Raw genomic sequence first — 57,671 nt, 5'->3', positions numbered from 1 at the left:
TTTACAAATAACGATATTTCACTAGCCTCTTCAAAGCCACTACTTACTTGCTGCACATTTTTAACCACTAAGTAAAGTGTGGCAGGAAGCGTTAAGCTTAATCCAAGTACCGCAATTGTCATCATTGATGCCAGTGGTGTACGCCACATTTCACCCAGACTATGAATCCCTTGGCGAAAAATGTTAACGATAAAAAAGTAGCCATTTGAAATAACTGATTTTTTTTGTTTTTCATTTTTGTTTTGGCGGCTTTTAAACAGTAAACTCATAATGCCCCCTGCGCTAGTGGATCTTCAAGCATTCTGCCATCCTTTAACGTTAAGCTCCTATACTTCATGCGTGCAACAAGGCCTAAGTCATGGGTAGCAATAAGTACGGTTGTACCATGCTTATTAAAGTCTTCAAATAATTTAAGTATTTCCATTGAGAGTTCAGGATCTAAGTTACCCGTTGGCTCATCGGCAAGTAAAATTGGCGGAGAATTTACAATAGCGCGTGCAATACCGACTCGCTGTTGCTCACCACCCGACAACATAGATGGATGACATTTAACTTTATCGATTAAACCCACTTTATCGAGCGCACCATGAACACGCTTTGCGATTTGATTACGATGAGTTCCTTCGATGATCAGCGGTAGCGCAACATTATCAAATACAGTGTATCGTTCTAATAATCTATGGTTTTGAAAAATAATACCAATATCTCGGCGAGCATAAGGGATTTGTCGCGAATTAACTTTATTTAAATCAACACCATTAATAAATACGTTACCAGCAGATGGACGTTCCATTAAGCTGATAAGCTTTAAAAGTGTACTTTTACCCGCACCACTATGACCGGTCAAAAAGGCTAATTCGCCAGGTTTTATATGAAAATTAACTTTTTCGAGGGCACGATGCCCCCCTGGATAGGTTTTACTTACTTGCTGAAAATTTATCATTTTTTATTATGCCAACCTCATTAAAGTGTTAATGTAATTGGTATTCCTCGCAATTAAAAAGGGAGCAAGCTCCCTTTTTGGTAAATTAAGCGTCGTCCTCATCTTGGCTAAATAATGCATCAATAAAGTCATCGCTTTTAAATGAACGCAAATCATCAATACCTTCACCAACACCAATATAACGAATTGGAATGTTAAACTTATCAGCTACAGCAAAAATAACTCCACCCTTTGCTGTACCATCAAGTTTTGACAAAGTAATACCCGTTAAACCCACACATTGGTTAAACAAGTTTACTTGGCTAATCGCATTTTGCCCTGTACCTGCATCTATGGTTAGCATCACCTCGTGCGGTGCATCAGGATCTATTTTTTTCATTACACGAGCTATTTTCTCAAGCTCTTGCATCAAATTATCTTTATTTTGCAGACGACCCGCTGTATCAGCAATTAACACATCTACATTACGCGCTTTTGCGGCCTGAAAGGCATCAAATACCACCGATGCACTATCGGCTCCGGTATGCTGTGCTATAACTGGAATACTATTGCGCTCACCCCATACTTGAAGTTGTTCAACCGCAGCAGCTCTAAAAGTGTCACCCGCAGCAAGCATGACCGACTTACCTTCATTTTGAAATTGCTTAGCGAGCTTACCAATCGTAGTTGTTTTACCAACCCCATTTACGCCTACCATTAAAATCACAAACGGTTTTTTTTCTGCTGGTATTGTTAATGGCTGTTCAGCAGTCTTTAGCATCGCTGCCATTTCTTGCTTCATTAGCTCATATAAAGCATCACCATCCTTAAGCTGCTTTCTATTTGCACCGTCCGTTAGTCTATCGATTAACTTCATGGTGGTATCTACGCCTAAATCAGCCGTCAATAATTGAGTTTCAAGCTCTTCAAAAAGGTCATCATCTATTTTTTTACCACTAAAAATAGACGAGAATCCTGCGCCAATATTAACGCGGGTTTTTAGTAATCCTTTTTTAAGACGTGAAAAAAAGCCTTCTTTCTTAGGCTTTTCTTCTTTCTTAGCTTGCTCTGCTACAATACGTTCTTGTTCTAAGCGCTGCACTTCGGCTTGCTCTGCTGCAACACGTTCTTGTTCTAAGCGCTGCACTTCGGCTTGCTCTGCTGCAATACGTTCTTGTTCTAAGCGCTGCGCTTCTGCTTGCTCTGTTGCAATGCGTTCTTGCTCTAAACGCTGGGCTTCTGCTTGCTCCGCTGCAATGCGTTCTTGCTCTATGCGCTGCGCTTCTCCTTGCTCTGCTGCAATGCGTTCTTGCTCTAAACGCTGGGCCTCTGCTTGCTCTGCTGCAATGCGTTCTTGCTCTATGCGCTGCGCTTCTGCTTGCTGTGCTGAAATGCGTTCTTGCTCTATGCGCTGCGTTTCTGCCTGCTGTGCTGTAATGCGTTCTTGCTCTATGCGCTGCGCTTCTGCTTGCTCTGCTGCAATACGTTCTTGTTCTAAACGCTGCGCTTCAGCTTGCTCAGCAAGGCGCTTTTGTTGCTCAACTCTCTGCTGCTCGGCTTCCGCCTGTTCTTTTGCTAACAGCTCAGCATTTGCTCGTTCTATTGCTAATTTTTCCGCTTGCTCTGCAGAAGCGCGTTCTTGCTCGGCTTTTTCAGCGGCAACGCGTTCTTCTTCTAAGCGTTTAGCTTCAGCTTGCTCAGCAAGGCGATTTTGTTGCTCCACTCTCTGCTGCTCGGCTTCTGCCTGTTCTTTTGCTAGCAGCTCGGCATTTGCTCGTTCTATTGCTAATTTTTCCGCTTGCTCTGCAGCAGCGCGTTCTTGCTCGGCTTTTTCAGCGGCAACGCGTTCTTCTTCTAAGCGTTTAGCTTCTTGCTCTGCTAAAGCTTGTTGTTTATCAGCCTCTGCTTTTTGTTCGGCTTGTTTTTTATCTGACTTACCAAAGCCGAGCCAAGACATTAATTTACTTTTTTTTGCCATACTTGCTAATAACCACTTATAAAAATCTGATAAACTAAAATTTGAAAATAGCTTGGAAGAGCCAACACACTTTGCCAGCCAAACAACCATTCAAAACATAAGTGTTCAATAGTAACACTTTTAATGCGGTTGAAAAATGAAGCTATACGTAATCTACTACAATATTATCTGAGCTAGATCCCAGATACCATTTTTTAGTGAGCTAAATGAGAAATAAAACAACTAAAAATAAAGCAATTACCAAATCTACTGATGGCTTTATTAGAGTGATAAGTGGGCAATTTCGCGGCCGAAAGCTTCCAGTAAAAGACGTACAAGGTTTACGTCCTACTACAGACCGAATTAAAGAGACAGTATTTAACTGGTTAATGCAAGACACGCGTGATGCTAACGTTCTAGATTGTTTTGCAGGTTCTGGTGGGTTGGGGTTCGAAGCTCTTTCGCGTTTTGCAAGTACTGCTCTTTTTATAGAGCTTGACCCAAGTGCAGCAAAGCAACTAGCGCAAAACATAGCAACACTAAAATTACAAAATGCACAGGTAAGGCACACTAACTCTCTTTCATTTTTAGAACAAAAAAATAGTAATACGCCTTTTGATCTTGTTTTTGTTGACCCGCCTTTTCGCAAAAATTTAGCTCAAACTAGCTGTAACTTATTAGAAATAAATAATTGGCTTAGCGAAGAAGCACTAATTTACGTTGAAGTAGAGAGCGATCTAAATACGTTCAAACCACCTAGTAACTGGCTGTTAATTAAAGAAAAAAAAGCAGGCCAAGTATTTTGTAGACTCTACCAACGCCAGCTAAATTAATACTGTTTTACACTATGCGTTTCTGTTAATATTATCCTTTACATGTGGTGTTGCTTCGGATTACAATACCGCACCATTTTTGAACCACTTGATCAATGTTTGATCAACTTGAGCAACGCTCATAATTTAGGTAGGTGAATTTTTAATGCCAGTAATTAAAGTAAGAGAGAACGAACCGTTTGACGTAGCACTTCGTCGCTTCAAGCGTTCATGTGAAAAAGCAGGTATCCTTTCAGAAGTTCGTCGTCGCGAGCACTATGAAAAGCCAACAGCTGAGCGTAAGCGTAAGAAAGCTGCAGCAGTTAAGCGTCACATGAAAAAACTTTCTCGTGATAACGCTCGTCGCGTTAAATTATACTAATACATTAGGTCTTGTATAAATGAGCCTTTTAATAACGCTAAAAGATGCGCAAAAAGATGCGATGAGAGCTAAAGACAAACAACGTCTTAACCCTATTCGCATGGTACTTGCTGCAATCAAGCAACGTGAGATTGACGAGCAAATAACACTAGACGACGCAGGTATTACCTCCGTTATAGTGAAGCTTGTTAAACAACGTCGCGACTCTTACACTCAGTACAAAGATGCTGGGCGTGATGATTTAGCTGAAATTGAAGCCAATGAAATAACAGCACTTGAAACCTTCTTACCTCAACAGTTGAGTGACGAAGAAATAATTGCTCTCATTGACGCGGCTATTGCTGATACTAACGCAGCAGGTATGCAAGACATGGGTAAAGTGATGGGTATAATCAAAAGCAAAGCTGAAGGTCGCGCCGATATGGGTAAGATCTCTGGTTTAATAAAGCAAAGATTAACCGCCTAACACTCCCTATACGTAAAGTATAATTGAAGTAAACCGAGCCTAGTGCTCGGTTTCTTTGTTTTTACGTCACTAAAAAGTAAACGTTATGCCTATATTCAAAAATGAAATTATTCATACTGACTCTATTTATTTAGCCGTCATTTTGATAAGTTAAGGTCCAATTATTTATACCTTACGAGTATAAATTTTAAGTTTCACTTTCGTTATTCTTCTTAATATTTCAGGACTGTATTTTACTAATGGCTGGAAAGATCCCACGAAGTTTTATAGATGATTTACTTGCCAGAACCGATATTGTCGACCTGATAGACTCTAAAGTTGGGCTTAAAAAAGCCGGTAAAGACTATCAAGCGTGTTGCCCTTTTCATAACGAAAAGTCTCCCTCGTTTACGGTATCGCAAGATAAGCAGTTTTATCATTGCTTTGGCTGTGGTGCGAATGGCAACGCAATATCGTTTGTTATGGAATACGACAAACTAGAGTTTGTTGATGCCATTGAAGAGCTTGCCAGCATGCTCAACTTGGACGTGCCCCGCGAACAAGGCGGTAGCTCTGCGCCAGAACGTACCGCTGCGCAAAAGCGTTCAGATTACGATTTGATGCTTCATACAGCTCGCTTTTATCAGCACCAACTAAAGCACCACGCTAACTCGGCCGCAGTCATTGACTATGTTAAAGGTCGAGGACTGAGCGGAGAGACCGTTAAAAAGTTTATGGTTGGCTACGCCCCTAGTGAATGGGATGGCTTATGTTTACAACTTGGCCGTAATAAAGAACAAAAAGAGCAACTCGTCGAATTAAAGCTCGCCTCAGAAAAAACACCAGGCAGGCAGTTCGACTTTTTTCGCGACCGCTTAATGTTTCCTATTCGTGATAAACGCGGCAGAGTTGTCGCCTTTGGCGGTCGCGTTATGCAAGCTGATCAAGGGCCTAAATATTTAAACTCTCCAGAGACTCGAATTTTTCATAAAGGGTTTGAGCTTTATGGCCTTTATGAAGCTAAACAAGCACACAAAAAGTTAGAGCACATTCTTATCGTTGAAGGCTACATGGATGTTGTTGCACTTGCAGAAAAAGAGATTGAATACGCTGTTGCAGCACTGGGAACCGCCACAACAAGCGAACACATGCATACGTTATTTAGAACGACCGATAAAGTTATTTGTTGTTACGATGGCGACCGAGCTGGACGCGATGCAGCTTGGCGGGCACTTGAAAATGCGCTCCCCTACTTAAATGACGGTAAAGCATTGAACTTTGTATTTTTGCCTGATGGAGAAGATCCCGATTCATTAGTGCAAAAAGAAGGTAAAGAAGCATTCGAACAGCGTTTAAGTGAAGCCGATGACTTTACTAAAGTCATGTTTAACAAATTAAGCCAAGAAATTGATTTAACACTCGATTCTGGTAAAGCAAAATTACTCAGTGCAGCCCTACCGCTCATTGAAAAAATTCCGAGTGAATTTTACCAAGAAAATATTTTAGAGCAATTAGGCAGACTAATTGGGCGCACGCGTGAACAACTTAATAATCGATTAAAAACACCAAAGCAACAGCATTCTATTGAGCGAAAATTTAAAATAACCCCAATGCGACAGGCTATTGGTATTTTAATTCAGCATCCAAACCTAGCTAAAAGTGTTCCTTATTTGCCAGAACTTGCACAAATGAACATTGCAGGTATTGGTTTATTGCTTCGCTTGCAGCAACAAGCACTTGAAAAAGAGACTATCACTACGGCTCAGATACTCGAATTTTTTAGAGATACTGACGATTATGAGCCTCTTATTAAGCTCGCTACTTGGCAACATGAAATAAATGAAGAGCGTTTAGAGACTGTTTTTAAAAATACTTTTAAATTTATTGAAGATCAGTGTTTAAATTATCGACTAGAGACCTTATTAATAAAAGACAAGACACAAGGTTTAAATAGCGACGAAAGACTAGAATGTCATTTACTAATGACAGCGTTAAAAGCGACTAACAGCTAGTCAGATCTAGTTTTGGATGTTATACTGTGCTATTCACTGCGTCACATTGTTCTGGTTGGCATTAATGTAAACCAAGTGATGGCGCCTGTTGTATCAACTTATCAGAGTGGAAGAAACAATCTCTATGGATCCAACTCCTCAGTCACAATTAAAACTTCTGATTCAAAAAGGTAAAGAGCAAGGCTACTTAACTTTTGCAGAAGTAAATGATCACCTTCCACAAGACATAATTGACTCAGATCAAGTAGAAGATATCATAAGCATGATTAATGACATGGGTATTAAGGTTAGCGAAAACGCGCCTGATGCCGATGAATTAATGATGCAAGAAACAACGACAGACGAAGACGCAGCTGAAGCTGCCGCTGCTGCACTTGCTACGGTAGAAAAAGAAATTGGCCGCACTACCGATCCGGTTCGCATGTACATGCGCGAAATGGGCACTGTTGAACTTCTTACACGTGAAGGCGAAATTGTTATCGCTAAGCGTATTGAAGAAGGGATCAACCAAGTACAAATTTCAGTTGCTGAATACCCTGAAGCAATCACTTACCTACTAGAGCAGTGGGATAAGTTTGAAGCAGAAGAAATGCGTTTAAGCGATATCATCGTTGGTTTCATTGATCCGAACGAAGACGAAGCGCCAATTTCAGCAACTAACATCGGTTCAGAATTAAGTGAAAAACAACTTGATGACGATGATGAAGACGATGACAAAAGTGACGATGATGAAGATGAAGAAGAAGTAGATACAGGCCCAGATCCTGAAGAAGCTCGCATTCATTTTGAAAACTTACGTGATTTATACAATAAAGCACGTGATACGTTTGAAGCTAAAGGTCGTTCGCATCCTGATTCACAAGCCGCCATTTTTGAAATTGGTGAGCTTTTCAGAACCTTCAAGCTAATTCCTAAACAGTTTGATCGCATGGTTAACAACATGCGCGAAATGATGGACCGCGTTCGTGTTCAAGAACGTCTAATCATGAAACAAGCTGTACAAATTGCTAAGCTACCTAAGAAAGCATTCGTTAAGCACTTTGCTAATAACGAAACAGATCCTTCGTGGGTTGATTTAGAAATTTCAAACAACGAAAAATACTCAGCTAAACTTGAAGAAGTTAAACCTGAAATAATTCGTTGTATCAATAAGCTATCTATTATTGAGCAAACAACTGGTTTAAGCATAGAGCGTATTAAAGACATTAACCGTCGTATGAGTATTGGTGAAGCAAAAGCGCGCCGTGCGAAAAAAGAAATGGTTGAAGCTAACTTACGTCTTGTAATCTCAATTGCTAAAAAATACACAAACCGTGGTTTACAGTTCTTGGATTTAATCCAAGAAGGTAATATTGGCTTGATGAAAGCGGTAGATAAGTTTGAATACCGTCGTGGTTATAAGTTCTCTACTTATGCTACGTGGTGGATACGTCAAGCAATTACTCGCTCTATTGCCGACCAAGCAAGAACTATCCGTATTCCGGTACATATGATCGAAACGATTAATAAGCTTAACCGTATCTCTCGTCAAATGTTACAAGAAATGGGTCGTGAGCCAAATCCAGAAGAATTAGCTGAACGCATGATGATGCCTGAGGATAAAATCCGTAAGGTACTTAAAATTGCTAAAGAGCCAATTTCGATGGAAACACCAATCGGTGATGATGAAGATTCGCACTTAGGTGACTTTATCGAAGATACTACCATTGATTCGCCAATCGATTCGGCAACAATGGAGTCGCTTCGTGGCGCAACTAACGACGTACTAGCGGGCTTAACAGCGCGTGAAGCTAAAGTACTTCGTATGCGCTTTGGTATCGATATGAATACCGACCACACCTTAGAAGAAGTAGGTAAACAATTTGACGTAACACGTGAGCGTATTCGTCAAATAGAAGCGAAAGCGCTGCGTAAATTACGCCACCCTTCTCGCTCAGATTTACTAAAAAGCTTTTTAGACGCTAAGTAATTTAGCGCTTTGTATAAACTAAAAAGGCCGCTGTAGCGGCCTTTTTTCTATTTCAAGGAAATAAAGATGGCTTGGATCCAAATCCGTATCAATGCCAATGCAGCAACCGCAGATGCAGTAAGTGACCTATTAATGGAAGCAGGCAGTGCGTCTGTTACCTTTATGGATGCTAAAGACACACCTATATATGAGCCAAAAATTGGCACTGTTGAATTTTGGGCTGACACCACTGTAATTGGTTTATTTGAAGCTAATCACGATATGAACGAAGTGATCGCACTATTAAAACGCCACGACGAAATAAATGAATCACTCGTTTACAAAATTGAACAGCTTGAAGATAAAGACTGGGAACGTGAATGGATGGATAACTTCCACCCTATTCAGTTTGGTGAAAAGCTATGGATTTGCCCTAGCTGGCGCGATATTCCTGATCCTGATGCTGTTAACGTTTTACTTGACCCTGGCCTTGCGTTTGGCACAGGCACACACGCAACAACAGCTCTGTGTTTAAAATGGCTAGAAAGCCAAGACCTTACCGGTAAAACCGTCGTGGATTTTGGTTGTGGCTCAGGCATTTTAGGTATCGCTGCTATTAAACTGGGTGCTGAGCGCATGATTGGGATTGATATTGACCCACAAGCACTTGAAGCAAGTCTTGATAACGCAAACAGAAACGGCGTAGCCGATAAGCTAGAAGTGTACTTACCAGAAAACCAGCCAGAGTTTACTGCAGATATTGTAGTGGCTAATATTTTAGCGCAACCACTACGAGAGCTTCACAGTGTGATTTTAGGGTTGTTAAAGCCAGGCGGTAAAATTGCCATGTCTGGTATTTTAGAAGAACAAGCACAATCGGTTGCTGACATATACGCGCCCTTTATTGAGCTCGATGAAATTGCCATTGAAGGTGATTGGACCCGTGTTAGCGGTACAAAAAATAGCTAAGCATATACATTATAAATTTTAGAGTATTAACTCAAAAGTCGCATGTAAAGCCTGTATTTAACAGGCTTTACTATTTTTTTACAAAATAAAAAATAAACATTATTTATTATAAAAACATCATTCGTTCAAATTTCACACAAATAAACCCTTCCGTCATACGGTTATCAAATGTCAATACGAAAAGAGCAAAAAAAAGTCACTTTTGTTCAATTTATAGCCTTTGATTTTTGTCAAAAAAGCCGTAAACTTAGCGCCCCTTGAAAAGAGGCCTATTGAATACAGTGCGTATCGGTAAATACCAACTTGAGAATAATGTAATTGTTGCGCCTATGGCCGGCATTACAGACAGACCATTTAGACAACTCTGCCGTCGCTTAGGCGCCGGGCTTGCTGTGTCTGAAATGTTATCGTCAAACCCAAAGGTTTGGAAAACTGAAAAGTCGATGAATCGTATGGATCACAGCGGTGAGTCGGGTATACGCGCGGTGCAGATTGCAGGAGCTGATCCTGAGCTTATGGCGCAGGCCGCACAATTCAATGTTGCTAACGGTGCACAAATCATAGATATCAATATGGGGTGCCCAGCAAAAAAAGTGAACAAGAAACTCGCAGGCTCTGCTTTATTACAGTTTCCTGAACTCGTGGAAGAGATTATTGATGCAGTTGTTAATGCTGTTGATATACCTGTAACACTTAAAATCCGTACAGGGTGGGATCCGGATAACCGTAATGGTGTAGAGATTGCGAGAATAGCTGAACGTTATGGCATTGCATCACTGGCTGTACATGGGCGAACACGCGCATGTATGTATAAAGGTGAAGCAGAATACGCCACGATTAGGGATATAAAACGTTCAGTGTCAATTCCTGTTGTTGCAAATGGTGATATTACCTCGCCAGAAAAAGCAAAACAGGTTTTAGACTATACGGGTGCAGATGCCATTATGATTGGTCGAGCCGCCCAAGGTCGCCCTTGGATATTTAGGGAAATAGACCACTATTTGCGAACTGGTGAACACATGCAGCCACCTGCTATTGCAGAGGTGCGCAGTATTTTAATGGAGCATTTAACAAACCTCCATGCGTTTTACGGTGAGCCAATGGGCGCGAGAATTGCTCGCAAACATGTATCTTGGTATTTGCAAACCCATGACAGTGATGGTCAGTTTAGGCGAGTATTTAATGCGCTCGACAACTCAGAAGCACAGGTCGTCGCATTAGAGCAATACTTTAAAACACTAGCAGCTAACTAAGAAAGAAAGAGACTTTATAATGTTCGAACAAAACGTGACTTCTCCATTTATCACAAACCCTCATGTTCAGTCACACGAGAAACCGCAGCCATTGCGTGATGCAGTAAAAAAAGCTGTTCACCACTACTTAAAACAGCTTAACGGTCAAGATGTGCAAGACGTTTACGACCTTGTTCTTTCAGAGCTAGAAGCGCCATTACTTGAAGAAGTAATGACATACACACGTGGTAACCAAACTCGTGCAGCTATTTTACTAGGTATCAACCGTGGTACTTTACGCAAAAAGCTTAAAAAATACGGCATGAACTAATATGCTGGCTGTGATAAATCACAGCTGTTTATTAAAAAAGCACCTTAGGGTGCTTTTTTTATGCGTACAATTTAGTAGAGATGTTGCAAAATGCTCACGCTTATTGGCGCTTTATAAGTCGTTTTTTAAGTTGTAATCAGTTAAAATGCCCGCTTCTAAGCTAGCTCATTAACTGAGGAAATCAAACTACAATGGATACTCATCGTCCCATTCGTCGCGCACTTTTAAGTGTGTCTGATAAAACCGGTATTGTTGAATTCGCCCGCGCACTAGAAGCACAAGGTGTAGATATTTTATCAACTGGCGGTACGTGTAAACTCCTTGCTGATAACGGCATAAAAGTGACTGAAGTTTCAGATCACACCGGTCACCCTGAAATCATGGATGGCCGCGTAAAAACCCTTCACCCTAAAATTCACGGCGGCATTTTAGCCCGTCGCGGACAAGATGAAGATGTAATGGCAGATAACAACATTTCTGCAATCGACATAGTTGTAGTTAACTTATACCCCTTTGCGAATACTGTCGCTCAAGAAAACTGCAGCCTTGAAGATGCCATTGAAAATATTGATATTGGCGGCCCGACAATGGTTCGTGCAGCTGCTAAAAATCACAAAGACGTAACGATTGTGGTAAACGCAAGCGATTACGATCGCGTTATTAGCGAAATGCAAAATAACAATGGTTCAACTACGTATAAAACACGTTTTGATTTAGCTATTGCCGCCTATGAGCACACAGCTCAATACGATGGCATGATTGCTAATTACTTTGGCAAAATGGTTCCTGATTACACTGAAGAAGCCGTTGAAGACACTAAGTTCCCACGTACTATCAACATGCAATTCACTAAAAAGCAAGATATGCGTTACGGTGAAAACTCACATCAAGATGCTGCTTTTTACGTTGAAAACGATGTAAGTGAAGCATCAGTTGCAACTGCTACTCAGTTACAAGGTAAAGCACTGTCGTTTAATAACATTGCAGATACCGATGCAGCCCTTGAGTGCGTTAAAGAATTTGATGTACCTGCGTGTGTTATTGTTAAACACGCAAACCCGTGTGGTGTTTCAATTGGTGAAGATATTCTTAGTGCTTACGAGCGTGCATTTAAAACAGACCCAACATCAGCGTTTGGCGGCATTATTGCCTTTAACCGCGAGCTTGATGCTGCAACAGCACAAGCCATTGTTGACCGTCAATTTGTTGAAGTGATTATTGCCCCGAGCATTTCAAGTGAAGCTGCAAAAATTGTTGAAGCTAAAAAGAACGTACGTTTATTAGCGTGTGGACAATGGAGTGGCAAAGCAACAGGCCACGATATTAAACGCGTAAACGGCGGCGTTTTAGTACAAGATCGCGACCTAGGTATGGTTACTCAAGGCGACTTAAAAGTCGTCTCTAAGCGTCAGCCTTCTGAGCAAGAACTTAAAGATTTACTGTTTTGCTGGAAAGTCGCTAAGTTTGTTAAATCAAACGCGATTGTGTATGCCCGCGACGGTATGACTATTGGTGTAGGCGCAGGCCAAATGAGCCGCGTTTACTCTGCTAAAATAGCGGGTATTAAAGCTGCTGATGAAAACCTAGAAGTACCGGGTTCTGTTATGGCATCGGATGCGTTTTTCCCATTCCGCGATGGCATAGATGCTGCTGCAGAGGCTGGTATAACAGCGGTTATTCAACCGGGTGGTTCAATGCGCGATGAAGAAGTTATCGCGGCCGCGGATGAAGCGGGCATGGCTATGGTGTTTACTGGCATGCGTCACTTCCGCCACTAATCACAAAAAGGGTTAAGCTCAACGTTTAACCCTTTTTGTTTGCAAGCAATTCACGTATTCTGATTATTCTAACTCCTAATTTTAATGTGAAGGAACAAACGATGAAATTTGCACTAAAGTCTCTACTTGTTGCTAGCCTAGCACTTACTTCAACAATGGCATTGAGCCATAACCATGAATCAAGCCTAAGCCACGCAATAAAAGCAAGCGAGCGAAGCGCTAAAAATAGTGCTCGTGATGAATATCGCCACCCTGAGCAAACATTGGCATTTTTTGGCTTTAAACCGTCAATGACCGTTGTAGAAATTGCGCCAGGTGGTGGTTGGTACAGTGAAATTTTAGCGCCAGCATTGAAAGAGCAAGGCTTATACTACGCTGCTCATTTCCCTAGCGACTCATCGGTTGGTTACTATCAACGCTCATTAGCTGCGTTTAAACAAAAAGTAGCTGAAGACGAACGCTTTAGTTATGTTAAAATTACAGAGTTTGCCCCTTTAACCCACCTAGATATTGCGCCTGCAGAATCTGCCGATATGGTACTTACCTTCCGCAATGTGCATAACTGGTATATGGGTAAAGATACAGACGGTGCATTGAGCGCATTTAAAGCGTTTTATAAAGCACTAAAACCAGGTGGTACATTGGGTGTGGTTGAGCATCGTTTAGCTGAAAACCGTGCTGATGAGGATCAAAAAACATCAGGTTATATGAAACAGAGTTACGTGGTTGACCTTGCAAAGCAAGCAGGATTTGAGCTAGCAGCAACTAGTGAAATAAATGCTAATCCAAAAGATACAGCCGATCACCCTAAAGGGGTGTGGACGCTACCACCTAGCTTAAGACTTGGCGAACAAGACGCTGAAAAATATAAAGCTATTGGTGAAAGCGACCGTATGACGCTGAAATTTAAAAAACCGCTTTAAATAGGAATAGTACGCCATGAATGTATTAGTCATTGGCAGCGGCGGCCGCGAACACGCACTTGCGTTTAAGGCCGCTCAAAACAGTAAAGTAAATACCGTATTTGTTGCTCCAGGTAACGCAGGTACTGCACTTGAGCCTAAACTCGAAAATGTTGCAATTAACGTTGAAGATTTAGATGGCCTATTAAAATTTGCTCAGCAAAATAATGTAGAGCTCACCATTGTAGGCCCTGAAGTACCGCTCGTATTAGGTGTTGTGGATAAATTTCGTGAACATGATATGGCTATATTTGGCCCAACAGCAGGTGCAGCCCAGCTTGAAGGCTCTAAGTCGTTTACGAAAGACTTTTTAGCTCGCCATAATATACCAACCGCCGATTACCAAACATTTGAGCAAATTGACCCGGCCCTTGCTTATTTAAAAGAAAAAGGTGCGCCAATTGTAATTAAAGCCGATGGTTTAGCCGCAGGTAAAGGCGTTATTGTTGCAATGACACATCTGGAAGCTGAAGACGCTATTCGCGATATGCTTGCCGGTAATGCCTTTGGTGATGCTGGTAGCCGTGTTGTTATTGAAGAGTTTTTAGAGGGCGAAGAAGCCTCTTTCATTGTGATGGTAGATGGTAAAAACGTCCTTCCGTTTGCGACAAGCCAAGATCATAAACGTGCTTATAATGGCGATGCCGGCCCAAATACTGGAGGTATGGGTGCATACTCTCCTGCGCCAGTGGTGACAAACGAAATCCACCAACGCATTATGGATGAAGTGATCACCCCGACAGTAGAAGGCATGGCAAGCGAAGGCCACCCGTACACTGGCTTCTTGTATGCAGGTTTAATGATAGATAGCTCAGGTACACCTAAAGTTATCGAGTATAACTGTCGTTTTGGCGACCCTGAAACACAACCTATGATGCTACGTTTACAATCAGATTTAGTTGAACTGATTGAAGCGGCTAACCGTGAAGAACTAGATAAAACCACTATCGAGTTTGACCCACGCGCAGCGGTAGGCGTTGTACTTGCAGCTAAAGGCTACCCGGGTGACTACCCTAAAGGCGATGCTATTTCAGGCCTTAAGGTTAACTACCCTGCTGATGAAAAAGTATTTCATGCGGGTACTAAACAAAGCGGCGATGATGTTGTTACTGCCGGCGGCCGTGTTTTGTGCGCAACGGCATTGGGTAATAGCGTAACAGAAGCACAACAACGAGCCTACGAGCTGGTTAAACAAATTAGCTGGGATGGTATGGAGTATCGAACTGATATTGCTTATCGTGCTATTGCTCGCGAGCAGTAAGCTAATAAAAATTGATTGGTATGACCAATTAATTTAACTAAAAAAGCGCAGTTCGCCTGCGCTTTTTTAGTGCTACACTAATTAAAAGTTTTTAAAAAGTAAGCATACATTGGAACTTAGAACTTTACGTTATCATTCACTTGCTGTTGCCATTTTGATATTTATATTTTTTATTATCAATACATTGGCTTCAAACCTAGTAGTGCCTACTCGTTACACAATTGATAAAACATCACCAATGTATCTCAATCACGCCTACTACATTGATGAAACCAAAAACCAAACATTCGATGCAATTATCAAGCAACCTAATTTACTTACCCATGCTCCTTTTTCAGAAATTCCTTGGAGTTTTACTCAGCAAAATTATTGGTTGTTTCTTGATTTAGAAAACAAAAGCCAAGAAAGTCAAAAAGTAGTTGCTCACTTTGATAACCCAATGGCCGATCACCTCACAGTTTATCGTTTAGATAAAAACAACCATATATTAAAAACTTATAAGTTGGGTGATAGAGAAAAAAAACTGACTTTGTTTCAGTACAGCGTGCCACACATCAACTTTTTGATGGAGCAAAAATCAACCCAGCGCCTCGTTATTAAAATAGACACCGTGGGCATTAGCAAAACACCTATCAATTTATACCGCGATAAAGAATTTGTAGATTTAATGCGTTCTCAAACTGGTATTTGGGGAATATTTGCTGGCGTATTACTCATGGCTGCACTTTACAACCTAGTACTCTATTTTGGTATAAAAGACCGGGTTTACCTTGTTTATATTGGTTATATAATTAGTGCACTGATACTAATGGGTATAGTGCTTGGGTTTGGGTTTTACCTTTGGCCTTTAGAATGGCAACTATTTTTTCATCACAAAGTCATTGTGAGTAATTACGCTGTTTCGTTTTTTACTCTCGCCTTTTGTACTATGTTTTTGCGCTACCATAAAGATAAGTGCTGGCGATACACAATGAGCAAAGCGCTGCTTTCTCTTATGTTTGTTATGGGTATAGCTAGCTTTTTTATTCCTGAAAACATCGCTGCGCCACTTTTTTTCTGCGTATTAGCGCTGCTATATGTTGCATGCACTATATTAATTTATAAAAAACTGCTTAGTGGTTTTAGATGGGCCAAATTTTACGTTTTTTCGTGGGTTCCCCTTATTTTAGGTGCTGTAATACAACCACTGGAGCTCACCGGCGTGATTGATTACAGTTTCACTTCGCGTCACGCCTTTTTGGTGGCGATTTTATGTGAAATTGTTTTAATGGCCATGGCGTTGGCTGATCGTGTACGCTATCAACGAGAGCGCGCGCTTTACCATGCAACTCACACTCAACAAACTAAGTTGCTTAATAGCTCTAAGCTCAAACAAGCATTTATGTCCCTGCAAAGCCAAAACCGTTCTACCACCTTGTGCCTAATAAAAATATGTCATTTTAATTCGCTTAATACCATCATTACATCGACTCAAGGTTACACCCTCATAAAGCACATTGCTGAGCGACTAGAGAATGAATTAATGCACGAAAGAGAGTTTGCAAACCTTGAAACCGATTTAAATAACAGTCCTCGTCTGGCTGATTTAAACAGTGGTGTATTTGCTTGTATCTCAACCAAAAACCAAAACCAAGACACACTCAAAACACTACTCACAAAAGTCATTAGTAACCTCCCCAAGCAATATGAAATTAAAGGTTTGAGTCTGCAACTCAACTACACAATTGGCATTAGTAGTGCAAACCAAAGTAATGATTTTGAATATTGGTTAAAGCGCGGTTACTTAGCCTTAAAAGATGCAAAAGGACGTGTAGATCGCGTTGCGTCGTCTGCAATTAATAACAGTTTAATAATGGATGTTGGTTTGGCGGCTCATTTGCAAAAAGCAATTAAAACAAACCAGCTTGCGCTGTATTATCAACCGCAAATAAGTTTAGTTAATAATCAAGTAATAGGCGCTGAAGCGCTACTACGCTGGCCTGATCCCACCTATAAAAACATTTCGATTGAAGAGCTTGTAATTTTGGCAGAGCATACCGGAATAATTAATGAGCTGACCTTGTGGGTTATTGAACAAGCTTGTAAAGATCTTGTAGAGCTAATTAACAGCGGCCATAAAGAGCACACAATTAGCGTTAACTTAAGCGCTAAAAACTTAGCCATTAATAACTTAGCTGAAAAAATAGAAAATATACTAATCAAACATCAAGCACCCGCTCACTTACTTAAGTTTGAATTAACTGAATCTGCCTTTGTAGAAAGCCAAGACGTGCTCATTAAATTAGTTGATGAATTATCAGCATTAGGAATAAAAGTTGTACTCGATGACTTTGGCACAGGTTACGCATCATTGAGCTACCTTGTTAACTACCACTTTAGCGAGCTTAAAATAGATAAATCATTTATTTTTGACCTCGTTAATAACCCCGCTCACCAAGTCATAGTTCAAACATCAATAGATATGGCGCACCAGCTTAACTTGTCAATTACTGTAGAAGGTGTTGAAACTCAAGAAATCCACCAGCTATTAAAACAAATGAATGCAGACCGCGCACAAGGTTATTTATATGCTAAAGCGTTGCCTTATCCTGAGTATGTTAATTTCTTAAAAAGCCAATACAGTTTAAAAATGTTAGACTCTCCTTTTTAAACATCTTTAGGGGCTATGTGAAGATGCAAGGCACACTGCGTAAATTAAAATCGAGCTTAACAGAACCCGTTCAATATCACCTTCCCGTTGGCGATGAGCTAGTTAATTTAAATGCTTTTATAGGTAAAGAACTAACGCTTACATTTAGCGGCACTATTTTGTGTTCTAACTGCGGTAAAAAAACCAAAAAAAGTTATTCTCAAGGCCATTGTTTTGTTTGTATGCGTAAGCTCGCTAGCTGCGACATGTGTATTATGAAACCAGAAACCTGCCACTACGATCAAGGTACATGTCGAGAGCCACAGTGGGGCGAAGCTAATTGTATGATCCCACATTACGTTTACTTAGCTAACACCTCGGGATTAAAAGTAGGTATTACCCGCCATACACAAATACCTACACGTTGGATTGACCAAGGCGCCACTCAAGCTTTACCTATTTTTAAAGTACAAACACGTTTGCAGTCGGGATTGGTAGAGGTTGCATTAGCAGAGTTTATTGCCGATAAAACTAATTGGCGCAACATGTTAAAAGGTCAAAACGAAGCTATAGACTTAAAAGCTGCCGCCGCTGAGCTTATTCCACAAATTAGCGATAAACTAAACGAGCTTAGTGAGCTATTTGGTGCCACAGCCATAGAACAACTTGATGAAGACGTGGTTGATTTAAACTTTCCAGTCACCGAATACCCAACCAAAATCAGCTCATTTAACTTTGATAAAAACCCCGTTGTAAGCGGTATTTTACAAGGTATTAAAGGCCAATATTTAATATTTGATAACGGCGTTATTAATATACGTAAATTTACTTCATACGAAGTAACTGTAGGCTAACCATGTTAAACAGCTTTCCACAGTTAATGGTTATTTATAATGAGCTTGAAGTAGCGCGAAACCAGCAAGAGCAAAATGAGTGCTTACACGGTGTTGCCTTAAGTGAACTAAGTAATGTGAGAGTGCTTAATAAACAAGGTCAATACCTTAACCTACAAGCTCAACCTTGCTTAGCCTTAACCGAAGAGCAGCTAGCACACCTTGTTACTGCTTACCTATTAAATGAAGGGCATTGTTGCCTAGGTAAAATTAAAACGCTAAGTACTTCACAGGCATTTGATTTACTCGGGCTTTAAACATACTTTTAATAACTATTGCTCGCTAAGCACTTTAATATGCGCTACTGCACTTCTACCCAATGCTGATAGCGCATAGCCCCCTTCCAAATACGATATAATTCCCTTACAGCCACTTTCTTTTGTTACTTTGCATAGCTGCTCAGTGAGCCAAATGTAATCGTCTTCCACAAAATTCAGGCTTGCCATGTCATCTTCTACATGTGCGTCAAAACCTGCACTTATAAATAACAGTTCAGGCTTAAAATCCTTTAATTTTGGTAACCATTGGCTATTGAATACCTCTTTTAAATCGTCCCCATTGCTTGCAATAGGTAAAGGCGAATTAACAATATGGTTATTATTTTTAACTGCTGTGTTTGGGTAAAACGGGTATTGAAATAACGAGCAAAGCAGCACCCTTTGATCATCAATAAAAATGTCTTGGGTGCCGTTACCATGGTGTACATCAAAATCGGCAATCGCAATACGTTTGATGCCTTTGCTTTGTGCATACTTAACAGCAATCGCTATGTTATTAAATACGCAAAACCCTGATGACGAGTGCTTATTGGCATGATGTCCTGGCGGACGCACAGAGCAAAATGCCGCGTCGAGTTTATCATCAAGTATTTCATCTACCGCTAAAACCCCGGCCCCCACCGCGCGCTCAATTGCTTTAAATGAGTCAGGGCAAAGCCATGTATCGCCATCGAGATTATTTAAGCCCTCTTGAGGGATTAATCGCTCAACCATATTAACAAGCGCCTCATCATGCGCTAGTAAATAATGTTCTCGATGAGCTTTAGGCGCTTGTAAATGCTTTAACCCCACGTCTACGCCACTGGCAAGCAAGCGGTCAGTTATCGCATCTAAACGTTCTGGGCACTCAGGGTGGTCGTCTATCATTTTATGCTTACGGCAATGTGGATGTGAGATAACTGCAGTACGCATAAAAACTCCAAAAACCAAATAAGTGAAAACTTAATATAACAAAGCCACCCGATGGTGGCTTTGCGACTTTGGTGTATAGCTATATAACTTGAGCGTTAATCATTTAGTTTTTAAATTTAAATTTCTAAAGTCAAAACTAAAGTCGGTCACGGCTGTTGAAACTGCACGCATGTTGGCGCTATTAACACGGTTAGCTGTACTCATTTCAAAACTAATAAACGCATCGGCTTCGAGCAGCTTTTCGTCCCACTTAACAATAAACGTGTTGCCTGTATAGTGCTCAAGTGTGCCTTTTAAGCGTTTTGTGTGCGTAAAATCAATTCGTAATTTACCATCAAGCTCTTCAATAATAACGTCGCCATACCAATCATCGTTTAGTGTACCAGTATAATTTATACTAGGTAGCTGTGGCTGATAATCCGCAGGGGTTGGTGGTGTCGCATTTGCGTATGCTTTTTGCTTACCTTCAAAATGCTTTTTGGCTAAATCTTCAACCCAATCTTTATCCTCTAGGTTGAGCACATCTTCAAGTACTTCGTGGGTAACTGCACTTAAAGCACTAAATGCTTGCTGATTAGACAAAATAACAATACCGATTTTTTTTTCTGGTAGTAACGTAACTTGCGACACCATCCCTAAAATACCGCCACCATGACCTAGCTTTTTAAAGCCGTGGTAATCCTCTATGCTCCAACCTAAACCATAACCTCTAAATTGTTGATGGTATGCCTCAAAGGCACTTTTAGATGCCATAGAGGTAATGTGCGGATGCCACATTTGCGCTTGTTGTTTTTCACTAAACAATTGATCGCCATTAGGCATTTTGCCGCCAGTCAATTGAGTGCGTAGCCATTGGCTCATATCCTCTACACTCGATGCAATAGCACCTGCACCTCTAAAGTCTTCAAGGTAATTAACAAAAAATGGGTGTAAGCTTCCCTCCATTGGAATATGCCCTATTGCCCAGTTTTTATTACTTTTTGGGATACGCGAAAAACCTGCGCGTGAGTTAGTCATTTTTAGCGGCTGTAAAATATGTTTTTCAACGTAATCGTTCCAGCTTATGCCAGATACACGCGCTACAACTTCACCTGCTGTTACAAACATCAGGTTGTTATAAGCGTATTTACTACGAAAACTGCTGGCTGGTTTTAAGTATTTTAAGCCTGATAAAATATCAGAAACTGATTTATCTGTGCTTGGCCAAATCATTAAGTCGCCTTGCCCAAGGCCTAAACCACTACGGTGGCTTAGTAAATCGCGCACTCGCATTTCCCGGGTTACATATGAGTCGTATAATCTAAATTCAGGTAAATGGTCGATTACGCGGTCATCCCAGCGTAATTTCCCCTCATCGACTAATTTAGCTAACGCGGCGCTGGTAAATGCCTTTGTATTTGATGCAATACCAAATAACGTATCTTTATTTACTTCAGCCTTTGTATTTAGGTTTGCGATGCCAAACCCTTTAGCGAGTACAACCTCATCATTTTCAACAATAGCAACGGCCATACCTGGCACATCAAAGCGCGCCATAGAGGTTTTAATGACCTCTTCTATTTTGTTGGTATCAACCTGTGCCCAAGTATTAAAAGTAGCACTGGCCAGTAGTGTAAAAGCCGCTAAATTAGTCAGTTTCATGTTAGTCCTTTTATTATTGATGCACTGCAAATTCAATTGCTGCGCGTTCTTTATTAGGATCGCTCTTTTGTGGGCGATTAAGTATTGCATCACTGTAAGCCTTTGGTACGCCCGCTTCAAGTGCTCCGCGATGAACATGTTTAACGTACCAATCGTAGGGTAAAACGTCCTCGTCGTGTGTATTTGCAATATAACAATGGGTATCAATTGTTTGCCCATTTAACAGCTCAACCGTTATATCTACACAATCGTAACCTGGGCCTTCTATCGCATCTAAAGTGAGTTTTTCGTCAGTGTTAACCTCATAGACCACACCGTATACTAAGGCATCTGCTTTATCAGTTTTTTGAATACTGCATTTACCCGAACCATCAGAAAAAAGCATATCAAAGGTTAGCTCATACCCTTTAAGGATTGCTGTGCCCACACGCTTTGCGTTTGGCAAACGTGCCAACAAACGATTAGACGACATGTTAGATCCAAACGAAAAATTATATAAAGGCATGTTTACTCCTGCTTGTATTACATAAATTGAACAAGTTAAATAACAACACGTACAGCCAACGCAATTAAAATAACGCCAATACCTCGGTCAAACCAGTAGCCGCGTTGCTGAAAAAAATCACGCACGCAGGCTTTAGAAAGTACCAACGAAAGCGCAGAAAACCACGCCCATGTTGCAAGCGCCATATAAATACCATAACCAATTTGTACACTCACTGGCGTTGTTTGACTTATTACTAAGGTAAATAACGACATAAAAAAGAGCGTGGCTTTTGGGTTCAGTGCGTTAGTGAAAAAACCGCGTCTAAAAGCAACCCAAATAGACTCCTCTGGAGCTGTTTGGTTATCAATATCATTGGTTGATGATGCGCCCGGCTTAGCCGCTCTTAGTGCTTGTATTCCAAGATAAGCCAAATAAGCGCCTGCTACATATTTAAGTGCCATAAACAAACTAGGCGATTGAGACAAAATAAGCGCCACACCCATTACACAATAAGCTATGTGCAACAAAATAGCACCGCCAACACCTGCACTTGTCCACAATGCGTTTCGCCTACCTTGTTGCACACTTTGCTTTAGCACAACAGCAAAGTCAGGGCCTGGGCTCGCTACTGCAAAGAAGTGAGCAATAACAATTAATAAAAATTCATCTAAATAGTCCAAACTTATCCCTGCTAGTTAGGTGCATACGCCAGTAATAACGGGTTTGCCGACTCACTCACCAGCGCTTTAATTTCTTTTTGCGCTTTTTTGAATTGGCTTCGTAAATGGGGCTTTAAATGTTTTTTAGATACGTTGTCTTTTTTGAAGTAGCAAACCAAAGCATGCATAAATACCGTATGTGTTTCGCTCAATTGTGCTTCACGGTTAGCGTACGGGTTGTAACATGAGCCGCACCCGCCTTTAAACTGATACACCGTATTGCTCATCATGACACCAAAACCTAAGAAACAGGCAAGCGCATCAGCAGCTTGGGGTAAAAAGTCCTTCCCCCCTGGAGGCAATACACCCACATGATGAATCATAATAGTAGCCAGTGTTCCGGCAAAACTGGCAACTAAATCTTGGGGTTGATTTATTTGATTAGGGTTAAATGAAATATTAATAGCATGGCTCGGCGGCACAATTAACTCACAGCGCTCACCACGTATTACACTACTAAACTCAAAACGAGGAAACACTTGTGGCTGTAATTGCTGAGGCGCAACTAATTGAATTGGCCATGCACTCATTCCCGCATACGTAGTTACTCGCTTAAATACGCTGGTGGCCATTTGCTCAATACTTGATACCGAATCAGGAAAATATTGCCCTGTAGGCAATATTATTTGCGTATGTTTAGTAAAAAACTCAGCATCAAAATTTTCTACAGCCCAAATAAAAGTATCAATAAGCCATTCCTGCTCTTGTTGCTCTAACAAAGGCGCTGATTTAAATAACGCTAACATAGTGTACTCTTAATTTAATTATTCTTGCTCTTGTGCCCACTGCCATGCTTTCGTGTTATATAAAGGCACAGTAGATAATGCATGATGATGACTGCCGCTCGACTCTTTTGTTGAATACGACAAATATAATAATGTGCGAGTTTTAGCGTCGTATATTCGGCGCACCTTTAACGATTTAAATAAAATGCTCTTTGATGACTTAAACACCACCTCACCAGACTTACTACGATCAATTTCTTGTAATTGCTCCGCAGTGATTGGCCCTGTTTGACGACACGCAATCGACATGTCTGACGGGTCAGAAAAGTCTAAATCGGCCTCAACATGACTAATATGACACGTCACTCCTTTAATGATCGGATCTTGCTGTGAGTTCACCACCACATCTTTTGTAGTAAACAAACCTAAACTCACCGACGCCACATCATCAGAGCAGGCACTTAACGTAATTACTGCTCCCATTAGCACGGCTAAATGTTTTATTTTTTGCTGAAATTTCATACTCATCCTTAATTTAAGCTAGGTTTTTTTACACGCTTATTTTAATAAGCTTGGGTTCACCTGTGTGTTTTTATACTAACATCAAAAATCAGCACAACTAAATTAGTTTAAAACAAACATTTTAGCCGTATGGGGTTTAGCGAGCCGTCGTGTATTTGTTACAATTAACGACACGCTTAATGCCGTAACCAACAGGAACCACCCGCATGCCGCACATTATTATTGAGCACTCAGAAGACCTCCCTGTATTACCTCAAGTACTGGTAGAAAAAATCCATAAATGCACATTCGAAAGTGGTTTATTTGATTTAGAAACTATAAAAACTCGCGCAGTTGCATATCAGCAGTATCAATTGGGTGTGGGTAAAGAAGGGTTTATACATGTGCAAGCACACATTATGGCAGGGCGAACAGTAGAGCAAAAGCAAACTCTGAGTGAGCACCTACTTGCGTGTTTAAAAACCTATTGTAGGGAGTCTGACAGTTTAAGCGTTAATATTTACGACATGGACCACGAGATATATCGTAAAAATTAACACAATTCAGGCCTTGTACTCATCATCACAAGGCCACTCGTCTTCAGTCAAAATATGCTTTGCCAATAGCGATGCCCTAAGAGCCATTATTTTACTTTTTAACTCATCACGTATCAGCCTTATTGCAGGCGAAATAAACTGCCGGCTCGGAAGCACTAACCACATTTCTGTTAAGGGTATTTTATAATCGGGTATTATTCGTTTGAGCTTACCGCTAAGCAAATCATCTGCTACATCAATGGCTGACTTTTTTGCAATCCCAGCACCATCAACACACCAGCGTCTAACAATATCACCATCGTTTACAGCTCTATCGCTGTTCATTTTAACTTTGTATTGCTGTGTATTATCATAAAACTCCCAATCAGCGTGCACTACTTCGTAAAGTTTGTAGAGTAATGCGTTGTGCTCGCTCAAATCGTTCGGCACTAACGGCTCGCCATTCAGTTTTAAGTAACTAGGTGAAGCGCACACCACGTGTGGAATATTACAAATTTTAAATCCATATAAATTAAGCTCCTCAGCTACACCTTTTTTCATCGCTCTTAATGCAACATCAATTCCATCACGATAAAAATCAGCACGGCTATCACTTGCATGCAACCTCAAAGTTATAGAACTATGATTATCCATAAGCTCATTAAGCAAAACACGCATTAAATTACGTCCCATTTCAGACGAAACAGCCATTCGCACTTCGCCTGTAATACACTCCTGCTTTTCATTAATAACCGCTTGCCCTTGCATTAGTAGCCCAAGCGCCTGTTCGCATAATGGTAAGTAACGCTCACCTTCAGCGGTCAATCTTATCTTTCTAGTAGTGCGAACAAATAGTTGTGTACCAAGAGCTTGCTCTATTCGTTTAATAGAGACACTCGCTGCCGACGAGCTCATATCCAACTGATGCGCAGCCGCTGTTATTGATTGAAGCTGCGCAACTTTTAGTAATACGCGTAAATCTGCAATTTTCATATCCGCCCCTTTATAAAGCTATTCGTTGATGCTGCCAATTATCCACGTTTTAACGAAACTGTATTAAACATTAGCCTGTTTATGGAATGAAAAATACTCGCTATTGTGTCTCTATCCCAACGCAAAGGAAAATATTTATGAAATGTAGAATTGTCCTATCAGCTTTAATACTCACAACTTCGCTTATATCTGTACCTACTTTTGCAGACGAGCACGAATCAAAAGTAATACCTGCAAACAAAGTCAAATGGGGCTATTTAAACCCATTAAGAGGCGAGCAAAGTCCCGGTGCAGCCGATTTATGGGGCGATCGTACCGCAGATACTGCGACAGGTATGCTAGTACGCTTTAAAAAAGGGTTCGAGTCCCCGCCGCATATTCATAACATTACTTACCGAGGTATTGTAATTGAAGGCCAAATGCACAATGACGACCCCACAGCTGAAAAAATGTGGATGCCTGCGGGATCATTTTGGACACAACCTGCCGGTGAAAACCATACTACTGCAGCCAATGGCACTACAAATCTAATTTACCTAGAAATAGACTCAGGCCCTTATTTAGTAAAACCAACAAACAAACAGTTTGATAATGGTGAACGCCCATTAAACGTACATAAAGACAACTTAGTTTGGCTAGACAAAAGCGACGTAAGCAATATTAATGCTAAAGGTGTAAAAACAACCTACCTTTGGGGAGACACCGAGACAATGTACGGCTCAATGATAAAACTACCAGCCGGGTTTAAGGGGGAAATTAGCACAAATGCGGATGAGTTTCGTGCAGTGATAATTGCAGGCAACGTGCAATACAGCTCAAAAAGTAACTCACAAAACTTAAGTGCAGGTAGCTTTGTAGAATCTGGGGGTAAATTCATTCACTCGCTTGAGAACACAAGCGATATACCAGCAACTATTTACATTCGCAGCAATGGCTTATACCACGTAAATTAGCGTGTTATAGCTACGTAAAAACTAAAAAGCGCACTAATAAGTGCGCTCATTTAACTGCTTGTGATCAAAAGCTGTAACGTGCAGTTAAGCTAATATAATCTAAATCATCTATTGTGGTGTAGCTAGTACCTACAGAGAAATTTGTATTAACATAGTAACGAGCACCTAAAGTGATAGCTGTTTCACTGTCATCTGCAATATCAATGTAACTTAAGCGGCCATCAATTTCGATGCTATCAGTTAGCATTGATCTAACACCAACAGATAATCCATAGCCATTTTCATCATCCGACAAATCAGTACCGCTGAACGATACTTCAGTTTCAATGTTTTCGTACGTTACTAAACCATAAAAGTCAGTGCTTTCACTAATTGCAGTACGGTAACCCACGCCTGCGCTCAACCAATTTAGATCTACATCCAAACCATCTTCTGAGTCGCCTACAGTCTTATATTGACCAGACACAAAAAAGTTATCGCCCAGTAATTTACTACCATCAAGCGTCCAACCGTTTAAATCATCGCCATCAAGATCTGCATTTAAATAACCGCCAGACACATAATTAAAGTTAGGTGTTTCTGCAAATGCAGCAGGGGTGACAAAAACTGAGCTTAATAATAAGAGTGCGACTTTATTCATTTTCATGGTACTTCCTTTTAGATATATTTTAACAACATATTGTTGTACCCAATAAAATACACAGCTATATATTTGATTGCAATTAGAAATTTTATAGATTAATTAAAAATCAATATATCAACCAATAAAGGATAATAATGTAGAGCTTTGGATTTTAAGTGCGTAAAAATTTAATAGGGATCTACTTGGAAAGTGGTGGCCCCTCCCAGACTCGAACTGGGGACCTAACGATTATGAGTCGTGTGCTCTAACCAACTGAGCTAAGGGGCCAACTTTATATAACTGCAAGGCAGTTAATTTTTGAAGCGTTCAGCCACAGAGCGACTAAAGCGGGTTGCAGTATAAAAACTTTTTTAGGGCTTGTCACTACCAAAAACCTTTATTTTAACAATCAATAAGCTAACTGCTTAAATTGTAATCTTTTAAAGAGTGTGAATGGGTAAATTTGGGGAGTTTTAGGAAAATAAAGTAAAAATGATTAAAAGTAATATTTATTAATAGAATGCGCTGAGCGATATTTACTTACAACTGGCGTAAACATAACTCAGCTGCGCATTATTTTTTAGCAATAATATAAATTGCATGTATTAACCCAGGGAAGTAACCCAATAGCGTTAATAAAATATTAATCCAAAAATGCATACCTAAGCCCACTTGTAAAAAAACACCTAGTGGTGGTAGCAAAACAGACAGTATTATGCGAATGATATCCATTATTTAGCTCCTTCAAACAGTTAAAAACAAAAAGCCCAGCAATGCTGGGCTTTGAGTATAACGTTATTCAGCTACGATAGATAAGTTATCTACCACATCACGTACGTCTTCAGCATTTTTTGCAATTTCGATTGCTAATTGCTTTTCCGCTGATGATTCAACTGAGCCGTTTAATGTAACAACACCATTATCGGTATCTACATCAATATCGGTTCCACCTACTTCAGAATCAAATAGGAAACGTGTTGTAATAACGGTGGTGATTTTAGCGTCCGTTAGGTCGTTATCATCATCCATCATTTTAGAATCTGTGTGTTTAGCGCTCATGTTTTTAACAACGGTTAGGCTGTTTTCAACTTCCATGACGCCATCTAGACTAAGTACAAGCTCTTCTGCTAGCTCTTTCTCTACTTCGCTATCAACTTTACCTGTAAGTACTACCTTGCCATTTGTTACATCAGTGTTTATGTCAAAGTTGTTTAGGTCTGTGTTCATTAGAAGCACAGTTTCTGCCTTGCCATCAATCCAAGCATCTTTACTTTCGTTTTCCCAGCTGTTTGCTTGTGCACCCATTGCTGTTGTACCAAGAACTAACGCGGCGATAATAGATTTGTTAAATATTTTCATAATCTTTCTCCTTTTGATTAAAGACACTTTAACTAATGCGAACATCAAGCCAACTTTATTTACTATTAAAAATCATGAACTTAACGAAAAACATAGACTCTTATAGGTTTAACGCATTCCCCCTATTTACAGGCAAGTGAGTAAAACTTTCTCAAAGTGTGAAAATTACTAGATTATTGCTATTTTGGTTAATGTATCGTTAATATAACAACTAAACAAAAAACCTTTAAAAATTAAACTATTGATAATAAACAAAATTAATTTTGGTATACGGTTTGCTAACTAGTTAACTAATTGCAAATACAATTAAGGAATGCCCCATGTCTGTAAAAGTTGAAGACCGCCCAATAGAGCAAGTACGCGAACAAGTGATTGATCAGTTAATTTATAACTATAGCCATGGCGTTATATCGGTTGAGGCATTTGAAAGACGATTAGACAAAGCAATGGATGCAAAAGACAATTCTGTGCTGCTTACGTTAGTAGAAGACTTAACACTTAATACCGACAAGCAATACAAAGCTGAAAAGCAATCGCAGTTTACGCCTAATTACAGTGCTCAACAAAATAGCGATGACGACATTACATTGCGCAGTATTTTGGGTTCAAACGAGAGAAGCGGACAATGGGTGGTCCCTAAAAATATTTACCTAAATAATTATATGGGCTCTGTGGTGCTTGATTTCACCGACGCTATCTTTACGCATCAAAACGTGACAATTCATGTTAATTGTATTTTTGGTAGCGACGAAATTTACGTACCCGAGCATGTTAATGTTGTGTCCAAAATGTTTTGTATTTTAAGCACGCTAGAAAACAAATCAGTAACATTAAATAAGCGTCAAGGTCCTACCATTCATATTGAAGGCAAAGCGATACTAGGGTCGGTTGAAGTAAAGATAAAACGTACCATAAAAGAAAAATTCATGAGCTTTGCAAACGATTTAAAGTCACAGCTAGGAGTCAGCAGTAAATAAGTGCAACTGTATTTGCTTTAATATGGCTGCTTTTGGCAGCCATATAGTGACGGGCTTATAAATCATTATTTCGTTCTGCAGGTATATCCGACAAGTACTCTACAAACTCAACTTCAAAGCCCGAAGGGTCTCTGAAGTAGATATTTTTTCTAAATGGATTTTCATTGCCTTGCTTATGAACTGAAAAACCCGCTTTATTTAAACGAGACACCGTATTATCTAAATTAGCTGTCACGTAAGCAAAGTGAGCAAACCCAACCTGATGCCCTGAAAGCGCTCTGTTTTCACCCTCACCATGATCGCTCATTGCTATGTATTGCGTGTCGTCACCAAAGTGGACCCAACGCCTTGGTTTTCCGTACCATTCACCCCGCCCTTCACTTCGTATTACCCAGTGGGGGAAAATGGCTTGGTAAAAGCGAATCATGGTATCAATGTTTTTAACAACTAAATTTACGTGTTCTAAATACATACTGTTTCCTTGTGAGTTAATTTAAACACACAATAAAACCTCAAGCTAACTTTAGGTAAAGCGCTTTTTTTAAATTTTTAGTGGGTCATTAAAAATACACTTTTGTTTTAATTAAATGTGCAACACTTTCAAGGCTGTACAAAAAACACCCACAAGTATTTAGGGTTTATTGTTTACTTTATGTCAAAAGTCGCTAAAATACGCCGGCTGAAAATACAAACGTTCTTTTACAACCCAAAGGTAACTCCATGCATCCAATGTTAAACATTGCGGTTCGCGCTGCGCGTAACGCAGGCAAAATTTTACTTCGCGCTGGCGAAGATTTATCAAAAGTTGAAGTGCAACAAAAAGGCGCTAACGACTTAGTAACTAATATTGATAAAGAAGCCGAAGCCGTAATCCGTGACACTATTTTACAGTCTTACCCTACTCACTCTGTTGTGGGCGAAGAGCTAGGTGAACACAAAGGCAAGGATGATGATTACCAATGGATTGTAGATCCTATCGATGGAACAACAAACTTCATCAAAGGTATTCCACATTACGCAATCTCTATTGCACTTAAAGTTAAAGGTCGTTTAGACCAAGCCGTTATTTATGATCCGATTCGCGGTGAGCTTTTTACTGCATCTAAAGGTCAAGGCGCACAACTTAACAGCAAACGTTTACGCGTGAGTAAAACAACCGTTCTTGCTGGTACAGTATTGGCAACGGGCTTCCCTTTTAAGCATAAACAACATACAGATGCATACACTGAAGCGTTTAAAGCGTTATTTGTTCACACTGCAGATATTCGTCGCGCAGGTTGTTCTGCACTAGACATGGCGTACGTTGCTGCTGGCCGTGTTGATGGCTTTTTTGAAATTGGCTTAAAACCTTGGCACTCTGCTGCAGGCGAGCTTATGGTTAAAGAAGCGGGTGGTATGGTTGTCGATTTTGCTGGTGGTAATAACTACAACCACAGTGGCAATATCATCTGTGGCGCGCCAAAACTGACTCAAGCGATTATTCGTGAAATTCGTCCAGTGTTAACTGAGTCGTTACTTCGCTAATAAATTGCTTTTACCAATATAATTGGTGCAACAAAAAAGGAGCCTAGGCTCCTTTTTTGTTTTTAAAAATATGGGTTTATTAGCTTAATCTCTATAGTTTCCCCTTTTGTATAGGGAAGGGAATTTAAATCTGTAGCAAAGTATTCATAAAATAACGCATCAAACTCGCCGTTTTGCTGCATTATTTTAATTCCCTGCTCAAGCGCTTTAGCCAACTCAGGCTTATCCTTAGACACAAAATAATATAGCGCTGTTGGGTAGCTAATATATAAATTAGGCACAATACGTAAATTTTTGTGATCTAGCTCTAAAAGCTCAGAATTGACTTCAATAAATGATCGCGGAAAGTAATCTATGCGGCCTTGGCTAGTAAGCGCAAACATGGCTTTTAAGTTTGATAATGGCCTCACGTTTAAACCATTATTAACCAATATGCGTGTATCAGGCCAATCATGCCCCTGTACCGAGCTCAGTTTTGATAATTGCTCAAGCGTTTTTATGTCTTTAAATTTATCTAAATTCTGTTTATTTGTAACTAATGCTCTTTTGCCTATATACCCTTTGAACAATGGAATTTTAATGGCCGTGGCTAATGACTCTCGTTCAGGGCTGCTCATACTCCAGTATAAATCAAGCGAGCTATCATCAAGTGACATTAAATTGCGTTGCTGATGCGGGTGTACAGCAACACGTTCTATTTCGACAGGATACTGGGCTCTTATCAATGCCTTGGTTAGCATGTCATTGAGGTAATCATCACGGGCAAAATGCGCATGTTGATCTTTCGGAATTTTTACAATATTAACTTCGCTTGCTACAACACTTCCAATAAACAAGCTCACTACACATACGATACACTTTAATGGCAACATCATGATAACCTATTAGTAAATTACCTTTTTACTATTTGCTAATCGCTACTACTGGAGGCGCTGGGCGCCTTCGCTTGCATGTAAAAAGATAGCTATGACGAAATCGTTTGGCTTCTTTCTTTGCATCCGTTGCTAATGCTGCAACCTGATGGCTATTTTTGCACTGCTGTAAATCGGGTTCAACTAATCCGATAGATAAGGTGAGTAACGGTACAAACTGCTTTTCACCTTCACGATTTGTAGCCCAATACCCTTTGCTAGCTATGTGATCGGGCGTAAAAAAAGCACGAGAACGATGTTCAAACTTTTCAATAATACGATTACAAATACTTACCGCATCGCTTTGGTCAAAAACAACCATAAAGTCGTCACCACCAATGTGTCCTACAAAGTTAGCACTATTTGTACAGGCTTGCACTGTTACATCAGCCAATAATTTAATGACACTATCACCACTCGCGTAGCCATAAAGATCGTTAAACTGTTTAAAGTGATTCAGGTCAATATAAGCAAGATGAAATTTATTTTTATTACGTAACCTATGCTCTATAGCTTCGTTTATTGCGACATTGCCTGGCAACATTGTTAGCGGGTTTGCATGTTGTGCGTGGCGAATTTTTTCTTCTGTTATATGTTTTAAAATGTCTCTAAGAGGCGCAAGCCCTAAATAATTGCCGCCTCTAGTAATCACAATATGGCGCCTAATATCGAAGTCTTGCTCAGTTATTTGCTTACTCACCGTATCTAGCTTTTGGTCCTCAGCAACAATCAGAGGTTGTTTATCCATTAACTCTATAACAGGGCGCTTATCATAAAGAGCATGACCATAGGGTGCTGCAAATACCTCGGTAAGTTGGTCTTTATGTAGTAGGCCCACTGGCTGACTCTGTTGATTGATTACAGGTATGCTAATAATGGCTTTGTCTTGCTCAAAAAGTAAATGAGCGTCTTTGCATCGGGTATCACTTGCTATGGCCTTTTGTGGTTGGCTTAGCGCGCCAATCGCCATTGACTGATCAAACTGATCACATAATTTAAATGTAAGTGCTTGTATTTGAGCAGAGCTAAAATCACGACTTGGTTGCAAGTTCGGTCGTTCAAATAAAAAACCTTGTACATTATTAATGCCTAAACTTTCAACCAGTGCGAGTTCCTCAGAGCGCTCTATGCCTTCGGCAATTACTAATGTGTTTGTTGCTTTAGCTAAAACAATAATTGATTTTAAAAACTCCTTTTTAACCTCACTCTGATCGCAATGGTCGATAAAATAACGATCTATTTTTACATAGTCAGGACGCAGTGCAGACCATTGCTTTAAGCCAGAGTACCCAGCACCTAAATCATCAATTGCAATGGTAAAACCGAGCTCTCGGTAATGCGCAATGGTTTTAAGTAATAAGTCGTCGTTATCTACTTTGTCTTGCTCTGTTACTTCTATAACAACACGATTAGTCGCTAAACCAAACTGCTCGGTTAGGTGGCGTGTTTCGCCTTTTGGGTGGCAAGGGTCTAGTAGCGTTTTTGGACTCACATTTAAAAAAAGCTTACCTTGCAAATTTAGCTTAACAAAGTTTTCTATTGCCTTTGAGCGGCATAGTAGCTCTAGCTCAGAAATAAGACCCTCTTGATGCGCAGCTTTAAAGAGCTTATTGGGCATTTCTAATGGGCTATTTTGTGGACCACGGCTAAGCGCCTCGTAACCAAGAATGAGCTGACCAGATATATCTAAAATAGGCTGAAATAACGTGGTTACTTCCCCACTATCTAAAATAGCCTCTAAGGCTTGTCGTTGAAGGGTCACTACTGGCTCAATTATTATTTTAAATAGAGCAACAAAATATCAATTCTGTATGACATTTTTATTTCAAGCCCCTATATTACAGGCAATAAAAAACCGCTCATAGAGCGGTTTTTTTTAATGCATTTAAGATTATGGCATTGCCATCGGATCTTGATCTGCACCTTCTTTTTCTATCACTTCTGGTATTAAATCTTCTTTACTTACTCCCATTGCAAGTGCAACCGAGCTTGCAACATATACAGAAGAATATGTACCAATAAATACACCAAACAATAATGCAGTAGCAAAACCATGAATGGTTTGTCCACCCCATACAAACAATGCAATCAATACCAAAATTGTGGTGATTGATGTAACAAGTGTACGGTTAAGTGTTTGCGTAAGTGAAATATCAATAATTTCAACGGTATCGTCGATGCGTACTTTTCGGAAGTTTTCACGAATACGGTCAGATACAACAATAGTATCGTTGAGTGAGTAACCGATTACCGCCAATATTGCCGCTAATATAGTTAAATCAAACTCTAAACCCAGTACTGAAAACAAACCTAAAGTGATAATTACATCGTGTAATAGTGCGCCTACAGCACCCACAGCAAAACGCCATTCAAAACGAAATGCAACGTAAATTAAGATACAAATAAGTGCAGTTAACATGGCTAGGCCACCCTGCTCTTTCAAGTCTTCACCGACACTTGGGCCAACAAACTCAATACGACGCATGACTACGCTGTCGTCCGCTTTTTTCAGTGCATCAATTACTTGGTTACCAATTACTTCAGCTTTAACATCGCTTCCACGTGGAGCTAAGCGCACTAATATATCTTGGCTCGAACCAAATAGCTGCACTGATGCATCAGCAAAGCCATTTTCACCAAGTACATTACGCACTTTTTTAAGATCAGCCGGTTGAGAAAAACCCACTTCTACCGCGGTGCCGCCGGTAAAATCAAGACCAAAATTTAAGCCCTTCGTAAACATTGATACTATCGACGCTACAATTAATAGCGTAGAAAAGCCCATTGCCACTTTTCGAAGAGACATGAAACGAAGGGTTCTGCTACCCAAACTTAAAATTTGCATGTCTGCTCCTTAAATAGAAAGTTTATCAATGCGTTTACCACCAATAAATAAGTTGATCACCGCTCGGGTACCAACAATGGCTGTAAACATTGAAGTTAAAATACCAATAGCTAATGTAACGGCAAAGCCTGCAATTGGGCCCGTGCCCACTGCAAACAATATAACTGCCGCAATTAACGTAGTGATATTGGCATCAAATATAGTACTGAATGCGCTATCGTAACCGAAATGAACGGCTTGTTGCGGGCTACGACCATCGGCCAGCTCTTCACGGATACGTTCAAAAATAAGTACGTTAGCATCAACCGCCATACCAACTGTCAGTACAATACCTGCAATACCCGGCAAGGTTAACGTAGCGCCTGGAATAAGTGACATTATGCCAACAATAAGCACCAAGTTGGCAGCAAGCGCTAAGTTAGCCACTAAGCCAAACCCTTTGTAATAAATAAGCATAAAGGCAAGTACAAACGCAAAACCAAGTGCAACCGCAGTCATACCTGCTTCAATGTTTTCTTGGCCTAAGCTTGGCCCCACTGTACGCTCTTCAACAATTTGAATTGGCGCAACAAGTGCACCTGCGCGAAGCAGTAAACTTAAGTTATGTGCTTCAGCTGGGTTATCAATACCTGTAATACGAAAAGAGCGGTCTAAACGAGCTTGAATTGTTGCCACGTTAATAACTTCTTCTACCTTAATAGGTGGAAGTGCTTTACCATTTTCGTCTTTTTTACCTGATGGTTTGTATTCAATAAATACCGTTGCCATGCGTTTGCCAATTGCACGCTTAGTAAAGGCATTCATTTTTGAACCGCCTTTGCTGTCGAGTGAAATGCTTACTTGTGGGCGTTGGTATTCATCTGCGCCTGATTGAGCGCCAGTGATATGGCTACCTTCAAGAATGATGCGTTTTTTAAGTACCACAGGGTAACCGTCGCGGCTCATGATCATTTCAGTGCCTGCAGGGATACGGCCCTGAGCGGCAGCGCTTGGATCGGCGTTTTCGTCTACTTCACGAAACTCAAGCGTTGCTGTCGCGCCTAAAATTTCTTTAGCACGAGCGGTATCTTGCACACCAGGTAATTGAACAATTATACGTTCAGCACCTTGGCGCTGTACGTTTGGCTCTGCAACACCAATTTGGTTGATACGATTACGAATGATTGTTTCGTTTTGCTTGATGGCGTAGTCACGAATCTCTTTCAGCTTTTGCTCACTCATAGTGGCAAAAAATGCATTATCGTTACTGCTGTCATCAATGTATACGTTAAGTGGGTAACGAGATTCTAAAAAGCGCTCTGCAGCATTTTTATCTTCTTCATTACGCATTTCAACACGCATACGGTCGGAGCCAGCCACGCGACGAACGCTGCGATAACGAAGTTTTTCTTCGCGTAGATCGCTACGGAAATCTTGCTCCATTTGCTCAAGCTGGTTATCAACCGCTGTTGCCATGTCGATTTCCATGGTGAAATGTACGCCACCACTTAAATCTAGACCTAACTTCATTGGATTTCCGCCAAGGGATTTTAACCAAAGAGGTTGAGCCGGCGCCATATTAATGGCTGAAATGTAATCGTCACTTAGCGAGTCACGCAATAAATCTTGTGCTTTTAATTGCTCTTCAACATTTTTAAAACGAACAAGTATTTGCCCGCCTTCAAGCTTAGTTGATTTAACTGCTACGTTATGTTTTTTAAGGGTTGCGTTTACTTTGTCTACTACACTGAGATCAACATCAGCACCTTTAGCGCCCGAAACTTGTATAGCCGGGTCACGGCCATACAAGTTTGGAGAGGCATATAAAAGGCCAATGGCAACCACAGCTAAAACAAGTAAATACTTCCACACTGGAAACTTGTTTAACACGGGGTCGTCCTTATTATTTTTATAGCGACTTCATTGTGCCTTTTGGCAATACAGCAGATACAGACGCTTTTTGAACTGTAACTTCTGCTTGCTCATTTAAAGAGATAACGATGAAATCTTTATCTTCTGCAATTTTAACAATTTTACCTACTAAACCACCTTGGGTTAGTACTTCATCGCCTTTAGCCATCGCATTCATTAAGCCTTTATGCTCTTTAACACGCTTAGCTTGTGGGCGGTAAATTAAAAAGTAAAAAACTAAACCGAAAATAGCTAACATGATTAGCATTTCCATGCCGCCACCGGCTGCAGGTGCGCCAGCTGATGCGTGTGCGTTTGAAATAAATAAACTCATAATACTTCCTCTTTAAATTTAAAGTTTAATTTTTTATATCTGCAAGCTCTGGCACTTCTTGGCCGCGGCGAGCGTAAAAATCTTTTACAAATTCTTCTAGTTTACCTTCGCTAATTGCATTGCGCAGGCCTTCCATAACACGTTGATAGTAACGTAAGTTATGTATTGTGTTTAGTCGTGCACCTAAAATTTCATTACATTTATCAAGGTGATGTAAATAAGCACGCGAGTAATTTTTACACGTATGGCAATCACAATCAGGGTCGAGTGGACCGGTATCTGTTTTGTGCACTGCGTTACGTATTTTAATAATACCAGTGGTAATAAATAAGTGACCATTACGTGCATTACGCGTTGGCATAACACAGTCAAACATATCTATGCCACGGCGTACCGATTCAACCAAATCTTCTGGCTTGCCAACACCCATTAAGTAACGCGGCTTATTTTCAGGCATTTTGTACGCACAATGATCAAGAATATTCATCATTTCGTTTTTAGGTTCACCAACTGACAAACCACCCAATGCATAGCCGTCAAAGCCAATCTCTTCTAAACCGGCTTGTGATTGTGCACGTAATTCTGGGTACATACCACCTTGAATAATACCAAATAACGCAGAAGGGTTATCGCCGTGACCTTCTTTTGAGCGTTTAGCCCAACGAAGAGACAACTCCATAGAGTCTTTAGCTTCTTTTTCAGTAGCAGGGTATGGTGTACATTCGTCAAATATCATTACAATATCTGACCCTAAATCACGTTGCACTTCCATTGATTTTTCTGGCGACATCATTATTTGGTCACCGTTTACAGGTGACTGAAACAAAACACCTTCTTCGGTAATTTTACGCATTGCGCCAAGACTAAATACTTGGAAGCCGCCTGAGTCAGTTAAAATTGGGAAGTCCCAATTCATAAAGTCGTGCAAATCACCGTGCTGTTTAATAATTTCAGTACCAGGGCGAAGCATTAAGTGAAAGGTATTACCTAAACAAATTTGCGCACCTGTTGCTTTAACTTCATCAGGTGTCATGCCTTTAACAGTACCGTAAGTACCTACTGGCATAAATGCAGGTGTTTCTATTACACCACGGTCAAAAATCAAGCGGCCACGGCGCGCTTTACCGTCGGTGCGGTCTAATTCAAATTTCATATCATCCTCAATGTCGGAAAAACAGTCCAACAAGCTATAATTTAACCGCTCGATTCTACCCTTTTTGCACTGCTAATACTATTAGCTGCGGTAAATTCGCTCGTTATAATCATATGCAACTAAAAACCCCAGCAAGTATGCTGGGGTTGAGTGTTAGTTATATTTGATAATAAATAAAACAGCGCTATTTACGTGTTAAAAACATAGCATCGCCATAACTAAAAAAGTGATATTTTTGTTCTATTGCTGTGTTGTAGGCACCCATTATGTTGTCTTGTCCGCTGAACGCGCTCACCAACATAATTAACGTTGACTCAGGTAAATGGAAATTAGTGACCATGGCATCGACGACGTTAAATTGGTAACCCGGAAAAATAAAAATATCGGTATCGCCAAAGTAAGTATCTAATTTACCGCCATGTATTTTTGCAGCTGATTCAAGCGAACGCATTGATGTAGTACCAACAGCAATCACTCGCCCACCGCTCGCTTTAGTCTGTGCTACAGCGTCCACAACATCTTGTGGTACTTCAATGTATTCTGAGTGCATGACGTGTTCGTCAATGGTCTCTACACGTACCGGCTGAAATGTACCTGCGCCTACGTGTAACGTGACAAAGGCCATGTTTACACCTTTATTTTTAAGCGCAGCCATAAGCGGCTCGTCAAAATGTAAGCCCGCTGTAGGTGCTGCCACAGCCCCTGGTTTTTCACCATATACTGTTTGATAACGTTCGCGGTCAGCTTCGTCATCTGGTCGGTCAATATAAGGCGGTAACGGCATGTGACCAATATCGTTAAGTGTATCGAGTACATTTTTGCTGTGATCAAATTCCAGCTCAAATAAGGTGTCGTGACGGGCAATCATAGTGGCTTTAGCTTTGCCTTCTAAAATAACCTCATTGCCTGGTTTTAATGATTTACTTGCACGAACATGAGCAAGCACACGGTGTTCATCCAATACTCGTTCTACAAGTACCTCAACCTTACCGCCCGATGCTTTTTGGCCAAACATACGTGCTGGTATTACTCGCGTATTATTAAAGATGAGTAAGTCGTTTTCGTTAACTAGCTCAAGAATATCACTAAATACTTTATGGCTTATCTCCCCTGTTGGACCATCGAGGCTTAATAAGCGGCTACTCGTACGATCTTTTTTTGGAAAGCGAGCAATTAATTCATCGGGTAAGTCAAAACTAAAGTCAGCTACGCGCATAGTTGGTAATCCACATCATTAAAAATCGCGCCAAGTGTATATCTATCGTCAATTAAGCTCAAGAAGCCAATCCAACTACTGTAAACCTGAGCATCCCTCTATTCGGGGGGATTATTCAAATCTACTTGTTCTTACTAACAAAACTTATTACCCTTAGTAATGGTAGTAAATTACGATTTTTAGGATCTCCTGCGTGGCAGAACAATTAAATTTGCTGATTTTAAATGCAAGCCGTGCTGAGCGCAGGGTGATTAAAGATACTTTAAAAAAGCTTAACGTATTTAGCTTTATCGAAGCAAATGATAGCCAGGAAGCTCTTAAAACTCTTAAGCAACAACCGGTTGATATTATTATCACTGGATTAAATGTGGGTAAAATAGACGGTTGGCGTTTTTCTCGTATGATTCGCTCAGGGCTATTAAAAACCCCTAAAAACACCCCTATTTTGTTGATGCCCCCGACTTACTGCGAACGAATTGCAGAAACAACCGCCCGTAGTTACGGAATCGACGCTGTTTTACCGTTTGAAAACCAAGATATGCTACCGCAAGTTCTGGCTAATGTTTTATCTACACATTTAGAAAAAAGCAGTCGACTAAACCTACTTTTGTTAGAGCCCCAGACAAATAAAGCGGAGTCTATAACTGAAGAACTAAAACTAAATTTTGCTATTACACATGTCACAACGTGTAAAGCCGCACTGAACCAGTACAACCAACAACAGTTCTCAATCGTACTGCTTGATACCACTCAAGAAAAAACCGATGAATCTAGCTTGCTTGTCGAAAATATTTTACAACATAACCCAAAGCAAGCCATTGTTACTATTATAGATAGCGCTGATGCAGATTATGCCGAACAGCTTTTGTTATCGGGCGTAACCGATTTTATTCGCGCCCCTTACGAACCTTCATTTTTAAATAAAGTATGTGATCATGCCGCTCGTCGAGAAGACTTTATGGTGAGCTACGCTGAATTTGCTCAAAAAGTAGAGCAGTTAAGCGTAAGCGAAGTGAGGTATAAAGAACTATTCTCAGCTCATCAGCGCATATTATTGCACCTTAATACTGTTGTTCTTGAGCTCGACCAGTTAGGAAAAATTCGCTTTATAAATCCAGCCTGGGAAACCTTAAGTGGTTTTGGCGTTAAAACAAGCCTGCAAAAAAGCCTAACGCAATTTTATACTGGTGAATGTCAGATAAAGCTCAAAGCAACCATCGACGATATACTCGGTGGTGGGAACGATCATCAGCAAATAGAAATAAAACTCCAACATAAAAACGGTGGCCAAATTTGGGTTGAATGTAGGTTGCAGCTAATTAAAAACAGACGCAATAATGCAACGATCACTGTCACTATTGATAACATTCACGAGCGTAAGCAAGCCGAACTTCAATTACGCCACCTTGCGCTGCATGATCCATTAACTGGCCTACACAACCGATACCACTTTGACCAAGAGCTAAGTCGTATTTGTAAACCCAAACATACTCACAGCGATGTTGAGCATGCCTTGATTTACATTGACCTTGATCATTTTAAAATTATTAATGATAGCCAAGGTCATCATCAAGGCGACTTGGTGTTAAAAGATGTGGCTCAGCTGTTTAAAGACAACATTGAAAAAGAACACTTAGTATGTCGCATTGGTGGCGATGAATTTGCCGTCATTCTAAAAAATATGAACCTACTCGATGCGCACCTTATTGCAGAAGGTGTCTGTAGTGCCATAGAGCAGCATACCTTTAAGTCAAACGAGCAAAGCTACACAATAAGCTGCTCTATCGGCTTAACGCAAATTACAGTAAACAATAACGACCCTAATGAGTGTTTAAAACAAGCCGACATTGCTTTGTATATTGCAAAAAACTTAGGCCGTAACTTAGTACATTGCTATTCAAAAGAAGATGCGCACAACAATACACTTCAAACAGGTCTTGAGTGGGGACACGAAATCCGCCAAGCACTTCAACAGAATAATATTGAATTGCATTACCAGCCTATATGGGATTTTAAAGCAGAAAAAGTTGCTTACTTTGAGGCACTATTGCGCTTAAAGCATGAAGGCACTCTTATTTACCCTAATCAGTTTATTCCGTCTCTAGAAATGCTTAACGACACCTTTTTAATGGATCAGTGCGTAATTAGAAATGCAATTGCCAGTGTTGCAAAATACCCTCAACTTAGCCAAGTTGCTATTAATCTATCTGCACAATCATTCTTAGATGAACGGCTGCTACCACTCATTGAATCGAACCTTGAAAAGTACAATGTTCCCGCCACACGGATTATTTTTGAGATCACCGAATCCGCAAGCATAAATAACATACAAGCTACACGTAAGATGATTGATAAACTTAACTCTTTAGGGTGTCACTTCTCAATAGACGATTTTGGGACTGGCTTTAGTACCTTTAGTTACCTAAAACAGCTGCCTGCTCAACATGTGAAAATAGATGGCTCGTTTGTTCGCGACATGCTTAATGACCCCATTGACCTTGCTTTGGTAAAAGCAATTAACGACATTAGTCGCTCACTCGATAAATATTCTGTTGCGGAATACGTTGAAAATAAAGAATTATTTACTACTTTAAGAGACATTGGTGTCGACTACGGACAAGGCTACTTTATTGCTCGCCCCGTTCCTGTTGAAAAAATAAATGATGAGCTTGAAAAAATTTATCAAAATAAAAGTATTTACCAACAGTAGCCTAGGTTAAAACTAACAAATTCGAACAATTTAACGTCACTTTTTTCTTCCATTATTTTCTTTCTTGCCTATACTTTCTTTATCAGATAAAGAGGATGTCATGTAATTTAAAGGATTACGCTGTATAAACATGACATCAACCCCCAGTCAATACATGGTTGATTACAAGTTACAAGGGTTTTAGGGAGGAAGGTATGGCGCAACTAGTTATATTATTACTGATAATTCACCTTATTATTGCGTACCAATGTTACAGGTATTCAAGTTTAAAAGGTTACCCCGTCAAAGTATTTACCGTATTAGGATGCGTGCCCTACTTTAATGTAGTGGTATGGATTTACTTACTTTTTTTACCTGAACTGGAGCCATTTGAAAGCCATGTTCAAAGTCAAAAGCAGCCATTGTAGGCTGCTTTAATTTTTTAATAGCGGTTAACTTTAATTGCTTGGCTCATTAAAGTTTAAACTACATTGGCGTTGTAAAAACACCTCAAGCTGCTGGCTAAACAATTTAAAATCGCGAATACGTCCAGTAGTTTTTCGCCAAAGAATACCAATATCTCTGTAAGCATCGCTTTGCGACGGTGTGGCTACCATCTGTTTATTTTCTAAAATACCGGCATTAATGGCCATTTGTGGTAAAAAGGTCACCCCGAGCTGGTGTTCAACCATACTGAGTAATGTATGTAAGCTGGCCGCTTCAAATGGGTTAATACAGCTTGAGCGGTTTAAATGGCACGCACTCAGCGCGTGACCCGTCATACAGTGCTCTCGCTCTAACAAAAACACACTGGCATCAGGTAATAGGTTAAAGTCTTCTACGCCCTTTGCAGGCATATAATCTTTATGGTGCACTAAGCTAAAATGATCTTTTGCTAAAATTTGGGTATGGAACTTGTCGGTTGCATACGGTAATGCCAGTAACGCTAAGTCAATGTGCCCATGCTCTAGCTTATCCAGTAATTTGTCGCTGGTATCCTCAATTAGTACCAACTCTAATTCACAAAAAGTTTGCTGACAAAAGTGATACAAAGGCGCTGCAATAAAGCTTGCAATAGTAGGAATAACGCCTACGGTTAACTTACCGCTAAGGGGCGTTAAAAAGCTTTTTGTAAGCTCTTTTAAACTAATAGTGTCGTTGATTATTTTTCGTGAACGCTCAACAACCTCTTCACCTATGCTTGTAAACATAAGGCTTCGGTTTTCACGCTCAATAAGTTGGCAACCTAGCGTTTCTTCAAGGTTTTGAATGGCACTGCTTAGTGTCGACTGGCCAATAAAGCAGGCACTGGCTGCACGGCCAAAATGCTGATGCTGATGAACAGCGAGTAAATACTGAAGCTGTTTAATACTTGGAAGATTGGTCATTTTTTCTTTCCACAAATAAAAAGACCCCAATACCTAGGGCATTGAGATCTTTTCAAGCTAAAAGTCTTTTAGTACTTTTTTGTTAAACCCCAAATGCGGTTCTCAGTACGTAGAAGATAACAATAGCAAGGGCAGCACCAACTGGCAACGTTATTACCCAAGAAACTACAATGTTTCTGATAACGCTCATGTTAAGTGCACCAATACCACGTGCCATACCTACACCTAGTACCGCACCCACTAAGGTTTGAGTAGTAGAGATTGGCATACCAGTTCCTGATGCAATAACAACAGTAGAAGCAGCGGCAAGTTCTGCAGCAAAACCACGGCTAGGCGTTAAATGTGTAATGCCTTCACCAATTGTTTTAATTACTTTTTTACCTAAAATGGCAAGACCTGCAACAATACCAAAGCCACCTAGTGGAAGAATCCACCATGCAATTGCTGCCTTCTTAGCAATTTCACCGTTGTTTTCAACAATATTTACAACAGCAGCTAGTGGACCAATTGCATTAGCAACATCGTTAGAACCGTGAGCAAATGCCATACAACAAGCGGTTAACACCATTAATACCGCAAACACTTTTTCTACGTTATTAAATTGCATTTGCTTATCAGCTTTAGGATCGATGTTTAAGCGAGAAATAGCAATTTTACCAATGATGGCAACAACCACTGCAACACCAATTGAAAGCGCATAGCCTTCAACTGAACCTAGGTTAATACCAACGTGCTTTAAACCTTTTTTGATTGTAACTAAAGCCATGATAAAACCCGCTAAACCCATGTAGATTGGTACGTAGCGTTTAGCGTTCTTTAATGGTGCATCTGTATCAAATATAAGCTTTTGCGCGCTCATGAATATTAGATACGCAATAAAGCCGGATATAGCTGGTGTAATGATCCAGCTTCCTACAATGCCGCCTACTTTATTCCACTGGATTGCTTCTGTACCCACAGCTACTAGCGCAAAACCAATGATTGCACCAATAATAGAGTGAGTTGTTGATACTGGCCAACCTAAAAATGAAGCGATTAGTAGCCATGAACCCGCGGCAAATAGCGCGGCAATCATACCTAAAACCATCAGTTCAGGAATATTCGCAAACGGTGCAGCATCAATTATTCCTTTACGAATAGTTGATGTAACTTCACCACCTGCCAAATAAGCACCTGCAAACTCAAAAATCATAGCTATTAAAATAGCTTGTTTGATTGTTAATGCTTTTGAACCTACAGATGTACCCATGGCGTTCGCAACGTCGTTCGCGCCAATACCATAAGCCATGAAAAAACCAACAGCTGCGGCAATTAAAACTAATACCGTGCCGTAAGATGCAATGATATCCATTGTATAACCTTAATCTTTCGTGTTTGAACTGATTTTAAATTAACGAGCTAACATCAGCTCAAGACGTGATCCTACGCGCTCTGCAATATCTGCAAGCTCACCAACCCATTCAATAATGCTGTATAAAAACATTACATCTACAGGGTTAAGTTCACTTTCTACTTCACGTAGTTGGCGGCGTACTTTAATTTGCATGTCATCCGTGTCTTGTTCTATTGCATCCAATTCAACGAGCATTTTTTCTACTAAGGTCACTTCGCGACCTTTAAAGCCTGTTTCTAATAGCTCTTCTAACTCGTTTATTGCTTTAGATGCTTGTTTTGTCGCATCCACACAACGAGTTAAGTAAGCCAAGAAATCAGCTTGCATTACTGCTGGTATGGTCATTTCACGACCGATTACGCGCCCAGCAATGTCTTTTGCTTTATTAGCAATTTTGTCTTGTTGGGTTACTAACTCGAGCAGATCCGTACGTTCTACCGGCATAAATAAACCGCGTGGTAACTGTAAACGTATGTCTCTTTTCATGTCATCGGCTTCACGCTCTAAATTACGAATAGTGATACGAAGCTCTTCTGCTTGTGTCCACTCTTCTTTAAAAACGTGATTAAAAAAAGGTATCAAAGCTTTACTAGCTTGATGAACTTTTTTGATGTGATCTTCCATTGGTTTGAAAGGAGATTTTGCAAAAACTCCTAAAAACGCGTTTGTAGGCATAACTGACCCTTTAATCAAATTACATGCGTGCAGCATGCGATTTTACAGTATTCACAACAATTGTGAACGGTTTTTATTATTTAACTTATAGCTAAATAAACAAAGCGGCTTATAGCCGCTTTGTTAAAATGCGCTAATGAACTTTAAAGCGATTTTTCAATATCTTCCTGTGATATATGGCGAATATCTTTACCATTTACAAAGTAGATAATGTACTCAGCAATATTCTGACAACGGTCGCCAATCCGCTCTAATGAACGCACTGACCAAACTAAATCCATGATTTTTGGAATAGAACGTGGATCTTCCATCATGTACGTCATAATTTGACGTGTTATGGCTTCATATTCACGATCAACTTTAGCATCTTCTTTGTGTACTTCAAATGCGCGTTGCACATCCATACGTGCAAACGCATCAAGTACATCGTGTAACATTTTTAAAACCTGACGACCCATATTTTCAATATTCACTAACAAATCTTGTTGATCTTTAGTGAAAGAATCGAGAGCCACTTTTGCAATACGCTCAGCTTCATCGCCAATACGCTCTAAATCAGCAATAGTTTTTGCAATCGCAATCACCAAACGTAAATCGCTGGCAGCGGGCTGACGACGCGCAATAATTCGAGTACATTCTTCATCAATGCTCACTTCCATAGCATTAACTTTGTAGTCGTTTTTACGCACTTTTTCTGCAAGTTCTGCATCGTTTGTGCTTACCGCATCAAGCGCACTACTTAGTTGTTGCTCAACTAACCCACCCATGCTTAGTACATGGTTACGAACATTTTCAAGCTCTTGATTAAAGCGACCAGAAATATGCTTATTAATATTATGTTCCATAATTACCTTCTCTCTAAATCTTGTACAACACGATACTGTTAATTATTTAGCCGTAACGACCTGTAATATAATCTTCAGTCTTTTTCTTTGTTGGTGTTGTAAATAAGGTATTTGTATCTGAGTACTCAATCAGTTCACCCATGTACATAAAGGCTGTTTGGTCAGACACTCGCGCTGCTTGTTGCATGTTATGCGTAACAATAACCACGGTAAATTTATTCTTTAAATCGTTAATTAGTTCTTCAATAACTAAAGTCGAAATTGGATCAAGTGCAGACGTTGGTTCATCTAGTAATAAAACCTCAGGCTCTATCGCAATAGAACGAGCAATAACTAAACGCTGTTGCTGACCGCCTGATAAACCAAATGCACTATCATGCAGTCTATCTTTTACTTCATCCCATAAAGCAGCGCCACGTAATGACTGCTCTACTACTTCGTCTAACTTACGCTTTTCTTTAATGCCTTGTAAGCGTAGACCATAGACTACATTTTCATAAATCGATTTTGGAAATGGATTAGGACGCTGAAACACCATCCCAACGTTACGGCGAAGCGCCGCAACATCTACATTTTTATCGTAAATATTTTGTCCATGAAGGAGTATTTCACCTTCAATTCGACAAATATCAACCAAATCATTCATGCGGTTAATACAGCGTAATAGCGTTGATTTACCACAACCTGATGGGCCGATAAACGCCGTTACTTGGCCTTTTGGAATATTCATATTCACTTTACTAAGCGCTTGTTTATCACCGTAGTAAAGATCGAGATCTTTAATCTCTAACGCTTTTTGCTCGTCTGTTAAATTGTCTAAATCTAACTTCATGCCCAAATTGGCTTGGTTTACTTTTGGAGCGACTGTAATCATGTTTGTTACCTATTAAATCTTTACTAATTAGTGTTCAAGCGATCTGAATTTTTCACGTAAATGGTTACGTATACCAATGGCCGTTATGTTGAGTGTGATAATAACCGACACAAGTAAAAATGCCGTTGCATATACCAGCGGGCGTGCCGCTTCAACATTCGGGCTTTGGAAGCCAACATCGTAAATATGAAAGCCTAAGTGCATGAACTTTCTGTCTAAGTGAAAATATGGAAAGTTGCCGTCTAATGGTAACGTCGGTGCCATTTTAACAACACCTACCAACATCAGGGGCGCAACTTCGCCTGCAGCACGTGCAACAGCCAGTATTAACCCCGTCATAATTGCAGGGCTTGCCATTGGAATTACAATACGCCATAGGGTTTCAACTTTAGTTGCACCCAATGCTAATGAACCGTCACGTACAGTGCTTGGAATACGTGATAAACCCTCTTCCGTAGATACAATAACCACGGGTAACGTTAGTATTGCCAATGTTAGTGCAGACCACATTACACCTGGCGTACCAAATACTGGTGTTGGTGAAGACTCTGGGTAAAATAATTGGTCAATACTGCCACCAAGCATATATACAAAAAAGCCTAAGCCAAATACACCATAAACAATAGAAGGTACACCCGCTAAGTTAATTACCGCGATACGAATCATTTTAGTGACCGCATTTTTAGCCGCGTATTCATGCAAGTAAATAGCAGCAACAACACCAAACGGCGTTACTATCACAGCCATCAACATAACCATAAATACAGTACCAAATATAGCAGGGAATACACCGCCTTCTGTATTTGCTTCGCGTGGATCGTCAGACACAAACTTGCCTAGTTGACCAAAGTAATGGCCTAGCTTTGCAAAAAAGCCCATGTCGTTCGGAAACCACACATCAAGTACTTGATACATAGGGATCGTGACTATTTCGCCGCGCATATCTTTTACCGTAACATGGTCACGTTTTGCCTGTTTACGCAGTGCAAATAACTCTTTTTCAAGCTCGCCGTACTCGGCACGTAATTCAGCACGCATTTTTGCAAGCTCTGCAACACGTTCATCTGTTAACTGGTTATCAAGTAAGTAGCTTTTCTCTTTTAAGCGTAAGCGCTCAAGTTCATAGTTGATATGACCTATATCGCCATTTTGTAAATCCAGTGCTTCATCATTTAAATCTACAGCACGCTCAACAAGGCCATATAAAGCCTCTACTTTATCGCCCTCTACTGGCTTGCCGTCTTTAAATACACCTTCTACATACCCGTAAAAATTACCATTTTTACTACGTTCAAATACTGCAAGCGTAGCGGGTGTAGACTTTGCTTTTATGTCGGTTTCAAGTATCCAACGAAAATCTAGAGCTACGTATTCACGGTTACCTGTTTTTATAAGTAAACGTTCAAATTCTTCTTTATCAAATGCTGAAACATCAACACCTGTCGCTGCCAAACGTTCTTTTGGTACGAGTTCACGGTCGTAAACTTCACCAATAACGGTTTGCTTGGCAATCGAGCCTTCAAGCTCAAACTGTACAACTTGAGAAGGCCAGAAAAAACTCAATCCCTTCCAGGCTATCATCGCTAATATACCTAAAACCGAAATTAAGCTGATGCTCACTGCACCGCCGGTCATCCAAATCCAAGGAGAACCAGACTTAAACCACTGCTTTACCATGTCGTGTCTCTCCACTTACATTGAGCTGTATTTTTCACGTAACTGCTGGCGAACAAACTCAGCTAACGTGTTAAATACAAAGGTGAATATGAATAGTACAAAGGCGGCTAAAAACAATATTCTGTAATGCGAGCTACCTACTTCTGATTCAGGCATTTCTACCGCAATATTAGCTGCCAGCGTTCTCATGCCTTGGAAAATACTCCAGTCCATAATCGGTGTGTTACCTGTTGCCATGAGTACAATCATGGTTTCGCCTACGGCACGTCCTAAGCCCATCATTACCGCAGAGAATATACCTGGGCTTGCAGTTAATAGCACAACACGTACGAGTGTTTGCCATTGAGTAGCCCCTAGTGCTAATGAACCATTTGATAAGTGTTTAGGTACACTAAATACGGCGTCTTCCGCAATAGAGAAGATAGTTGGAACCACTGCAAAACCCATTGCTATACCCACTACCAATGAATTACGTTGGTCGAATGTCATACCTAACTCGTTTGTTAGATACTGGCGAACATTACCGTCAAACATCCACAGCTCTACTGTTTCGCTCATTGCGAACGAGAACCAACCAACAACTAACACAACAGGAATCAAAATAATTGAATGAGAACCTTCAGGTATTTTATGGCGAATACTTGCTGGTAACTTCGTCCACGCAAGTGCTGAACCTAAAATACCAATAGGTAATAAAATGAGTAAGCCAACAATTGCAGGTAAGTGCTCTTCAATTAAAGGCGCTAACCAAAGGCCCGCTAAAAAGCCTAAAATAACCGTAGGAAGTGCTTCCATTATTTCAACGGTTGGCTTTACAACCTTACGTAATCCACTCGACATAAAGTACGCAGTGTAAATTGCCGACGAAATCGCAATGGGTACTGCAAATAACATAGCGTAAAAAGCCGCTTTAATTGTACCGAACGAAATAGGCACTAGCGAAAATTTAGATTCAAAGTCATCACTTGCAGATGTTGACTGCCAAATGTATGCAGGCTCTGGATAACCTTCGTACCACACTTCTTGCCATAACGCAGACCATGTTACTTCAGGATGTTCGTTGTGAACCTCTAATACCGTTAATTTACCATCCGCTAAAATTAACGCAGCATTTGAACGTGGAGCAATTGCAAAGTGTTTAATTTCGCCTTCACTTACTTTACCCTGCCACAACTTAGCTTCGCTTGTTGTGTAGTAAACACCAAGCTCACCGTTACTGCTGGTAGTGAAAAAAGTACGACGATAAAATTCTGTAAAAATATTTAATTTGCTTTGTTTGGTTGTTTCAAACGCACGAATTTTTTGGAACTGACGACCAGCGTCTGTGTTTACTTCAAACCACTGCGACACTTCACCGTTATCGTTAGCAAGCATTAACGAGTTTGCACCCGCAAGTAACTGAGCAGACACTATATTAGCGTTTTCTTCATTAGCCGATAATAACTGGATTTGCTCTACTTCACTCGGGTAACGCGTATCATAAACGTAAATTTGATTAGCTGAACGAATAAACGTACGTGTTGTATCTGGCGAAATTAAAAGCTCATCTACACGACCTTCAACATCAAGCTCTGTTCGCTCAACAACCCACTCTACTTCACCTGTAAACATGTTTTCTTCAGCAACAAAGCTGCTAAACAAAACGCGCTTATCTGCGGTTAATGCAACAACCGCCGTTTTATCTTCATAGTGAGTAAACGCAAAACGCTTGATAGCAGCGCCTTGAGCATCAACTTCTAACGCCATTTCACCAAGCGGGTAATCAACGCGTGGCGTTAATTTGCGTTCGTTATTTGGAAAGGTAACTAAAAATTTAGGTACAACCACCATTACAGTGCCGTTTTCTAAACCATAGGCGTATTGGCCCTGAAACGGTGCACTCGTTGCAAAGCTTGTTACTTCGCTTGGAAGAGCAACATTAAGCGTCTTGAGTTTTTTACCAAAACTTGCTTTTTCTACATTGTAAAAATCAACTTGGCCTTGTTGGCTTAGTAAATAAGCAACTTCGGTTTGCTCTTCAACACCTAAGCCAACTATTTGATCTGCGTTACTTACTGTGAAGCTGTCACGCTTTTCAACTTTAGCCGACTCAAAAATTGGCTGTACTACATAAAGAAGGTAGAAAAATATTAACAACAGCGCTATTAATACCATTACTCCACCGGCGGTTATGCCAAATTTGGCAAACCTGTCTTTAAATAGACGGCTTCGATCCGTATTAAAAGACGGTTTATTCGGATTGGAAGTCATCAAAACACCTTTAAATCTTAACGTTCTATAAATTATATTTCATCAAGATGACAGTAATGTTACAACGGTCATAATAAGCACTCTAATTAAAGGTATATCTAAGGTGGCATAAGTTATTGTATTAATTAAGCGTTAGATTAGTCATTTAGAAGGGAACTAAATAACAAAAATAATTGGACAAAGCATTTAACGAGGTTAATACTCAAATGGTAAATTAAGGGATGCGCTTACCTTTCTTTCATTCACGTTAAATTAATTATTAACATAATAAAATCATTAACCTATAAAAGCGCGTCAGCATCAAAACATATTTTATTTAATGCCTACGCATTTACATTCTTCGGGCTTAAAAAGAGGCACAATTTATGAAACAGTTGGTAATAACTATTTTAGGAAAGGATCGTCCAGGCTTAGTAGAAGATATTTCATCGGTAGTTTTAAAAAATCACGGCAACTGGTTATGTAGTAACCTTAGCCATTTATTAGGTCATTTTGCAGGGATTATTCAGTTAGAAGTTGCTGAAGAGCATTTTCAGGAACTGCAAAACGCGCTTACTGCTTTACCAAAACTTGAAGTGCGTATTGAAGCTGGCAATACTGAAATTGAACCTTCACCACGTGAACAAATCAATTTAGTGATCACAGGAAACGATCGCCCTGGTATTGTCCAAGAGCTCGCGAGCGTAATACGACACAAAGGAGCAAGTATTACTCATTTAAATTCTAGACAACAAAGCGCACCTAATTGGGGAGTCCCTATTTTTAGCGCTGTTGCAACCGTTACCTTACCTAACGGAATGGATAAAGACGAAGTAATTGATGCGCTTGAGTCAATAACCAGCGACTTAATAGTAGACACAGAAGAAGCATAATTTTTTATTGCGTGTCATACAAGTGACACGCATGTCATTTTAATGTCATTAAATTGTTCTATATTTAACTCAGCGTTAGATAATGGAATATAATATGAATGCCTACATAGAACATACTCAAACCGTTGAATACTTTGCTAAAGAGCTTAGTTGGCTGTCATTCAACGAGCGCGTTCTACAAGAGGCTAAAGACAAAAATAATCCAATAATTGAACGCATGCGGTTTTTGGGGATTTTTTCTAATAACCTTGATGAATTTTTTAGGGTGCGTGTTGCCGACGTTAAACGCCGTATTTTATTAAACAAACTTCCCGATGCTAATTTTGAAGAAGACGAAGCTTTATTAAGTCAAATTCAACAAAAAGTTTTGCAGCTAGGCAAAAAATTTAACCTAATACACCAACAAATTTTAAACGATTTAACCACTCATAATATCCATGTAGATCGCCCCGAAAAATTAACAGACTTTCATCATAATTGGCTTAAAGCGTATTTTCATGACAAGGTTTTACAGCATATATCACCCATTTTACTTAATGAAAATAAAGATTACTCAGACTATATAAACGACACAATGACTTACTTGTTTATTGAAATGAGTGACGAAAAAAGCCACTACGCTATGCTTGAAGTCCCCACAGACCGAGTACCCCGTTTTATTATATTACCGCCTGAAAAGACACGTCGTCGTAAAACCATTGTTATGCTTGATGACGTTATTTCTTACTTCTTAAATGATGTTTTTAGTAACTTTTTTCACTTTGATAAAATTCAAGGTCATGCAATAAAACTCACACGAGATGCAGAATACAATTTAGACGATGAGCTAGAAGAAGGTCTGCTCGATAAAATGTCTAAGGGCCTTAAACAACGTATTTATGCAGAGCCTGTGCGCCTTGTTTACGACGAGAGCATGCCAGAAAGTATGTTAAAAGTGATGAAAAAACGTTTAAACGTGAGTCATCATGATGCACTGATACCCGCGGGTCGATACCGTAACTTTAGAGATTTTATTGCTTTTCCTAATGTCGGTCGCCAGTACCTTGAAAACAAACCACTTCCAGCCATACAAAGCACAGCTTTTAACAAACACAGCAGCGTATTTGACGCAATAAGCGAGCAAGACATACTGCTTTACTACCCATATCACACATTTAATCATTTACTGGAGTATGTTCGCCAAGCCGCATTTGATCCTATGGTGACGCAGATTAAAGTAAATATTTATCGAGTGGCGAGTAAGTCTCGGCTTATTTCTTTACTCATCAATGCCGCTAAAAATGGCAAAAGTGTCACGGTAATGGTTGAGCTTAAAGCACGCTTTGATGAGCAGAACAATATTGAATGGGCTAAAGTTCTTAGCAGTGCTGGAATAAAAGTTATTTTTGGTATTCCAGCCTTAAAAGTGCACAGCAAACTGTGTGTTATTCACCGTAAAGAAAAAAACAAAATAGTTAAATACGCCCATATCGGTACCGGAAACTTTCACGAAAAAACAGCTAAAATCTACACTGACTTTAGCCTTTTCACAAAACATAACGGTATTTGTGAAGAATGCGATAGCGTATTTAAGTTTATAGAAAGCAGCTACAAGCCCTTTAATTTTGAATATTTAATGCTCTCCCCTATTAATGCTCGCGACACTTTATTGGATTTAATTGATAAAGAGATTCAGCATGTTGAAGATGGTTTCACAGGAAAAATTACAATTAAAGTAAATAATTTAGTTGATAAACAACTTGTAGATAAACTTTATTATGCCGGTCGTCGTGGAGTAAAAATCCGAATTATTGTACGTGGTATGTGCTCATTAATACCGGGGGTGGCTCACTTTAGCGAAAACATAAAAGTGATCAGTATTGTTGATCGCTTTTTAGAGCATCCTCGCGTAATGGTATTTGGCAATAATGGCAATGATAAGGTGTATATTTCTTCCGCTGATTGGATGACTCGCAATCTTGATCAACGCGTTGAAGTGGGAGTGCCTATTTTAAATAATAAATTAAAACAGCTCATTATGGATATTTTAGAGCTACAATTTAAAGACCGCACAAAAGCTCGGCTAATCGATAGCGAGCAAAAAAATATCTATGTTAGGCGCGGTAACAGAAAAAAAATTCGCTCACAAATAGCAATATATGATCACTTAAAAAAATGGGAGAGTAATTATAATAATGAATGATCACCCATCAATAGCGGCCGTCGATCTAGGTTCGAATAGCTTTCACTTGGTCGTTGCGCGCGAAGTGGATGGCACATTACAAATTCTGCATAAAGAGAAACAGCGTGTTTATTTAGCCGATGGCTTAGACGATAAATTAAGACTAAACCAAGCAGCTATAGACCGTGCGCTACTTGTACTTAAGCAGTTTGCAAACACCCTTGAAGACTTTCCTCCTGGTAATGTAAAAGTAGCTGCTACATACACTTTTAGGCGCGCCAAAAATATTCATGCCTTTTTAACTCAGGCGAGTAAGGTATTTCCATTTCATATTGATGTGATCCCAGGGCAAGAAGAAGCTCGGCTTATTTATCAAGGTGTGGCTCATTATGTTCATAACGAAAAGAACCGCCTTATTATCGATATTGGCGGAGGCAGTACCGAACTAATTATTGGTAAGCACTTCAAACATAAGCTTCTTACCAGCCGTAATATGGGCTGTGTTAGCTACACAAAACAGTTTTTTAGTGGTGGAGCTATTACGGCTAAGCGTTTTAATCGAGCTGAAATAAAAGCGGAACAAGAAATCGAAGTTATTTTTGCCAACTACATTAACGAAGGGTGGCAAGATGTAATTGGTACATCTGGCACTATTAAATCAATTTTAACCATGGTGTGCGCACAAAACCCGCAACAAACATGTGTAAGTATTGACGATTTACTGGCTCTTAAGCGGCAATGCATTGCCGCTAAACATATCGATAATATAAGTATAGAAGGATTAACGCCTGAGCGTCAGCAGAGTCTATGTGGAGGACTTGCCATTCTTATTGCTGTTTTTAAAGAGTTCTCAATCAATCAGCTCTCTTATAGTGACTTCTCTTTAAGAGAGGGGCTACTTCATGAAATGCAGCAAAAACTCGCCGATAAAGACATTCGCAGCAATACAATCAATAACCTGAGTGAACGATACACCGTAGATAAAGCCCATGCCTCACGCGTTGCCAATACAGCTACTTGGATATACGAACGCCTTAGCAAAGCGTGGCAACTAAATGATAATAACGACATAGCGCTTCTTAATTGGGCTGCTAAGCTACACGAAATTGGCTTGTCTATTAACTCTTCAGGTATTAATAAACACAGCGCTTACATTGTGGCAAATAGCCAGCTTCCTGGTTTTACTCAGCAAGAACAACTCATTTTAAGCTCGCTAATTCGCTTTTACCGAAAAAAAATTAAACGTGATGAATTACCAGAGTTCACAACAATCGCGCAGCAACATGTAATTAAGCTTGTTACTATTTTACGCTTAGCTGTTTTATTTAATCAAAAACGCCAAATTAGCCAGCAACCTAATATGAATATTAGCGCTAATGCCACAGGGCTTTTTATTAAATTTTACGATAATTATTTACAAACACACACGTTACTTAATGCAGATTTAGAACTAGAACAACGTTATTTGAAAAAGGTAGGAATAAGTCTTAACTGCTCATAATATTTTGACGAGTAAATAATTAAGTAGGGTGCAATTACACCCTACTTTTAGCTATGTATACTTTAGCTAATTACATATCCATATGGCGATTTGTACTTTGCATCATTTGTTTAAGCCCCTGCTTTTCAAGCTCTAGTAGCTGCGCTAGCTTCTCTTGCGCATTTTGCGTTTCTGCACGCTCAAGAAGGTAATCGTAAAGCGCAATAACTTTTTGATGCTGACTCGATAAGTAATCTTGAATTGCTTTTTCATCTAACTGCTTATCTTTGCTGATATCGTTAAACGTAATAAGTTCGGGGTTACTGGCAAAGTACTCATAACAAAATGTGTCGAGCGTGTTAATTTCGGTAATCGCTTTAAAACCCACTAAATCTTCAGCGAGTTTTTTTTCGTAATTAAGGTAATAATCCACCAGCATGGCATTACGCTCATCAAGTATTGGTTTAACGCTATGAAAGTTAGCCGCCATTTGCGTATGAAATAATACTGTCCAATCGTATACCTCTTTAATTGTTTTAACTTGCATGTGCATTCCTTACTTAGTTAACTTATGAGTTACTAGTTGCTTGAATCATGCCAATAAAAACCACAATTAAAAACAATGGGTTACACTTTAAAAATAAATTAAAATACAAATTAATAGAATAACTTACAGACAATAGGTAATTTTTATAGGGCAATGATAAGTCATTACCCTATCACTGTTACTTAATGGCCTTTGTTCTCCACAACAGGTAAACCGCAGGAATAACTAATAAGGTCAACATTATTGCGCTTATCATACCACCCACCATAGGCGCTGCAATTCGGCTCATTACTTCACTACCGGTACCCGTTCCATAAAGCACAGGTAATAAACCAATAACAATAGTAGCCACCGTCATCATGACAGGACGCACACGTAACCCGGCACCTTCAATAATTGCTTGCTGTAACTGAGCTAACGAAAGTGGTTTATCAGCTCGCTTAGCAGTTAAGCACATGTTTTGATATGCCTGATTTAAGTAAACCAGCATAATCACCCCAATCTCCACGGCAACACCGGCCAGTGCAATAAAACCAACCCCTACGGCGACTGAAAAGTTGAAACCTTGAAGGTACATGAGCCAAACACCACCTATCATAGCCAATGGCAGTGTGCACATAATAATAGTTACTTCAGCAAAGCTTTTAAAATTAAGATAGAGCAGCACAACAATAATGGCCAAGGTGAGAGGCACTACGTATGTGAGCTTCTCTTTTGCACGTTGCATATATTCATACTGCCCAGCCCATGTAATAGAATATCCCGATGGCAGTATCAAACGCTCATCGAGCACGGCTCTCGCGCTTTCAACATAGCTACCAATGTCTACGCCATCTATATCAATATAAACCCAACCATTTAAACGTGCATTTTCACTTTTAATGCCAGACGGGCCGTTTTCAATAAATACATTAGCGACATCTCCAAGCGCAATATGCTGTCCTTGTGGCGTCACAATGGGCAATAACATAAGGGCGTCAGGAGAATCCCTAAAAACTTGCGGATAACGCACGTTAACCGAATAACGAGCCTGCCCTTCTATTGTTTGTGTTACATTTTTACCACCAACTGCCGTTGCTATAACTTGCTGTATATCGCTTATGTTTAAATTATAACGCGCTGCTTTTTCACGGTTTATATCAATTTTTACGTAGCGCCCACCAGCCACTCGTTCAGAGTAAACAGATACAGTGCCTTGAATATCAGCAAGTAGCGTTTCTATTTGCTCACCAATTTTTTGAATTTCACTTAACTGTGGACCTGCCACTTTAATACCTATTGGGGTTTTAATACCTGTTGCCAACATGTCTATGCGTGTTTTAATTGGCATAACCCACGCATTAGTTAAACCAGGAAACGTGACTAATGCATCAAGTTCGGCTTTGAGTTTTTCAAGAGTCATTCCCTCTCGCCACTCGTCTTTGGACTTTAATTGAATAAACGTTTCAATCATTGTCAGTGGTGCGGGATCGGTCGCTGTTTCAGCTCGCCCGACTTTACCAAAAACTGTTTTAACCTCTGGCACGGTTGCGATTAATTTATCTGTTTGCTGCAAAATCTCTCGAGCTTTAGCTATTGATATACTTGGGTATGTAGTGGGCATATACATTAAATCACCCTCATCAAGTGGCGGAATAAACTCGCTACCTATTTTGTTCAGTGGGTAAAAGCCTACCAAGGTCATAACTAAAGCAAATATTAAGGTTGTTTT

The 57,671-nt window shown here is 40.0% G+C and carries 53 protein-coding genes and 1 tRNA gene (2 of these 54 cut by a window edge); 23 read left to right on the top strand and 31 right to left on the bottom strand.

Features of this window, described 5'->3' with window-relative positions; all coding sequences use genetic code 11:
• The 3 genes from ftsX to ftsY all read right to left on the bottom strand — a co-directional run.
• Nucleotides 1-269 carry the 5' portion of a permease-like cell division protein FtsX gene (ftsX, locus tag MTF67_RS11275; RefSeq protein ID WP_039037998.1) on the bottom strand. It extends 718 nt beyond the left edge of the window, so the window shows 269 of its 987 coding nt (coding positions 1-269); it begins with the start codon at nt 267-269; its stop codon lies beyond the left edge, outside the window.
• A complete protein-coding gene (gene ftsE, locus MTF67_RS11270) occupies nt 266-943 on the bottom strand; it encodes a cell division ATP-binding protein FtsE (RefSeq protein WP_006794808.1) in 678 nt (225 codons plus the stop codon). The genes ftsX and ftsE overlap by 4 nt, the downstream gene beginning before the upstream one ends.
• An 85-nt stretch (nt 944-1,028) precedes the next feature.
• Entirely contained in the window at nt 1,029-2,900 is a 1,872-nt protein-coding gene (gene ftsY / locus MTF67_RS11265; protein WP_248519565.1) for a signal recognition particle-docking protein FtsY, read from the bottom strand.
• A 206-nt stretch (nt 2,901-3,106) separates the two neighbouring features.
• Here ftsY and rsmD point away from each other — a divergent pair, with 206 nt between their 5' ends.
• From rsmD to MTF67_RS11195, 14 genes are all read left to right on the top strand, one after another.
• Entirely contained in the window at nt 3,107-3,712 is a 606-nt protein-coding gene (rsmD, locus tag MTF67_RS11260; protein ID WP_248519564.1) for a 16S rRNA (guanine(966)-N(2))-methyltransferase RsmD, read from the top strand.
• Nucleotides 3,713-3,857: 145 nt separating this feature from the next.
• Nucleotides 3,858-4,073, top strand: a complete 216-nt coding sequence (gene rpsU / locus MTF67_RS11255) for a 30S ribosomal protein S21 (protein WP_002957797.1) — start codon at nt 3,858-3,860, stop codon at nt 4,071-4,073.
• Nucleotides 4,074-4,092: 19 nt separating this feature from the next.
• Nucleotides 4,093-4,539, top strand: a complete 447-nt coding sequence (locus tag MTF67_RS11250) for a GatB/YqeY domain-containing protein (RefSeq protein WP_006794811.1) — start codon at nt 4,093-4,095, stop codon at nt 4,537-4,539.
• A 239-nt stretch (nt 4,540-4,778) separates the two neighbouring features.
• Nucleotides 4,779-6,530, top strand: a complete 1,752-nt coding sequence (gene dnaG, locus MTF67_RS11245; protein WP_008128763.1) for a DNA primase — start codon at nt 4,779-4,781, stop codon at nt 6,528-6,530.
• A gap of 124 nt (nt 6,531-6,654) precedes the next feature.
• A complete protein-coding gene (gene rpoD, locus MTF67_RS11240; RefSeq protein WP_006794813.1) occupies nt 6,655-8,499 on the top strand; it encodes an RNA polymerase sigma factor RpoD in 1,845 nt (614 codons plus the stop codon).
• Between the two features lie 66 nt (nt 8,500-8,565).
• Nucleotides 8,566-9,447 carry a 50S ribosomal protein L11 methyltransferase gene (gene prmA, locus MTF67_RS11235; protein ID WP_248519563.1) on the top strand — a complete coding sequence of 294 codons (882 nt, stop codon included), beginning with the start codon at nt 8,566-8,568 and terminating at the stop codon, nt 9,445-9,447.
• A gap of 281 nt (nt 9,448-9,728) precedes the next feature.
• Nucleotides 9,729-10,700: a tRNA dihydrouridine synthase DusB gene (gene dusB, locus MTF67_RS11230; protein ID WP_010556644.1), complete on the top strand. Its 972-nt coding sequence runs from the start codon at nt 9,729-9,731 to the stop codon at nt 10,698-10,700.
• A gap of 19 nt (nt 10,701-10,719) precedes the next feature.
• Entirely contained in the window at nt 10,720-11,010 is a 291-nt protein-coding gene (gene fis / locus MTF67_RS11225; protein ID WP_002957804.1) for a DNA-binding transcriptional regulator Fis, read from the top strand.
• Nucleotides 11,011-11,201: 191 nt separating this feature from the next.
• Nucleotides 11,202-12,788, top strand: a complete 1,587-nt coding sequence (gene purH / locus MTF67_RS11220; RefSeq protein ID WP_039037995.1) for a bifunctional phosphoribosylaminoimidazolecarboxamide formyltransferase/IMP cyclohydrolase — start codon at nt 11,202-11,204, stop codon at nt 12,786-12,788.
• Nucleotides 12,789-12,889: 101 nt separating this feature from the next.
• Nucleotides 12,890-13,711: a methyltransferase gene (locus MTF67_RS11215; protein WP_248519562.1), complete on the top strand. Its 822-nt coding sequence runs from the start codon at nt 12,890-12,892 to the stop codon at nt 13,709-13,711.
• Nucleotides 13,712-13,727: 16 nt separating this feature from the next.
• Entirely contained in the window at nt 13,728-15,011 is a 1,284-nt protein-coding gene (purD, locus tag MTF67_RS11210; RefSeq protein ID WP_248519561.1) for a phosphoribosylamine--glycine ligase, read from the top strand.
• A gap of 109 nt (nt 15,012-15,120) precedes the next feature.
• Complete coding sequence (locus MTF67_RS11205; protein ID WP_248519560.1) at nt 15,121-17,661, top strand: EAL domain-containing protein; 2,541 nt, start codon at nt 15,121-15,123, stop codon at nt 17,659-17,661.
• A gap of 23 nt (nt 17,662-17,684) precedes the next feature.
• A complete protein-coding gene (locus MTF67_RS11200) occupies nt 17,685-18,494 on the top strand; it encodes a DUF2797 domain-containing protein (RefSeq protein ID WP_006791167.1) in 810 nt (269 codons plus the stop codon).
• Nucleotides 18,495-18,496: 2 nt separating this feature from the next.
• A complete protein-coding gene (locus MTF67_RS11195) occupies nt 18,497-18,790 on the top strand; it encodes a DUF4144 family protein (protein WP_039037992.1) in 294 nt (97 codons plus the stop codon).
• 15 nt (nt 18,791-18,805) lie between these two features.
• Here the strand turns inward: MTF67_RS11195 and MTF67_RS11190 are convergent, their stop codons facing one another.
• The 6 genes from MTF67_RS11190 to MTF67_RS11165 all read right to left on the bottom strand — a co-directional run bounded on the left by MTF67_RS11190 (nt 18,806) and on the right by MTF67_RS11165 (nt 23,817).
• A complete protein-coding gene (locus MTF67_RS11190) occupies nt 18,806-19,723 on the bottom strand; it encodes a histone deacetylase family protein (RefSeq protein WP_039037991.1) in 918 nt (305 codons plus the stop codon).
• Nucleotides 19,724-19,822: 99 nt separating this feature from the next.
• Nucleotides 19,823-21,364 (bottom strand): serine hydrolase, encoded by a 1,542-nt coding sequence (locus MTF67_RS11185; protein ID WP_248519559.1) that lies wholly within the window; start codon nt 21,362-21,364, stop codon nt 19,823-19,825.
• Between the two features lie 13 nt (nt 21,365-21,377).
• Nucleotides 21,378-21,869 carry a gamma-glutamylcyclotransferase family protein gene (locus MTF67_RS11180; RefSeq protein ID WP_008128736.1) on the bottom strand — a complete coding sequence of 164 codons (492 nt, stop codon included), beginning with the start codon at nt 21,867-21,869 and terminating at the stop codon, nt 21,378-21,380.
• A gap of 35 nt (nt 21,870-21,904) precedes the next feature.
• On the bottom strand, nt 21,905-22,531 hold the full coding sequence (locus tag MTF67_RS11175) for a LysE family transporter (RefSeq protein ID WP_008128734.1): 627 nt from the start codon (nt 22,529-22,531) through the stop codon (nt 21,905-21,907).
• 11 nt (nt 22,532-22,542) lie between these two features.
• On the bottom strand, nt 22,543-23,316 hold the full coding sequence (locus tag MTF67_RS11170) for a hypothetical protein (RefSeq protein WP_248519558.1): 774 nt from the start codon (nt 23,314-23,316) through the stop codon (nt 22,543-22,545).
• An 18-nt stretch (nt 23,317-23,334) separates the two neighbouring features.
• Nucleotides 23,335-23,817: a CreA family protein gene (locus MTF67_RS11165; protein WP_006791174.1), complete on the bottom strand. Its 483-nt coding sequence runs from the start codon at nt 23,815-23,817 to the stop codon at nt 23,335-23,337.
• Between the two features lie 206 nt (nt 23,818-24,023).
• Between MTF67_RS11165 and MTF67_RS11160 the strand changes: the two genes are divergently transcribed.
• A complete protein-coding gene (locus tag MTF67_RS11160; protein WP_006791175.1) occupies nt 24,024-24,353 on the top strand; it encodes a 5-carboxymethyl-2-hydroxymuconate Delta-isomerase in 330 nt (109 codons plus the stop codon).
• 6 nt (nt 24,354-24,359) lie between these two features.
• Here the strand turns inward: MTF67_RS11160 and MTF67_RS11155 are convergent, their stop codons facing one another.
• Nucleotides 24,360-25,325 (bottom strand): LysR family transcriptional regulator, encoded by a 966-nt coding sequence (locus tag MTF67_RS11155; RefSeq protein WP_039037988.1) that lies wholly within the window; start codon nt 25,323-25,325, stop codon nt 24,360-24,362.
• A gap of 137 nt (nt 25,326-25,462) precedes the next feature.
• Here MTF67_RS11155 and MTF67_RS11150 point away from each other — a divergent pair, with 137 nt between their 5' ends.
• On the top strand, nt 25,463-26,278 hold the full coding sequence (locus tag MTF67_RS11150; protein ID WP_039037987.1) for a DUF4437 domain-containing protein: 816 nt from the start codon (nt 25,463-25,465) through the stop codon (nt 26,276-26,278).
• 64 nt (nt 26,279-26,342) lie between these two features.
• On the opposite strand, the gene MTF67_RS11145 is transcribed toward MTF67_RS11150, so the two are convergent.
• The 4 genes from MTF67_RS11145 to MTF67_RS11130 form a co-directional block, all read right to left on the bottom strand.
• Entirely contained in the window at nt 26,343-26,924 is a 582-nt protein-coding gene (locus MTF67_RS11145; protein ID WP_058429645.1) for a porin family protein, read from the bottom strand.
• Nucleotides 26,925-27,111: 187 nt separating this feature from the next.
• Nucleotides 27,112-27,188 (bottom strand) — tRNA-Ile (locus MTF67_RS11140).
• 285 nt (nt 27,189-27,473) lie between these two features.
• The gene (locus tag MTF67_RS11135) at nt 27,474-27,632 is read right to left on the bottom strand and encodes a YqaE/Pmp3 family membrane protein (protein WP_006791179.1); all 159 of its coding nucleotides are present in this window, start codon (nt 27,630-27,632) and stop codon (nt 27,474-27,476) included.
• Nucleotides 27,633-27,695: 63 nt separating this feature from the next.
• Nucleotides 27,696-28,259, bottom strand: coding sequence for a BON domain-containing protein (locus MTF67_RS11130; protein ID WP_248519557.1), 564 nt, complete (start codon nt 28,257-28,259; stop codon nt 27,696-27,698).
• Nucleotides 28,260-28,579: 320 nt separating this feature from the next.
• Between MTF67_RS11130 and MTF67_RS11125 the strand changes: the two genes are divergently transcribed.
• A complete protein-coding gene (locus MTF67_RS11125) occupies nt 28,580-29,236 on the top strand; it encodes a LiaF domain-containing protein (protein WP_243531813.1) in 657 nt (218 codons plus the stop codon).
• A 55-nt stretch (nt 29,237-29,291) separates the two neighbouring features.
• Here the strand turns inward: MTF67_RS11125 and MTF67_RS11120 are convergent, their stop codons facing one another.
• On the bottom strand, nt 29,292-29,708 hold the full coding sequence (locus MTF67_RS11120; RefSeq protein WP_006791182.1) for a VOC family protein: 417 nt from the start codon (nt 29,706-29,708) through the stop codon (nt 29,292-29,294).
• 248 nt (nt 29,709-29,956) lie between these two features.
• Between MTF67_RS11120 and suhB the strand changes: the two genes are divergently transcribed.
• Nucleotides 29,957-30,760, top strand: a complete 804-nt coding sequence (gene suhB / locus MTF67_RS11115) for an inositol-1-monophosphatase (RefSeq protein WP_006791183.1) — start codon at nt 29,957-29,959, stop codon at nt 30,758-30,760.
• Nucleotides 30,761-30,822: 62 nt separating this feature from the next.
• Here suhB and MTF67_RS11110 read toward each other — a convergent pair whose 3' ends face one another.
• From MTF67_RS11110 to queA, 7 genes are all read right to left on the bottom strand, one after another.
• Nucleotides 30,823-31,632: a transporter substrate-binding domain-containing protein gene (locus MTF67_RS11110; RefSeq protein ID WP_248519643.1), complete on the bottom strand. Its 810-nt coding sequence runs from the start codon at nt 31,630-31,632 to the stop codon at nt 30,823-30,825.
• A 31-nt stretch (nt 31,633-31,663) separates the two neighbouring features.
• Nucleotides 31,664-33,433 (bottom strand): bifunctional diguanylate cyclase/phosphodiesterase, encoded by a 1,770-nt coding sequence (locus MTF67_RS11105; protein WP_248519556.1) that lies wholly within the window; start codon nt 33,431-33,433, stop codon nt 31,664-31,666.
• Nucleotides 33,434-33,562: 129 nt separating this feature from the next.
• Nucleotides 33,563-34,516: a protein translocase subunit SecF gene (gene secF / locus MTF67_RS11100; RefSeq protein WP_006791186.1), complete on the bottom strand. Its 954-nt coding sequence runs from the start codon at nt 34,514-34,516 to the stop codon at nt 33,563-33,565.
• Between the two features lie 9 nt (nt 34,517-34,525).
• Nucleotides 34,526-36,385: a protein translocase subunit SecD gene (gene secD / locus MTF67_RS11095; RefSeq protein ID WP_006791187.1), complete on the bottom strand. Its 1,860-nt coding sequence runs from the start codon at nt 36,383-36,385 to the stop codon at nt 34,526-34,528.
• Nucleotides 36,386-36,404: 19 nt separating this feature from the next.
• Entirely contained in the window at nt 36,405-36,740 is a 336-nt protein-coding gene (gene yajC, locus MTF67_RS11090) for a preprotein translocase subunit YajC (RefSeq protein ID WP_006791188.1), read from the bottom strand.
• A 25-nt stretch (nt 36,741-36,765) separates the two neighbouring features.
• Nucleotides 36,766-37,893 carry a tRNA guanosine(34) transglycosylase Tgt gene (gene tgt, locus MTF67_RS11085; protein WP_006791189.1) on the bottom strand — a complete coding sequence of 376 codons (1,128 nt, stop codon included), beginning with the start codon at nt 37,891-37,893 and terminating at the stop codon, nt 36,766-36,768.
• A 184-nt stretch (nt 37,894-38,077) separates the two neighbouring features.
• Nucleotides 38,078-39,109: a tRNA preQ1(34) S-adenosylmethionine ribosyltransferase-isomerase QueA gene (gene queA / locus MTF67_RS11080; protein ID WP_248519555.1), complete on the bottom strand. Its 1,032-nt coding sequence runs from the start codon at nt 39,107-39,109 to the stop codon at nt 38,078-38,080.
• Nucleotides 39,110-39,302: 193 nt separating this feature from the next.
• Here queA and MTF67_RS11075 point away from each other — a divergent pair, with 193 nt between their 5' ends.
• Together MTF67_RS11075 and MTF67_RS11070 are read left to right on the top strand one after the other, a co-directional pair.
• A complete protein-coding gene (locus tag MTF67_RS11075; protein WP_248519554.1) occupies nt 39,303-41,819 on the top strand; it encodes an EAL domain-containing protein in 2,517 nt (838 codons plus the stop codon).
• Between the two features lie 194 nt (nt 41,820-42,013).
• Nucleotides 42,014-42,226, top strand: coding sequence for a hypothetical protein (locus tag MTF67_RS11070; RefSeq protein ID WP_006791192.1), 213 nt, complete (start codon nt 42,014-42,016; stop codon nt 42,224-42,226).
• A 30-nt stretch (nt 42,227-42,256) separates the two neighbouring features.
• Here MTF67_RS11070 and MTF67_RS11065 read toward each other — a convergent pair whose 3' ends face one another.
• The 7 genes from MTF67_RS11065 to MTF67_RS11035 all read right to left on the bottom strand — a co-directional run bounded on the left by MTF67_RS11065 (nt 42,257) and on the right by MTF67_RS11035 (nt 50,900).
• Nucleotides 42,257-43,186: a hydrogen peroxide-inducible genes activator gene (locus MTF67_RS11065; RefSeq protein ID WP_006791193.1), complete on the bottom strand. Its 930-nt coding sequence runs from the start codon at nt 43,184-43,186 to the stop codon at nt 42,257-42,259.
• Between the two features lie 82 nt (nt 43,187-43,268).
• Nucleotides 43,269-44,537 (bottom strand): inorganic phosphate transporter, encoded by a 1,269-nt coding sequence (locus MTF67_RS11060; RefSeq protein ID WP_008130472.1) that lies wholly within the window; start codon nt 44,535-44,537, stop codon nt 43,269-43,271.
• Nucleotides 44,538-44,576: 39 nt separating this feature from the next.
• A complete protein-coding gene (locus tag MTF67_RS11055; protein ID WP_006791195.1) occupies nt 44,577-45,254 on the bottom strand; it encodes a TIGR00153 family protein in 678 nt (225 codons plus the stop codon).
• A 143-nt stretch (nt 45,255-45,397) separates the two neighbouring features.
• A complete protein-coding gene (phoU, locus tag MTF67_RS11050; RefSeq protein WP_006791196.1) occupies nt 45,398-46,099 on the bottom strand; it encodes a phosphate signaling complex protein PhoU in 702 nt (233 codons plus the stop codon).
• Between the two features lie 46 nt (nt 46,100-46,145).
• On the bottom strand, nt 46,146-46,973 hold the full coding sequence (pstB, locus tag MTF67_RS11045) for a phosphate ABC transporter ATP-binding protein PstB (RefSeq protein WP_006791197.1): 828 nt from the start codon (nt 46,971-46,973) through the stop codon (nt 46,146-46,148).
• Nucleotides 46,974-47,000: 27 nt separating this feature from the next.
• Nucleotides 47,001-48,650: a phosphate ABC transporter permease PstA gene (gene pstA, locus MTF67_RS11040; protein ID WP_248519553.1), complete on the bottom strand. Its 1,650-nt coding sequence runs from the start codon at nt 48,648-48,650 to the stop codon at nt 47,001-47,003.
• Between the two features lie 15 nt (nt 48,651-48,665).
• Entirely contained in the window at nt 48,666-50,900 is a 2,235-nt protein-coding gene (locus tag MTF67_RS11035) for an ABC transporter permease subunit (RefSeq protein WP_006791199.1), read from the bottom strand.
• A 365-nt stretch (nt 50,901-51,265) separates the two neighbouring features.
• On the opposite strand from MTF67_RS11035, the gene MTF67_RS11030 reads away from it, so the two are divergent.
• From MTF67_RS11030 to MTF67_RS11020, 3 genes are all read left to right on the top strand, one after another.
• Nucleotides 51,266-51,772: an ACT domain-containing protein gene (locus MTF67_RS11030; protein ID WP_006791200.1), complete on the top strand. Its 507-nt coding sequence runs from the start codon at nt 51,266-51,268 to the stop codon at nt 51,770-51,772.
• Nucleotides 51,773-51,866: 94 nt separating this feature from the next.
• Entirely contained in the window at nt 51,867-53,954 is a 2,088-nt protein-coding gene (ppk1, locus tag MTF67_RS11025) for a polyphosphate kinase 1 (RefSeq protein WP_248519552.1), read from the top strand.
• On the top strand, nt 53,947-55,434 hold the full coding sequence (locus tag MTF67_RS11020; protein WP_248519551.1) for an exopolyphosphatase: 1,488 nt from the start codon (nt 53,947-53,949) through the stop codon (nt 55,432-55,434). The genes ppk1 and MTF67_RS11020 overlap by 8 nt, the downstream gene beginning before the upstream one ends.
• Before the next feature lie 70 nt (nt 55,435-55,504).
• Here the strand turns inward: MTF67_RS11020 and MTF67_RS11015 are convergent, their stop codons facing one another.
• Nucleotides 55,505-55,960, bottom strand: coding sequence for a hypothetical protein (locus tag MTF67_RS11015; protein WP_006791203.1), 456 nt, complete (start codon nt 55,958-55,960; stop codon nt 55,505-55,507).
• Nucleotides 55,961-56,138: 178 nt separating this feature from the next.
• Nucleotides 56,139-57,671 carry the 3' end of an efflux RND transporter permease subunit gene (locus MTF67_RS11010; protein WP_248519550.1) on the bottom strand. It continues 1,587 nt past the right edge of the window, so only the last 1,533 of its 3,120 coding nucleotides appear in the window; the start codon falls outside the window, past its right edge; it ends in the stop codon at nt 56,139-56,141.

This window comes from Pseudoalteromonas sp. 2CM32C (assembly GCF_023161925.1).
GTDB classification, from domain to species: Bacteria; Pseudomonadota; Gammaproteobacteria; order Enterobacterales; family Alteromonadaceae; genus Pseudoalteromonas; species Pseudoalteromonas marina.
The sequence above is the reverse complement of the archived record's forward strand: the minus strand, read 5'-3'. Positions and strand labels throughout refer to the sequence as shown.

Excerpts from the sequence above, each read along its gene's own strand:
- ftsE (WP_006794808.1), bottom strand. The coding sequence starts at position 943 with ATGATAAATTTTCAGCAAGTAAGTAAAACCTATCCAGGGGGGCATCGT.
- ftsY (WP_248519565.1), bottom strand. The coding sequence starts at position 2,900 with ATGGCAAAAAAAAGTAAATTAATGTCTTGGCTCGGCTTTGGTAAGTCA.
- rsmD (WP_248519564.1), top strand. The coding sequence starts at position 3,107 with ATGAGAAATAAAACAACTAAAAATAAAGCAATTACCAAATCTACTGAT.
- rpsU (WP_002957797.1), top strand. The coding sequence starts at position 3,858 with ATGCCAGTAATTAAAGTAAGAGAGAACGAACCGTTTGACGTAGCACTT.
- MTF67_RS11250 (WP_006794811.1), top strand. The coding sequence starts at position 4,093 with ATGAGCCTTTTAATAACGCTAAAAGATGCGCAAAAAGATGCGATGAGA.
- dnaG (WP_008128763.1), top strand. The coding sequence starts at position 4,779 with ATGGCTGGAAAGATCCCACGAAGTTTTATAGATGATTTACTTGCCAGA.
- rpoD (WP_006794813.1), top strand. The coding sequence starts at position 6,655 with ATGGATCCAACTCCTCAGTCACAATTAAAACTTCTGATTCAAAAAGGT.
- prmA (WP_248519563.1), top strand. The coding sequence starts at position 8,566 with ATGGCTTGGATCCAAATCCGTATCAATGCCAATGCAGCAACCGCAGAT.
- fis (WP_002957804.1), top strand. The coding sequence starts at position 10,720 with ATGTTCGAACAAAACGTGACTTCTCCATTTATCACAAACCCTCATGTT.
- purH (WP_039037995.1), top strand. The coding sequence starts at position 11,202 with ATGGATACTCATCGTCCCATTCGTCGCGCACTTTTAAGTGTGTCTGAT.
- MTF67_RS11215 (WP_248519562.1), top strand. The coding sequence starts at position 12,890 with ATGAAATTTGCACTAAAGTCTCTACTTGTTGCTAGCCTAGCACTTACT.
- purD (WP_248519561.1), top strand. The coding sequence starts at position 13,728 with ATGAATGTATTAGTCATTGGCAGCGGCGGCCGCGAACACGCACTTGCG.
- MTF67_RS11200 (WP_006791167.1), top strand. The coding sequence starts at position 17,685 with ATGCAAGGCACACTGCGTAAATTAAAATCGAGCTTAACAGAACCCGTT.
- MTF67_RS11195 (WP_039037992.1), top strand. The coding sequence starts at position 18,497 with ATGTTAAACAGCTTTCCACAGTTAATGGTTATTTATAATGAGCTTGAA.
- MTF67_RS11190 (WP_039037991.1), bottom strand. The coding sequence starts at position 19,723 with ATGCGTACTGCAGTTATCTCACATCCACATTGCCGTAAGCATAAAATG.
- MTF67_RS11185 (WP_248519559.1), bottom strand. The coding sequence starts at position 21,364 with ATGAAACTGACTAATTTAGCGGCTTTTACACTACTGGCCAGTGCTACT.
- MTF67_RS11180 (WP_008128736.1), bottom strand. The coding sequence starts at position 21,869 with ATGCCTTTATATAATTTTTCGTTTGGATCTAACATGTCGTCTAATCGT.
- MTF67_RS11170 (WP_248519558.1), bottom strand. The coding sequence starts at position 23,316 with ATGTTAGCGTTATTTAAATCAGCGCCTTTGTTAGAGCAACAAGAGCAG.
- MTF67_RS11165 (WP_006791174.1), bottom strand. The coding sequence starts at position 23,817 with ATGAAATTTCAGCAAAAAATAAAACATTTAGCCGTGCTAATGGGAGCA.
- MTF67_RS11160 (WP_006791175.1), top strand. The coding sequence starts at position 24,024 with ATGCCGCACATTATTATTGAGCACTCAGAAGACCTCCCTGTATTACCT.
- MTF67_RS11155 (WP_039037988.1), bottom strand. The coding sequence starts at position 25,325 with ATGAAAATTGCAGATTTACGCGTATTACTAAAAGTTGCGCAGCTTCAA.
- MTF67_RS11150 (WP_039037987.1), top strand. The coding sequence starts at position 25,463 with ATGAAATGTAGAATTGTCCTATCAGCTTTAATACTCACAACTTCGCTT.
- MTF67_RS11145 (WP_058429645.1), bottom strand. The coding sequence starts at position 26,924 with ATGAAAATGAATAAAGTCGCACTCTTATTATTAAGCTCAGTTTTTGTC.
- MTF67_RS11135 (WP_006791179.1), bottom strand. The coding sequence starts at position 27,632 with ATGGATATCATTCGCATAATACTGTCTGTTTTGCTACCACCACTAGGT.
- MTF67_RS11130 (WP_248519557.1), bottom strand. The coding sequence starts at position 28,259 with ATGAAAATATTTAACAAATCTATTATCGCCGCGTTAGTTCTTGGTACA.
- MTF67_RS11125 (WP_243531813.1), top strand. The coding sequence starts at position 28,580 with ATGTCTGTAAAAGTTGAAGACCGCCCAATAGAGCAAGTACGCGAACAA.
- MTF67_RS11120 (WP_006791182.1), bottom strand. The coding sequence starts at position 29,708 with ATGTATTTAGAACACGTAAATTTAGTTGTTAAAAACATTGATACCATG.
- suhB (WP_006791183.1), top strand. The coding sequence starts at position 29,957 with ATGCATCCAATGTTAAACATTGCGGTTCGCGCTGCGCGTAACGCAGGC.
- MTF67_RS11110 (WP_248519643.1), bottom strand. The coding sequence starts at position 31,632 with ATGTTGCCATTAAAGTGTATCGTATGTGTAGTGAGCTTGTTTATTGGA.
- secF (WP_006791186.1), bottom strand. The coding sequence starts at position 34,516 with ATGCAAATTTTAAGTTTGGGTAGCAGAACCCTTCGTTTCATGTCTCTT.
- yajC (WP_006791188.1), bottom strand. The coding sequence starts at position 36,740 with ATGAGTTTATTTATTTCAAACGCACACGCATCAGCTGGCGCACCTGCA.
- tgt (WP_006791189.1), bottom strand. The coding sequence starts at position 37,893 with ATGAAATTTGAATTAGACCGCACCGACGGTAAAGCGCGCCGTGGCCGC.
- queA (WP_248519555.1), bottom strand. The coding sequence starts at position 39,109 with ATGCGCGTAGCTGACTTTAGTTTTGACTTACCCGATGAATTAATTGCT.
- MTF67_RS11070 (WP_006791192.1), top strand. The coding sequence starts at position 42,014 with ATGGCGCAACTAGTTATATTATTACTGATAATTCACCTTATTATTGCG.
- MTF67_RS11065 (WP_006791193.1), bottom strand. The coding sequence starts at position 43,186 with ATGACCAATCTTCCAAGTATTAAACAGCTTCAGTATTTACTCGCTGTT.
- MTF67_RS11060 (WP_008130472.1), bottom strand. The coding sequence starts at position 44,537 with ATGGATATCATTGCATCTTACGGCACGGTATTAGTTTTAATTGCCGCA.
- MTF67_RS11055 (WP_006791195.1), bottom strand. The coding sequence starts at position 45,254 with ATGCCTACAAACGCGTTTTTAGGAGTTTTTGCAAAATCTCCTTTCAAA.
- phoU (WP_006791196.1), bottom strand. The coding sequence starts at position 46,099 with ATGGAACATAATATTAATAAGCATATTTCTGGTCGCTTTAATCAAGAG.
- pstB (WP_006791197.1), bottom strand. The coding sequence starts at position 46,973 with ATGATTACAGTCGCTCCAAAAGTAAACCAAGCCAATTTGGGCATGAAG.
- pstA (WP_248519553.1), bottom strand. The coding sequence starts at position 48,650 with ATGGTAAAGCAGTGGTTTAAGTCTGGTTCTCCTTGGATTTGGATGACC.
- MTF67_RS11035 (WP_006791199.1), bottom strand. The coding sequence starts at position 50,900 with ATGACTTCCAATCCGAATAAACCGTCTTTTAATACGGATCGAAGCCGT.
- MTF67_RS11030 (WP_006791200.1), top strand. The coding sequence starts at position 51,266 with ATGAAACAGTTGGTAATAACTATTTTAGGAAAGGATCGTCCAGGCTTA.
- ppk1 (WP_248519552.1), top strand. The coding sequence starts at position 51,867 with ATGAATGCCTACATAGAACATACTCAAACCGTTGAATACTTTGCTAAA.
- MTF67_RS11020 (WP_248519551.1), top strand. The coding sequence starts at position 53,947 with ATGAATGATCACCCATCAATAGCGGCCGTCGATCTAGGTTCGAATAGC.
- MTF67_RS11015 (WP_006791203.1), bottom strand. The coding sequence starts at position 55,960 with ATGCAAGTTAAAACAATTAAAGAGGTATACGATTGGACAGTATTATTT.